This is a genomic window from Alkalibaculum sporogenes (genome assembly GCF_009362815.1).
In the GTDB taxonomy this organism is placed as follows: domain Bacteria; phylum Bacillota; class Clostridia; order Eubacteriales; family Alkalibacteraceae; genus Alkalibaculum_A; species Alkalibaculum_A sporogenes.
This window is the reverse complement of the sequence record NZ_WHNX01000008.1, coordinates 57,672-115,342: the sequence shown is the minus strand read 5'-3', so window position 1 is coordinate 115,342 and position 57,671 is coordinate 57,672. Positions and strand designations below refer to the sequence as shown.

The 57,671-nt window shown below is 32.8% G+C and carries 60 protein-coding genes (2 of these 60 cut by a window edge); 15 read left to right on the top strand and 45 right to left on the bottom strand.

The window, feature by feature from the left end; genetic code table 11:
• A protein-coding gene (locus GC105_RS07040) for a DUF3048 domain-containing protein (protein WP_152803100.1) crosses the window boundary here: on the bottom strand, positions 1-975 show its 5' portion. 60 nt of this gene lie to the left of the window's left edge; only the first 975 of its 1,035 coding nucleotides appear in the window; its start codon is at positions 973-975; the stop codon falls past the left edge of the window.
• Between the two features lie 273 nt (positions 976-1,248).
• Between GC105_RS07040 and GC105_RS07035 the strand changes: the two genes are divergently transcribed.
• From GC105_RS07035 to GC105_RS07025, 3 genes are all read left to right on the top strand, one after another.
• The gene (locus GC105_RS07035; RefSeq protein ID WP_193708314.1) at positions 1,249-1,707 is read left to right on the top strand and encodes a MarR family winged helix-turn-helix transcriptional regulator; all 459 of its coding nucleotides are present in this window, start codon (positions 1,249-1,251) and stop codon (positions 1,705-1,707) included.
• Positions 1,704-3,143 (top strand): MATE family efflux transporter, encoded by a 1,440-nt coding sequence (locus GC105_RS07030; RefSeq protein WP_152803096.1) that lies wholly within the window; start codon positions 1,704-1,706, stop codon positions 3,141-3,143. The genes GC105_RS07035 and GC105_RS07030 overlap by 4 nt, the downstream gene beginning before the upstream one ends.
• A gap of 550 nt (positions 3,144-3,693) precedes the next feature.
• The gene (locus tag GC105_RS07025) at positions 3,694-4,998 is read left to right on the top strand and encodes a voltage-gated chloride channel family protein (RefSeq protein WP_152803094.1); all 1,305 of its coding nucleotides are present in this window, start codon (positions 3,694-3,696) and stop codon (positions 4,996-4,998) included.
• A gap of 129 nt (positions 4,999-5,127) precedes the next feature.
• Here GC105_RS07025 and GC105_RS07020 read toward each other — a convergent pair whose 3' ends face one another.
• The gene (locus tag GC105_RS07020) at positions 5,128-5,835 is read right to left on the bottom strand and encodes a DUF421 domain-containing protein (protein WP_152803092.1); all 708 of its coding nucleotides are present in this window, start codon (positions 5,833-5,835) and stop codon (positions 5,128-5,130) included.
• A 113-nt stretch (positions 5,836-5,948) separates the two neighbouring features.
• Between GC105_RS07020 and GC105_RS07015 the strand changes: the two genes are divergently transcribed.
• Complete coding sequence (locus tag GC105_RS07015) at positions 5,949-6,254, top strand: hypothetical protein (protein WP_152803090.1); 306 nt, start codon at positions 5,949-5,951, stop codon at positions 6,252-6,254.
• A 125-nt stretch (positions 6,255-6,379) separates the two neighbouring features.
• Here GC105_RS07015 and GC105_RS07010 read toward each other — a convergent pair whose 3' ends face one another.
• The 36 genes from GC105_RS07010 to GC105_RS06845 all read right to left on the bottom strand — a co-directional run bounded on the left by GC105_RS07010 (position 6,380) and on the right by GC105_RS06845 (position 38,543).
• Complete coding sequence (locus GC105_RS07010) at positions 6,380-7,384, bottom strand: DMT family transporter (RefSeq protein WP_152803088.1); 1,005 nt, start codon at positions 7,382-7,384, stop codon at positions 6,380-6,382.
• A gap of 17 nt (positions 7,385-7,401) precedes the next feature.
• The gene (locus tag GC105_RS07005) at positions 7,402-7,698 is read right to left on the bottom strand and encodes a hypothetical protein (protein WP_152803087.1); all 297 of its coding nucleotides are present in this window, start codon (positions 7,696-7,698) and stop codon (positions 7,402-7,404) included.
• A gap of 17 nt (positions 7,699-7,715) precedes the next feature.
• On the bottom strand, positions 7,716-8,735 hold the full coding sequence (locus tag GC105_RS07000) for a DMT family transporter (protein WP_152803085.1): 1,020 nt from the start codon (positions 8,733-8,735) through the stop codon (positions 7,716-7,718).
• 62 nt (positions 8,736-8,797) lie between these two features.
• Positions 8,798-9,469 (bottom strand): hypothetical protein, encoded by a 672-nt coding sequence (locus GC105_RS06995; RefSeq protein ID WP_152803083.1) that lies wholly within the window; start codon positions 9,467-9,469, stop codon positions 8,798-8,800.
• 30 nt (positions 9,470-9,499) lie between these two features.
• Complete coding sequence (gene pduL / locus GC105_RS06990; protein WP_152803081.1) at positions 9,500-10,141, bottom strand: phosphate propanoyltransferase; 642 nt, start codon at positions 10,139-10,141, stop codon at positions 9,500-9,502.
• Positions 10,142-10,936, bottom strand: coding sequence for a cobalamin adenosyltransferase (locus tag GC105_RS06985; RefSeq protein WP_152803079.1), 795 nt, complete (start codon positions 10,934-10,936; stop codon positions 10,142-10,144). It lies immediately after the preceding gene.
• A gap of 101 nt (positions 10,937-11,037) precedes the next feature.
• Entirely contained in the window at positions 11,038-11,331 is a 294-nt protein-coding gene (gene eutM / locus GC105_RS06980) for an ethanolamine utilization microcompartment protein EutM (RefSeq protein WP_152803077.1), read from the bottom strand.
• Positions 11,332-12,843, bottom strand: coding sequence for an acetaldehyde dehydrogenase (acetylating) (locus GC105_RS06975; RefSeq protein WP_152803075.1), 1,512 nt, complete (start codon positions 12,841-12,843; stop codon positions 11,332-11,334).
• A 1-nt stretch (position 12,844) separates the two neighbouring features.
• The gene (locus tag GC105_RS06970; RefSeq protein WP_152803073.1) at positions 12,845-13,570 is read right to left on the bottom strand and encodes a BMC domain-containing protein; all 726 of its coding nucleotides are present in this window, start codon (positions 13,568-13,570) and stop codon (positions 12,845-12,847) included.
• A gap of 3 nt (positions 13,571-13,573) precedes the next feature.
• On the bottom strand, positions 13,574-14,233 hold the full coding sequence (gene eutL, locus GC105_RS06965) for an ethanolamine utilization microcompartment protein EutL (RefSeq protein WP_343029978.1): 660 nt from the start codon (positions 14,231-14,233) through the stop codon (positions 13,574-13,576).
• Between the two features lie 22 nt (positions 14,234-14,255).
• A complete protein-coding gene (gene eutC, locus GC105_RS06960) occupies positions 14,256-15,161 on the bottom strand; it encodes an ethanolamine ammonia-lyase subunit EutC (RefSeq protein ID WP_152803071.1) in 906 nt (301 codons plus the stop codon).
• A gap of 18 nt (positions 15,162-15,179) precedes the next feature.
• Entirely contained in the window at positions 15,180-16,547 is a 1,368-nt protein-coding gene (gene eutB, locus GC105_RS06955) for an ethanolamine ammonia-lyase subunit EutB (RefSeq protein WP_152803068.1), read from the bottom strand.
• A gap of 136 nt (positions 16,548-16,683) precedes the next feature.
• On the bottom strand, positions 16,684-18,126 hold the full coding sequence (gene eutA, locus GC105_RS06950) for an ethanolamine ammonia-lyase reactivating factor EutA (protein WP_246169757.1): 1,443 nt from the start codon (positions 18,124-18,126) through the stop codon (positions 16,684-16,686).
• Between the two features lie 236 nt (positions 18,127-18,362).
• Positions 18,363-19,814 (bottom strand): histidine kinase N-terminal domain-containing protein, encoded by a 1,452-nt coding sequence (locus tag GC105_RS06945; RefSeq protein ID WP_152803066.1) that lies wholly within the window; start codon positions 19,812-19,814, stop codon positions 18,363-18,365.
• Positions 19,815-19,826: 12 nt separating this feature from the next.
• Entirely contained in the window at positions 19,827-20,399 is a 573-nt protein-coding gene (locus GC105_RS06940) for an ANTAR domain-containing response regulator (protein ID WP_152803064.1), read from the bottom strand.
• A 23-nt stretch (positions 20,400-20,422) separates the two neighbouring features.
• Entirely contained in the window at positions 20,423-20,872 is a 450-nt protein-coding gene (locus GC105_RS06935; protein ID WP_246169755.1) for a EutP/PduV family microcompartment system protein, read from the bottom strand.
• Positions 20,869-21,213 carry a BMC domain-containing protein gene (locus GC105_RS06930; RefSeq protein ID WP_152803062.1) on the bottom strand — a complete coding sequence of 115 codons (345 nt, stop codon included), beginning with the start codon at positions 21,211-21,213 and terminating at the stop codon, positions 20,869-20,871. The genes GC105_RS06935 and GC105_RS06930 overlap by 4 nt, the downstream gene beginning before the upstream one ends.
• Before the next feature lie 163 nt (positions 21,214-21,376).
• The gene (eutM, locus tag GC105_RS06925; protein ID WP_152803060.1) at positions 21,377-21,679 is read right to left on the bottom strand and encodes an ethanolamine utilization microcompartment protein EutM; all 303 of its coding nucleotides are present in this window, start codon (positions 21,677-21,679) and stop codon (positions 21,377-21,379) included.
• Between the two features lie 63 nt (positions 21,680-21,742).
• Entirely contained in the window at positions 21,743-22,288 is a 546-nt protein-coding gene (locus GC105_RS06920) for a BMC domain-containing protein (protein WP_152803058.1), read from the bottom strand.
• A gap of 1 nt (position 22,289) precedes the next feature.
• On the bottom strand, positions 22,290-23,627 hold the full coding sequence (locus tag GC105_RS06915; protein WP_152803056.1) for a 4Fe-4S dicluster domain-containing protein: 1,338 nt from the start codon (positions 23,625-23,627) through the stop codon (positions 22,290-22,292).
• Positions 23,617-23,898, bottom strand: coding sequence for a EutN/CcmL family microcompartment protein (locus GC105_RS06910; protein WP_152803054.1), 282 nt, complete (start codon positions 23,896-23,898; stop codon positions 23,617-23,619). Before GC105_RS06910 ends, GC105_RS06915 begins: the two co-directional genes overlap by 11 nt.
• Positions 23,873-24,199, bottom strand: a complete 327-nt coding sequence (locus tag GC105_RS06905; RefSeq protein ID WP_343029977.1) for a BMC domain-containing protein — start codon at positions 24,197-24,199, stop codon at positions 23,873-23,875. The genes GC105_RS06910 and GC105_RS06905 overlap by 26 nt, the downstream gene beginning before the upstream one ends.
• Positions 24,200-24,285: 86 nt before the next feature.
• Positions 24,286-25,101: an ethanolamine utilization protein EutJ gene (gene eutJ / locus GC105_RS06900; protein ID WP_343029981.1), complete on the bottom strand. Its 816-nt coding sequence runs from the start codon at positions 25,099-25,101 to the stop codon at positions 24,286-24,288.
• Positions 25,102-25,785: 684 nt separating this feature from the next.
• The gene (locus tag GC105_RS06895; protein WP_152803051.1) at positions 25,786-26,796 is read right to left on the bottom strand and encodes a DUF4435 domain-containing protein; all 1,011 of its coding nucleotides are present in this window, start codon (positions 26,794-26,796) and stop codon (positions 25,786-25,788) included.
• Positions 26,797-26,805: 9 nt separating this feature from the next.
• Positions 26,806-28,221, bottom strand: coding sequence for an AAA family ATPase (locus GC105_RS06890; protein WP_193708312.1), 1,416 nt, complete (start codon positions 28,219-28,221; stop codon positions 26,806-26,808).
• A gap of 43 nt (positions 28,222-28,264) precedes the next feature.
• Entirely contained in the window at positions 28,265-28,609 is a 345-nt protein-coding gene (locus tag GC105_RS06885) for a sigma factor-like helix-turn-helix DNA-binding protein (protein WP_152803047.1), read from the bottom strand.
• 37 nt (positions 28,610-28,646) lie between these two features.
• Positions 28,647-29,006, bottom strand: coding sequence for a hypothetical protein (locus GC105_RS06880; RefSeq protein WP_152803045.1), 360 nt, complete (start codon positions 29,004-29,006; stop codon positions 28,647-28,649).
• Between the two features lie 52 nt (positions 29,007-29,058).
• Entirely contained in the window at positions 29,059-29,811 is a 753-nt protein-coding gene (locus GC105_RS06875; RefSeq protein ID WP_152803044.1) for a head maturation protease, ClpP-related, read from the bottom strand.
• A 422-nt stretch (positions 29,812-30,233) separates the two neighbouring features.
• Positions 30,234-30,965, bottom strand: a complete 732-nt coding sequence (locus tag GC105_RS06870) for a hypothetical protein (protein WP_152803042.1) — start codon at positions 30,963-30,965, stop codon at positions 30,234-30,236.
• 286 nt (positions 30,966-31,251) lie between these two features.
• Positions 31,252-31,716: a GNAT family N-acetyltransferase gene (locus GC105_RS06865; protein WP_152803040.1), complete on the bottom strand. Its 465-nt coding sequence runs from the start codon at positions 31,714-31,716 to the stop codon at positions 31,252-31,254.
• Positions 31,717-31,815: 99 nt separating this feature from the next.
• Complete coding sequence (locus GC105_RS16820; protein WP_193708311.1) at positions 31,816-31,974, bottom strand: hypothetical protein; 159 nt, start codon at positions 31,972-31,974, stop codon at positions 31,816-31,818.
• 225 nt (positions 31,975-32,199) lie between these two features.
• Positions 32,200-32,676: a hypothetical protein gene (locus GC105_RS06860; RefSeq protein WP_207706952.1), complete on the bottom strand. Its 477-nt coding sequence runs from the start codon at positions 32,674-32,676 to the stop codon at positions 32,200-32,202.
• A 262-nt stretch (positions 32,677-32,938) separates the two neighbouring features.
• Entirely contained in the window at positions 32,939-33,082 is a 144-nt protein-coding gene (locus tag GC105_RS16815; protein WP_193708310.1) for a hypothetical protein, read from the bottom strand.
• Between the two features lie 452 nt (positions 33,083-33,534).
• On the bottom strand, positions 33,535-34,998 hold the full coding sequence (locus GC105_RS06855; RefSeq protein ID WP_152803036.1) for a protein adenylyltransferase SelO: 1,464 nt from the start codon (positions 34,996-34,998) through the stop codon (positions 33,535-33,537).
• A gap of 304 nt (positions 34,999-35,302) precedes the next feature.
• Positions 35,303-37,750, bottom strand: coding sequence for a pyruvate formate lyase family protein (locus tag GC105_RS06850; protein ID WP_152803034.1), 2,448 nt, complete (start codon positions 37,748-37,750; stop codon positions 35,303-35,305).
• A 319-nt stretch (positions 37,751-38,069) separates the two neighbouring features.
• Positions 38,070-38,543 carry a flavodoxin domain-containing protein gene (locus GC105_RS06845; protein WP_152803032.1) on the bottom strand — a complete coding sequence of 158 codons (474 nt, stop codon included), beginning with the start codon at positions 38,541-38,543 and terminating at the stop codon, positions 38,070-38,072.
• A 376-nt stretch (positions 38,544-38,919) separates the two neighbouring features.
• On the opposite strand from GC105_RS06845, the gene GC105_RS06840 reads away from it, so the two are divergent.
• From GC105_RS06840 to GC105_RS06825, 4 genes are read left to right on the top strand one after another with little or no spacing between them, the layout of a single operon-like run.
• Positions 38,920-39,354, top strand: a complete 435-nt coding sequence (locus tag GC105_RS06840) for a LytTR family DNA-binding domain-containing protein (RefSeq protein ID WP_152803030.1) — start codon at positions 38,920-38,922, stop codon at positions 39,352-39,354.
• Between the two features lie 49 nt (positions 39,355-39,403).
• Positions 39,404-39,856: a DUF3021 family protein gene (locus GC105_RS06835; RefSeq protein ID WP_152803028.1), complete on the top strand. Its 453-nt coding sequence runs from the start codon at positions 39,404-39,406 to the stop codon at positions 39,854-39,856.
• A gap of 23 nt (positions 39,857-39,879) precedes the next feature.
• Complete coding sequence (locus GC105_RS06830; RefSeq protein WP_152803026.1) at positions 39,880-40,749, top strand: ABC transporter ATP-binding protein; 870 nt, start codon at positions 39,880-39,882, stop codon at positions 40,747-40,749.
• 26 nt (positions 40,750-40,775) lie between these two features.
• Positions 40,776-41,564 (top strand): ABC transporter permease subunit, encoded by a 789-nt coding sequence (locus tag GC105_RS06825; RefSeq protein ID WP_152803024.1) that lies wholly within the window; start codon positions 40,776-40,778, stop codon positions 41,562-41,564.
• A 323-nt stretch (positions 41,565-41,887) separates the two neighbouring features.
• On the opposite strand, the gene GC105_RS06820 is transcribed toward GC105_RS06825, so the two are convergent.
• On the bottom strand, positions 41,888-42,313 hold the full coding sequence (locus tag GC105_RS06820; RefSeq protein WP_152803022.1) for a DUF3788 domain-containing protein: 426 nt from the start codon (positions 42,311-42,313) through the stop codon (positions 41,888-41,890).
• Between the two features lie 14 nt (positions 42,314-42,327).
• Positions 42,328-43,236 (bottom strand): AraC family transcriptional regulator, encoded by a 909-nt coding sequence (locus tag GC105_RS06815; protein WP_152803021.1) that lies wholly within the window; start codon positions 43,234-43,236, stop codon positions 42,328-42,330.
• A 191-nt stretch (positions 43,237-43,427) separates the two neighbouring features.
• On the opposite strand from GC105_RS06815, the gene GC105_RS06810 reads away from it, so the two are divergent.
• From GC105_RS06810 to GC105_RS06780, 7 genes are all read left to right on the top strand, one after another.
• The gene (locus tag GC105_RS06810) at positions 43,428-43,973 is read left to right on the top strand and encodes a cupin domain-containing protein (protein ID WP_193708315.1); all 546 of its coding nucleotides are present in this window, start codon (positions 43,428-43,430) and stop codon (positions 43,971-43,973) included.
• A gap of 145 nt (positions 43,974-44,118) precedes the next feature.
• Positions 44,119-44,712 (top strand): TetR/AcrR family transcriptional regulator, encoded by a 594-nt coding sequence (locus GC105_RS06805; protein ID WP_152803017.1) that lies wholly within the window; start codon positions 44,119-44,121, stop codon positions 44,710-44,712.
• A gap of 70 nt (positions 44,713-44,782) precedes the next feature.
• On the top strand, positions 44,783-46,549 hold the full coding sequence (locus GC105_RS06800) for an ABC transporter ATP-binding protein (protein WP_152803015.1): 1,767 nt from the start codon (positions 44,783-44,785) through the stop codon (positions 46,547-46,549).
• Positions 46,546-48,315: an ABC transporter ATP-binding protein gene (locus GC105_RS06795; RefSeq protein ID WP_152803013.1), complete on the top strand. Its 1,770-nt coding sequence runs from the start codon at positions 46,546-46,548 to the stop codon at positions 48,313-48,315. Before GC105_RS06800 ends, GC105_RS06795 begins: the two co-directional genes overlap by 4 nt.
• Positions 48,308-48,904: an MptD family putative ECF transporter S component gene (locus GC105_RS06790; RefSeq protein WP_152803011.1), complete on the top strand. Its 597-nt coding sequence runs from the start codon at positions 48,308-48,310 to the stop codon at positions 48,902-48,904. Before GC105_RS06795 ends, GC105_RS06790 begins: the two co-directional genes overlap by 8 nt.
• Complete coding sequence (locus GC105_RS06785; protein ID WP_152803010.1) at positions 48,905-49,576, top strand: energy-coupling factor transporter transmembrane component T; 672 nt, start codon at positions 48,905-48,907, stop codon at positions 49,574-49,576.
• A gap of 31 nt (positions 49,577-49,607) precedes the next feature.
• Positions 49,608-51,029 carry an ABC transporter ATP-binding protein gene (locus tag GC105_RS06780; protein ID WP_152803009.1) on the top strand — a complete coding sequence of 474 codons (1,422 nt, stop codon included), beginning with the start codon at positions 49,608-49,610 and terminating at the stop codon, positions 51,027-51,029.
• Between the two features lie 90 nt (positions 51,030-51,119).
• On the opposite strand, the gene GC105_RS06775 is transcribed toward GC105_RS06780, so the two are convergent.
• From GC105_RS06775 to GC105_RS06755, 5 genes are all read right to left on the bottom strand, one after another.
• Positions 51,120-54,011 (bottom strand): sigma 54-interacting transcriptional regulator, encoded by a 2,892-nt coding sequence (locus tag GC105_RS06775; protein ID WP_152803008.1) that lies wholly within the window; start codon positions 54,009-54,011, stop codon positions 51,120-51,122.
• 23 nt (positions 54,012-54,034) lie between these two features.
• Entirely contained in the window at positions 54,035-54,856 is an 822-nt protein-coding gene (locus GC105_RS06770) for a class II fructose-bisphosphate aldolase (RefSeq protein ID WP_246169753.1), read from the bottom strand.
• Between the two features lie 38 nt (positions 54,857-54,894).
• Positions 54,895-55,983: an NAD(P)-dependent oxidoreductase gene (locus tag GC105_RS06765; protein WP_152803006.1), complete on the bottom strand. Its 1,089-nt coding sequence runs from the start codon at positions 55,981-55,983 to the stop codon at positions 54,895-54,897.
• Between the two features lie 110 nt (positions 55,984-56,093).
• The gene (locus tag GC105_RS06760) at positions 56,094-56,570 is read right to left on the bottom strand and encodes a PTS sugar transporter subunit IIA (protein ID WP_152803005.1); all 477 of its coding nucleotides are present in this window, start codon (positions 56,568-56,570) and stop codon (positions 56,094-56,096) included.
• 28 nt (positions 56,571-56,598) lie between these two features.
• On the bottom strand, positions 56,599-57,671 hold the 3' portion of the coding sequence (locus GC105_RS06755) for a PTS transporter subunit IIC (RefSeq protein WP_207706951.1). The gene runs 202 nt beyond the window's last position; the window shows 1,073 of its 1,275 coding nt (coding positions 203-1,275); the start codon falls outside the window, past its right edge; its stop codon occupies positions 56,599-56,601.

The window sequence follows — 57,671 nt, the reverse complement described above, 5'->3', positions numbered from 1 at the left end:
AAAAGGAATTTCAGCACCATTATCGTCGTAGTAAATTGTTAATGAGTCTTCGTCCTTTCTTTCCCATCTACCTATTCGTTTAATTCCATCTGTAAAATATTCAGCCTCTCCACTTCCAATAAGATCAATATTTGTATATACAGTATCAGTAACTTTATAGTGAGGCGCATACTGTATAATTATATTTTTAACCACTAATTGATCGTTGCTCTCCTTATCCACCATTGGTTCTTCATTTATAAAACGATCATAATTATTATCATTGTATACATATTTAACATTATTATCTGATCTATAGGAAAAAGTAATCTCCTTTGCAGTATCACCTTCCATTTTAGCATTTTCTATAAAATAGATAGTTCGTAATTGGGGGCTGTAATTATTATATATATTTTCTATAGTGTATGTTAAATCAGTATAAGCATTATGTGGAGACTTCCTATCTTGGGCTCGTGAAAAAGAGCCACCACCTTTGTGACCATTTAGGCTCGGTGATTCAATACCAAGTTCTTCTTTAATTTGATATATATTTTGCCCTGGCTCGTATTCTGATCCACCAAAAAATGTATATAAATAATCCCACTCACTCCACAATTGTATTTGCTGTTTTCTTACGCTTCTAACAGGTCCAACTTTTTGTGGATACTCACTTAAGAAAAATGCTGTTAACCTTGTAATATTACTTTCTACTTCCATCTCATAGATTAAATCGGCTTTTGTTATTCCGCTCTGTGGTCTTGCACCAGGAGTATTCTCAATTTGAACTATAATTGCACGACCGTCTCCATTATGAGGTAGCCCTGTCAATGGCGAAAAACCTTCTGTAACATTTTTATAGTTCATTATTGGATCTGTAGTAGCTCCTGGGGTCTCACCAGGGGTTTGTGGTGTTGGTGATTCTGTTTTTTTTGAACATGCTGCAAATAATAATAGTAGTGTAAGTGTAATTATAAGTATATTAAATATTTTCTTCATATTCTTATTTATCTCCTTTCGTTTAAACTGACTTCAATAATTTTCTCTTATAAATATTATTTTAAATTGTTATGTGCTTTCATTAAACTACTTTGTTAAAAAAAGTAATGATTCCATTTAAATTGATTATATCTATCCCTTTTGTGTTAGTCAATAACATACCATTATTCAATCATTATAACCAATGAATCATAAATTGCAATAAATGTCGGTTGACAATTCTAAATCAAAATGTTAGACTTCGAACTAAATGGTATTAGGAGATTATATATTATGTCTAAATTGATAGAAGTAAAAATTGCAGAATTGGCAAGCATGTTGCCAATGTTTATTGGAGTCTTAATAGATGGTAGCGAAATGGATACCTCTGTTAAATTGAATGTAAGTGAAGGTAAAACATTAATGTTTCTTCATAAGCACGAGGGTGATCCTATGACGGATTATAGCAGAAAAGTGGGGCTTTCAAAAGGGTCTTTTACAACTGTTGCAGATAGTTTAGTTAAAAAAGGGTTCATTAAAAGGGTATCTGTATCTAATGATAGAAGAAAGTATGCCCTAATGCTCACAGATATCGGTAAAGATATTGCTAAGCAAATTGACGCTGGCTTTAATAAGCATATAGCCAAAAAAGTATCACAGTTAGAAGAAGAAGATATTAATAATCTGCATAAAGCCTTAGAAATAATGGTATATACTATGGACAAATTAAAAGAGAGAGAGGATCAAATTTGACAAAATTGAACAAGAATAAACCTATTAAGAATAACAATGATAATAGAATGGATATTTTAGAATCTATGCCTATTAAAAAAGCCATCTGGGCTTTAGCAATTCCCACTATGTTAGCTATGCTAATTCAAGTTATATATAATATGACTGATACTTTTTTTATCGGGAAGTTGAATGAACCAAATATGGTAGCAGCAATCTCTATATCTTTTCCTATCTTTATGATCGTTCAAGCCTTTGGTAATATCTTTGCTATAGGAGGGGCATCTTTAATCTCAAGATTATTGGGAAAAGGTGAGGTAGAACAAGCAAATCATGCAGGAGCTATTGCCTTTTGGACTGCATTTTCAGTATGTGCAGTAGTAGCTATCCTTGGATTAATATTTACAGAACCTATTTTATTATTTTGTGGCGCTAGTGAGAATACAATTGGTTATGCTAGCTCATACCTAAGAATAATGCTTATTGGTGGTCTCTTTATTGGCATGCAAATGGCTATGGGAGGATTATTACGATCTGAGGGAGCTACGAAGGAATCAATGGTCGGAATGATGACTGGATCCATAATAAATATTGTTTTAGATCCTATATTTATTTTATTCCTAAATATGGGAGTTGCTGGAGCAGCTTGGGCAACAACGATTGGTAATATGTTTGCCTTTTTATATTTCGTCAATTTCTATATGAAAAAGAAAGGTATTATATCTATATCGCCAAAGCTTTTTAGCTTCGACAAAAAAATATACGCCGATATATTTAAAATTGGTATTCCTGCATCTCTTGGGATGATACTTATGAGTGTTGGAATGGCAGTTGGGAATGTATTTGCTGCTAGCTTTGGTGATGACGTTGTAGCTGCAAATGGTATAGTTATGCGTGTAGGAAATATTGCCATAATGCTTGCTATGGGTTTAGCACAAGGATGCCAACCTCTTATGGGTTATAACTATGGAGCTAAGAAATACGATCGTTTGTTGGAAACTATAAAAAGATCGTCTCTTATCAGTACCATTATGTGTTGTTTTTTTGCTGCTATATACTTTGTGTTCGCCAATGTATGGATTAAAATATTTATTAATGACGTTACTGTAGTAAATCTCGGTGTTAAAATAATGAGAGTCTTTGTTTTAGGAATGCCATTTATAGGAATTCAAATGATACTAATGATAATGTTTCAATCGCTTGGTCGATCAGTAGAATCTTTAGTTTTATCTCTAGGAAGACAGGGTTTCTTTTTTATTCCTGCTTTGATTATCTTTAGTAACTTATGGGGATTTGACGGATTTATTTTTGCTTTACCTTTTGCTGATATTGCTACATCATTACTATCAATATCACTTTTTATTATATTAAGGAAAAAACTTCATCTATCTAGAGACGCTTTAATAAGAGACGAAGAAAGATCATACATTGATGATCAATTGTTAGATAATAATTAAATTATAATATTTATCAAATATACTCCCCTATAGTTGACATGTAAACTATTTAACTGTTAATTATAAGGGAGTTTTATTATGTAAAATACAACAAACTATACGAACGACATGAAAGCGCATCAGAAGCGTATTAAGTAAGATAAAAAAATTTATTAGTATCAATATCTACCACTTTAGATAAAATGACAACTCCCTTATAGTATACAGTTGAAATAATTTAACTGTAGTTATAAGGGAGTTTTATTATGTAAAAGAGCTTTAACGTAACATCTATAGTTATTCCGTAGATTCGAAGGCAGAGAAAAAAGTTCTTAAATATGTAAAAATAAACTTGATATTTTATATCTACTAGCACTTAAAACAGTAAGTAAATTAGATATTAAATACTAAAAGTCACCCTTGAACTCGCTCAGAATAATGATCGAGGCAATATCTACCTAAAAATTAATTTACAGGATACATTTTTAAACATATAGTGGTAAGACTAAATATCTGTAAATATAATATTCAATCAATTTAAAGCTATAATATATCCACTAGGAGGCAAAACATGGATAATAAAATAAATTTAAGAGACAAGTCTAAGTATATGATTTTTACCTCGACTCTTATAAAATGGGTGTTTTGGGGAAGTATCGTTGGAGTAGCAGTAGGCTCAACCTCCGCTTTGCTATTAAATGCAAATGATTTTCTTACAGATACACGAAACGAAAATAACTTTTTATTGTTTCTCCTCCCCTTAGGTGGTATATTAATAGGCTATATTTATCGATATCATGGTGCGAACTCTCGAAGAGGAAACGATCTTATTTTAGAATATATTCATAACGGCAATGAAGAGGTTCCGCTGAGAATGGGGCCTATTGTGTATGTATCCACTTTTATAACTCATTTACTTGGTGGCTCAACAGGTAGAGAGGGCGCCGCTATACAGATGGGAACAAGTATAGCGCAAGGCGTAAATAGATTATTTAAAGTAGATAAACTAGACCGAAAAATTCTAATTATGTGTGGAATAAGTGGAGGATTTGGGTCCGCCTTTGGTACACCCATTACGGGAACAATTTTTGGAATGGAAGTCATAGCTCTGGGGAAAATGAAATATGAATCATTAGTACCTTGCTTTGTTTCCAGCTTTGTAGGTCACTTTGTAGCAAAATCCTGGGGAGTTGAGCACAGTCATCATATTATAAAAATCATACCAGATATAAATACAATGACAATTATCAAAATTATCCTTGTATCCATTATATTTAGTTTTGTAAGTGTGTTGTACAGTCAATTGAGGCATGGCGTGAAAAACTTTTCGGAAAAGTATTTAAAAAATCTTATGATAAGGGGCATGATTGGTGGGATAATTATTATTTTATTGACTTACTTAGTGGGCTCAAGAGAATATCTGGGTCGTGGTTTGCCAATGATTGATAAAGCTTTTGATGGGCAAGTGCCACCGCTAGCTTTTTTAATCAAGATTGTTTTTACTGCCATTACAATGGGAATGGGTTTTCGTGGTGGAGAAGTAATTCCTCTATTCTTTGTAGGTGCCACATTAGGAAACACATTATCAAACATAGTAAATTTACCAACATCATTTCTTGCTGCAATTGGACTTATAGCAGTATTTTGTGGTGCTTCAAATGTACCAATAGCCTGCTTTGTTTTTAGTATTGAACTTTTTGAAGGAAAAGGTATTATATTCTTTTTTATATCTTGTATAGTTAGTTATTTATTTTCAGGGCATCATGGAATCTACGCTTCACAGAAAATATATGAGCCTAAAAGTAGGTTATTAAATCTTATTCCAGGAGAAATAATTACTGCTGTTGAAGGAAACAAAAAGAATACTAAAACATAATTTTTCACATCCATAAAAGGAAAGATATATATACTATGAAAAAGAGAAAGCTTCAGATGGTGGATATATTTCCGTCTGAAGTCTTTAATATTTTAGAATATATGATATTTAATTTTATATATCCTGTTTTTAAACAAAGTCCCTGATGATATCTTTAGGCTCAGCAACTTTTGATACATATAGCTTGCCTTGTGTATTTATATCTACGTAGAATGCCTCATCGAAGCTAGTTATGGCATTAAGCTTTAATTGAGCTTGTAACCAAACTTTATCAAGATTAAGCTTAGTTAGATTGTTTTCATATACACTTCCATCAATGATTAGGGGGAGTGAAATTCCTTTATAATTAGTGGTAATGTTCATATCATAGGGTGTTAATGGTTGAAACTGTGACTTTTTCATCACACTGACATTACCACTATCTTCAACAATGGCAAATTCTACTTCATTTATATCAAATATACCTTTTTCTCTTAAATACATTTGTATATTATCTACGGAATACTTTAATTTCTTCATATTTGATTTAATAAATTGACCATTCTGAATAACTACAGTAGGTGAAAATGTAACTTTTCTCCCGAACTTTCTGCTTTTTATTGTATAACGACTAAGGAGATATTGGATACCAACAATTAATAATATTGCATATGCTGTGGGCAATTGAGGTACCTTTGGATCAGCAATATCAGCACCTACAACATTACCTAAAATGATGATGGCTAAAAAATCAAATACGGGAAGTTCACCGATTTTTCTTCTCCCGGTAGTTAATACAAGGAACAATAACAGGCCCATTATAAAGAATACTCTAAAGGTTATTTTTAAATAATCCATAAATTAAAACACACTCCTATGAGTTTATTTTATATATTATTATTCCCCAATATTTATTTAAAATTCAGTAGATTAATGGATGAAATGCAAATTCAAATGAGCGAGGAAATAGCATGCCATTTATAGGAATTCAAATGATACTAATGATAATGTTTCAATCGCTTGGTCGATCAGTAGAATCTTTTGTTTTATCTCTAGGAAGACAGGGTTTCTTTTTTATTCCTGCTTTGATTATCTTTAGTAACTTATGGGGATTTGACGGATTTATTTTTGCTTTACCTTTTGCTGATATTGCTACATCATTACTATCAATATCACTTTTTATTATATTAAGGAAAAAACTTCATCTATCTAGAGACGCTTTAATAAGAGACGAAGAAAGATCATACATTGATGATCAATTGTTAGATAATAATTAAATTATAATATAAACAAGGACGTATTAATCACATTATAAAAGGAATACTCGAAGTATTATACTACTTCGAGTATTCCTTTTATGGTATTACTTTCTTGAGTACTATAAGGATTTACTATAACCGAATTAGTCTATATCTCTCAATGTCAACAGTTCAGCAGGTTTTCCAGCAACAAGCATGGCTCCTATTAATAAAGTAAGCGTACCTATTACTAATAACAAAGTGATGTCGCTTCCTAAAAACACTACCCCTATAATCATTGCTGATATAGTATAAGTAACGTTTAATGCCATACTTCTTGATGCACCACAAGAATTAGCCGCTTTGTAGTAATAAAAGTAACTTGCTCCTGCAAAAAGTCCTGCTAATGCTATGTATACGTATCCCATTGTTGGTAACGTTTGAAATAGAACTCCATAGGATTTCATCCCAATTCCAGCTAAAACGGGGAGTATCAGAAATGTTAATCCTCCCGAAGTAAATTCACGGATGCCAATGGCTAGTTCCGGATCAACAAAGTCCATTCCTAATGTTGCAATAATATTCTCCAATGCCCATGCAACAGCAGTAATAAACGCCATTAATAAGCCAAGATAAAAGTTTGGATAATTTCCACCTGTTGGTGGCATCCAACTAATTGTCAACGCACCAATAATGCATAAAACGATTCCAATCCAAGCATTAATACTTATTTTTTCCTTTAGTACAATTCTTGATAATACTGCGCCAATAGCAGGAAAACAAGCACTTATCGCGATTGGATAGATTGGTCCTGCTAAGTACACTGAAGCCATAACCGTTGTCATAGCTAGCGGTCCACCGAAGAAAGATGCTAGGACGACGAATTTACCTGGTTTTGAACGGAGAATTCTAATATACTCTTTACTTTTGCCTGCCTGTATATTTTTCATTAGAACTGCAATTCCTGAAGATGTATCTTGTAAACAAGCCATAATTAATGGTACCAACAAAAGACTGACCAACGATGCAGTCTTTAGTGGATCTAATGCAAGACTCAAAGTCTGTAGTGTTGGTGTTACTCCATACAACATTCCAGCGGCAAAAGCCCATAATAACCCTTTTTTAGCATATCTTAGATTTTTTTGATGTACTATTTTTTTAACATCCATTCTATTTCTCCTTCTTATTAAACTTGTACAGACATTACTAGATATTCTGGTATATACTTTTCTGCTCTCGTAGCTCCATAGTCTGTCATAACATATGTAACATCTAGATTTCCGTTATCATCTTCAACAGCATCTTTAATTTTCACTAGACCAACACCTTTCATTGACATCAAATGATGATCAATGGCCTCTATACTGCACTGTTTTTCTCCTATATATATAGGATCTAATATATCGTGCAAAGCTTTAGGAGTCATACCTTCTAAATTTTTTAACAACAGATTAATAATATTATATCTTAATGGCATTTTCATATTTTCCATCCCTTTCTTTATTCAACGTCCTCTAAGTTCCTTAGAGATAACAAATCTGAAGGCTTACCAACAACGTTAATTGTACCAATTAACATAAATGCCAACCCAACAAAAAAATTCCAGCTTAGTGTACTCTTAAAAATTACTACACCTAATAGTGTTGCTACAAGAGTGTAGCTTGGATTGATAGCCATTGATCTAGCAGCACCAGCTGCATTGCATGCTTTATAGTAGAAAAAATAGCTAAAACCGGCAAAGAACGCAGCACCAATCATCCATACATACGACATGGAAAAGATTGAATCTACAAAGTATCCAAAAGATTTCAATCCTATACCAGATACAATGGGTAATGCAATTAGAGAAAATGTACCTGATATAACAAAACGAGTTCCAATTGCGATCTCAGGGTCTATAAAATCCATTCCTGCAGTTGATATTACCGCTTCAGAGGCCCATCCTAACGCTGTTACAAATGCTAAAGCGACTCCTAAATAAAAATGAGGATATACCTCTGCCGATGGCGCCATCCAACTGATTAATGCTGAACCCGCGATGCACATAGCAATCCCAAACCATCCACGAGATGATATTTTTTCTTTTAGAAAAATTCTTGATAATAATGCACCAACAACAGGTAATATAGCTGTTATTGTGATTGCATAGACTGGCCCACAAAGGATAACTGCTGCCATATATGTTCCTAAAGCCACTGGTCCACCAAAGATCGATGCAATGATAACAAATTTTCCTGGTTTTGTTCGTATGACTCTGAGATATTCTTTATGCTTTCCAGCTTTCATGTTCTTTAAAAACACCATAAAAGCAGCTGTCAGATCTTGAGCCGCTGCCATTGACATGGGAACGAGCATCAAACTTAGAGATGCTGTTGTCAAATATGGCTCCTGCATCAATGCATAGGTCTGAAATGTTGGACCAACACCATACATCAACCCTGCCAAGACTGCCCAGACGATTCCCATCTTTACATACTTTATATTTTTTATATCTACAGAAGATTTTACTATATCACGCATTTCATCTCTCCTTTTTTACTAACTCTTTGTTAACAAATGAATATCTCTGATAAAAAATAATTTTAAACATATTCAATATTTATATTATTTTCTCTAAAAACATCGCTTGCACTAGGTGTTATTATAGTACTCGGCTTTAAAAAAACAGTAGTTTCATTAGTCATTTTTAATGCCGTTTCTTGAGTAATCAGTTTTTTATCTGTACTATAATGAATACTAGATGATTCATTGCAATTTTTATAATCATTTATATCTGATATAACAGGGGATACAGTTTTACTTGAGTAAATCTTTTCTAAAGCCATCGGGCTTATAACTTGAATCCCATATTGAAGTATTTTTTTTTCATAATCTTCAAAAACAGTGAAATAAGTTGGCTCTGCTATGTCTTTATATGATCTATGCTCTAGCCCATCTTTGATGATATAAACTTTTTTACCATTTAGTAAAAAACGTCGAATTACATCACTTTTATTATTCATACTTACCCCATTTGCTACAGCAGCCAACTCATCCATTGAGAGTTCCCCAATAACCAAAAACTCATAAGTTAGAATATTTTTTATATCATCTAAATGCTCTAAAGCTGATGGAGTATAATCTAATATAGAAATAATATCTCCACCACTCTGAAGGAATCGTTTTTTTTCATCATACATACTTTCTTTTTTTTGAATTTGTATCTGATCTAGAAGACGATTGACAACTTCGTTGGTAAGCATTTCAATATCCATTTCATTCTCCTTTCCTTCTTTTTAATATGGCTACGAATTCGTTTTAATCAAACCATATGTTTTTACTGATAATCCACATGCATTTGCTTCATCAAAGTCTATGTGCATAAAGGTATTCGCTTTATCAGAAACTCTCACCTTTACATTTTTAAACACTACTGGACGTTCTGAGACTACTTCAATATCAACATACTCGTTATCTTTTAATGATAGTTTCTGAGCATCTTCTGGCTTCATATGAATGTGTCTCTCAGCCACAATCACTCCTGATTCTAGAGCAATCGTTTTTCCATTTGCACTGATTTCAATTCCAGGTGTTCCCGTTATTTTTCCACTTTCCTTTGTAGGCGCATCAATACCTAACAATTTTGCATCTGTTTTTGAAACCTCAATTTGTGTATTCTCTCGTTCAGGTCCAAGAATAACGACGTTTGAGACTTTCCCCTTTGGTCCAACAATTGTTACACGTTCTTTGCATGCAAACTGCCCTGGTTGAGATAACTCTTTTACCTTAGTTAGTTGATACCCTTTTCCGAAGAGCTCTTCAACCACTTCTCTTGACATATGAACATGCCTACCTGATGCTTCAATTTCTACATATCCTAATCCGTTGACCTTATTAAGGATTTCTCTATAAACGATATCTACAATTTTTTCTAATTGACAGTCCATTTATTTCTCCTTTTTATATTGATTGCTTAAATACTTAAGAGCTATGATGTACATAATTGAGGACAATCTATTATAGCCTTCCATTAAGTCATTTCTCGTGATATTTCCATTTGGGTGAAGCTTAAAAGCTTCATAACAAGCAATTTCTACTTTTCTTATTCTTGCTCGTAAGGAATTCAGTAAAACGGGAATTTCTCCTATCTCGTAGTTAATATTAAATAAATGATCCAGACCAAAATACTTCTTAGGATTATGGGACATATTTCGTATTTCTTGTTGATTTAATCCTAAAATCAGGTTGGGCTTTAATAACTCATTTAGGACCTCTCCTCTTGACATTTCACCTATAAAATTATAGACTTCTTGCAAATCTGAAATTAGTCCATCAACTTTTAATTCTTTGACTCTAATCTGAACCTTGAGTATTTCACTCATCACGAGGTCAACCTCACCTCTTAATTTTATTCGTTTATTATCTTTGGGAACGAGCACGTTGCCATATAGCTGGGTCATATATTCTGGTTTTTGATCTAAATAACCGCCACTTTCAAGTTGAAACTTGCCAATAGATTTTGCTGCTAGTTTTGCAGCAGTATTCATTACTTCGGTATTCTTTTCTTCTAACTCTTCGTCGATATCATCATCTATGAGAATTAGCTTCAGTTTGTTATCAGCAAGTACTGATTTTGCAGAAGGCGTTAGCATAGAATTTGAAGGAAGCCTCAATTCATCATTTTTTATGGAATTACCACTTTTAATAATCTTCTTGATGATATCTTCAGTGACTAAGTTCATAATTTCACTTCCTTAATAAATTAGCATTCAGGGCAATAACTTAATATTTGAAAAGCAATTAAGGAGATTTTATCACTCCTTAATTACTCTTCAAATTACGTTTACTCTTCTGAACTAAATTGTTTTGGTAAGATTTCGCTTACTTCTGAATGTGGTCTTGGAATAACATGTACTGAGATTAATTGACCCACTCTTTCTGCTGCTGCTGCACCTGCATCTGTTGCAGCTTTAACTGCTCCAACATCTCCACGTACCATCACTGTAACTAGGCCGCTTCCAATCTGCTCTTTCCCAATTAGTGTAACATTTGCTGCCTTTACCATTGAATCTGCTGCCTCGATTGCTCCTACTAATCCTTTTGTTTCAATCATTCCTAATGCGTTTGTAATAGCCATTTATATTTCCTCCTTATATTTTAAAATATTTTCTTTTTTTAATTTATTTATGATGATATTAGTGATTTCATCTAAATCGTATGATACATCTGTAGTTTCCATTTGTATTGGTTCTACATTCAGTTCCGTATTCACTTTGGATCTAATACTAGCTAATTCCCTAATACCATAAGCAACGCGCCTTAGGTTTAATAAATTCATTGGTGTAATATTATCTGAAGTAGCACTTCCACCAATAGCACCACATCCTAATGTTAATGCGGGTGCAATTCCAGTCGTTCCACCAATTCCACCAAGAGCTCCTGGAGTATTAATCAAAAGACGGCTTACTTGCTTTTCAAGTGCAAATTCCTTTATAAGATCTTCATTATGGGAGTGAAGAATCATGGTATGACCTGCACCCTCATTATCTAAAATCTCTATAGCACGTTCACAAGCCTTTCTCCAATCATCCGCAACATAAAACCCTAATACGGGACAAAGTTTTTCTCTTGATAACGGAACCTTGTATCCTACATTCGTCTCTTTGCCTATAAGAACTTTCGTATGTATTGGGACGTCAATGTCTGCCATTTTAGCTATATAAGCGGCATCTTTCCCAACAGTTTTGGGATTCATAGTCATTTTAGGACTCAGTAGTATTTGATCTAATCGTTCTTTTTCTTCGTCATTTAATACATAACAACCTTGTTTCCTTAACTCTGTAAGTACAGCAACTTCTGATTCTTTTTCTACAATAATTGATTGTTCGGATGCACATATTGTTCCATTATCAAAAGTCTTTGATTCAATGATATGACTTACCGCTTGACTAAAATCAGCACTCTTTTCGATGAAAGCCGGTCCATTACCTGGTCCAACGCCAATTGCAGGATTGCCAGATGAGTAAGCAGCTTTGACCATAGCTTCCCCTCCAGTTGCCAAAATCAATTTTGTCATATTATTTTTTAATAGTTCATCTGTGCCAGCCATTGATATTTCCATCACACAACCTATGCAACCTTTGGGCATGCCAGCTGCTTCAGCGGCATCAATGATTACCCTAGCTGTTTCAATTATGCAATTCTTTGCACTTGGATGTGGTGACAACACAATTGCATTTCCAGCTTTAATAGAGATTAGTGCCTTATATATCACTGTTGATGTTGGATTTGTAGATGGAATCAATCCAGCAATTACCCCAACTGGTACAGCTACTTCGAATACCTTTTTTTCATTATCTTCATTTACAACACCAACCGTTTTCATATCTCGTATACTGTCATAAACAACCTGTGAAGCAAAATAGTTTTTAATAATTTTGTCTTCATGAATTCCAAATCCTGTTTCTTCAACAGCAAGCTTTGCTAATCGATCTGCATGCTGCAATGCTACATCTTTTATCGCCTTACAGATTCGATCTATTTCATTTTGATTCATCTTACCAAGTTTCTGCTGAGCTACTTTTGCTTTTCTCAACAAATCCCGAGTTTCTTGAATTGAGATAAGATCCTTATCTACTACTTGGGTCATTTTATTCCTCCCTTTCCACGTTCTCAGATAAAATATTCAATATAAGATCAGATTTGCGCGCTCTCTTAATTGTGTCTTTGTCCATTGTACTTAAGTTTAATTCTCTAGCAATTTTTCTGAGTTCTTGTACTGTCATAGCCTGAAGCTTCTTTTCATATGAACTCTTATTTACAAGTTCTGTTACCAACTTACCTTCATCGGATGGAATTGAATCTTCAATCACTTTTCCCTTATTCTGAGATTGCTCAGGTAAGAGTGCCTCTTTACCGATATCATTCTTTTGAATCTCTTGTTCCACTATTTCTAGATTCTCAGGTAATTTTAACTCCTTCAATGGCTCAGCCAATTTTACCATTTCCAGACTAGGCTCTGTCTCGTTCATGTCAAATTCAATATTGTTATTAGGCTTTGCTTCAACGCTTGGCGACTTCAGGTGAGTATCCTTGATCTTATTTTGGTTGCCCTTATATAGCAATTCTTCAGTCTGCTCATCAACCCTTGCAATAATAGTATGCCTCCTGTATCCTCCAAGTGCTTTTGCTACTTCCACTCCTGCTTGAACGCTAGATGTTACAGCTGCCACATCACCTTTGATCACGACAGACGCAATACCTCCGGACATCTTATCCATCCTTACAAATTGAACGTCTGCTGTTTTAAGACAGGTGTCCAATGCCACAACAATCGTAACAAATCCAAATGTATCTATAATGCCTATAGAAAACATTATCTACACCGACATGGGACTCGCCACTACATATTTACAAGCATCAGCAAATGCATCACATGCAGCCTGACATGCAGACTGAGAACCAACCATAAGGGCTCCTGCAAAGTTACATGTATTTAGTGGCGGCAACAAATAACTTTTTACAACACGTACATCAGCAGCTTTCAGCGCTGCATCAACAGCATAAATTGCTTCAACAGGAGGTGCAATACAATAAGCCATTGCAGTACCAACAGGTACATCTACCAGATCGGCTAAAAATGTTCCAACACTTGAAATGCAATGTGCAAGATAAATCGATTCTCCTTCATCATTGGCATTTACATAAAACGCGCCATTTTTTATGTGATTTTCACATATTTCCAGCCCACTTTTCACCTCTGCAGGACTAGGACCTGCCAAAATACCAATAGCTTCACCAGCAAGTTTTGTATAATTTCCAACTAATGCAGAGAATAGGCATTCAGCATAAACAATTTCAACTTCTGCCGATTTTGTTGCTTCATCAAGGGCAATAAACGTTACATCATCTATAGATCCAGTAATGAGCCCTAAGCTTTTTTGATGAGGCTTTAACTTAAGTTCTTTTGCTATATCCTCACTGACATTGGGAATAATCTTTTGGCAAACAACATTTGCTCGTATAATATCTCCTAACACGAGTAACTCCTCCTTATTAGTGTTATATTAATTTCAGTTCAACACCTGAAATTTTGTGTTTAATCATAGACTGGCATAGCTCAGCGATTTGTGCACCTGCTTCTACTGGCACCGTTCCTGATCTGTGAATATTTGAGATTACTGTCCTCCTAGATTCTTCCATGCCTATCGTAGGCTTATAAGCAACATAGGCCCCTAATGAAGATTGAGAATTTAAACCTGGACGCTCTCCACATAACATCACTACAACATCTGCATCTGATAATTCTCCTATTTCTTCGCTTACTGCAACCCGTCCATTTGTAACAAAGAATGGCGTTGCATAAGTGAGACCTAATGACTTAAGGCCTTGTTGTAACGCGGGCAATACGTCTTTTGCATTTTTTTCAATTGCGCTTGAGCTTAGGCCATCTGCAAATACGATCTGTACATTTACATTCTTATTTGCATTTTGCTTAACTATCTCAACAGACTCTGGAGATAATCTTTTACCTGTATTTGGATTTTTGAGATACTCTGCTTTACTACTTGAAATGCTTTCTAGACAAATGAAACCCAGTTCTTTAATGATATCTTGATCCACTTCTGACCATACTGCACCTTGTGCAGCTGCATGATCTGCTATAAAACGTACATAAGCTTTTGATAATGGTCTTGGACCAGCTCTCCAGATACCTAATCTTCCTGAAGAAGACTGCTTCATCTTCATATAGCCCTCTGGATCATGAGCATTAGGCACACAAAATGTATCTTGCATACTAATTACTGTTACATCTTCAACAAAACCATCGTCTGTGGAATTATCACATGTTTTTATTTCATCTACTCCTGCATTAATTTTGATTTGTTCCTGTTTTCCTTGTTCTTCCTTAATTACGTTATAAATCAATTCTCGAATTGAATCTTTTAGCATTTCTTCGTTATTCATTTCTACCACTCCTTTTAACTATTTTAAGAAAATAGATGCGTCCCCTGCTCTTGCAGTAAACTTTAAATTATCATCAAGAATTTCCATTTTTTGAAGCCATTGTTCAAAAGCTGGATCTCTTCTTAAACCCGACAACTCTAAAATCGTTTGAAGATCATGATTACCTAGTAATTGGTAATTTAACATGATATCATCTCCCATTGGAGCAGTAACGAAATATGGCATACCTGCATGAGCTAGTAATAGGGCAAGAGTTTCTGAGTCATTTTGGCTTGCAGGCATATGATTTGTATAGCAAACGTCAACACCCATAGGAAATAAATGCATTTTACCCATAAAATGTTCTTCTAACCCACCGCGAATCTGTTGTACAGTGTCATAAATATATTCAGGTCCAATAAAACCAACAACTGACATGGCGCAGAAAGGATCATAACGTCTACCATATCCATAAGTACGAGCTTCTAGGGTTAACATATCAACCCCCATATGTGCATCTGCAGAAAGTTCACTACCTTCGCCTGTTTCAAAATACATTGGATTTTTAGCCCCAGATATGCAATACTTTTTTCCAAGGTCGTACGCTTCGTCAAGCATTGAAGTTGATATTCCAAATGATTCATTCGCTTTTTGTGTCCCAGCAATTGATTGGAATAACATATCTACTGGAGCGCCCTTTTGAAGTGCTGCCATCTGAGTAGTCAAGTGTGAGAGCACACAGTTTTGAGTTGGGATTTCCCACTTCATCCTAAATTCATATAACTTTTCTAACAAATATGTAGTTGACTCCACAGTATCTTGAACAGGATTTAAACCTAACATTGCATCTCCAATTCCGTATGATAATGCTTCATATAACTCAATGAACACGCCATCTATATTATCTGTTGGATGATTTGGTAGTGCCCTAGTCATTGCGATCCCTGGTCTTCCCATTTCTGTAACACAGCTAGCTCTATTGTCTATTTTTCGAGCTGCGTATACCAAGTCCAAATTTGACATAATCTTAGTAACTGCAGCAATCATTTCAGATGTCAACCCAGTTGCAATTCTCTGAATAATAGGACCAGTTGATGTATATTGCATGAAATAATCACGAAGCTCACCTACTGTCCAATTTTGAATCTCTTTATAAACGGATTCATTTACTTGATCCTGAATTACCCTTGTAACATCGTCAATTTCATAAGGCACAGCAGGGTTATTACGGATATCTGATAATAAAGTCTCCGATAAAACGATTTTTGCTGCTGCACGTTCTTCTTTGGATGTAGCAGCAAGACCTGCCAGTTCATCTCCAGATTTCTGTTCACTTGCTTTTGCTTGGACTTCATTCAAATCTTTGAATTGATATGTTTTCCCAAACATTCTTGTTTTAAGTTTCATACTATCACTCCTTATTTTTCTAGCCATCTTTCGATAACCTTTGAATTGAATATATATATCAAATTTTTCTCCATCATTCTATATACTCAAGAATTGATATCTAACATTTAGAAAGGGGAAGAAAAACAATATATCTTTACTGAAAGACCAATGTCTTTACAATTACGGGTAGTACAACTCCCCCTGCTATAGGGTTTCCTACATCTATATAATCTCCTTCACCTGCCTTGACACTATCGATGCAAATCATCGGATATTTACGACCTAACATTCGCCTTATAGTTTGTCCTAACGCTTTGGCCATATCATTCTCTACAAGTATGATGATTGGATGTTTACTGTTTATAACCTCCTTCATTCCTGATATTAGTTGTTCTGCATATGCTTCAACTTGTTTAAAGGAGGGGCTAGGTGTACCTTCAAATGAGACAGCTATCTTCTGCTGCTTCCCATCTATGCGAAACCATTCGATTCTTTTTGCTAGTTCTTTATCAAAGTCTATTTTTTCTTTATTTAGGTCAGTAGGTATCTTTACTACGGGTATATTTTTAATTGGCAAAATTGATTCATCATATTCTATAGTGCTTCCACTTATATCAGCTGTATGGGAGCCTGCTCCTACGACAGTTGCCCTTATGGTCTCTTCTGGTTCCATAACATGAAGTTCTTTAAATATAATTGAATGTTTAATCTCATGTGCCAAAATTACACCTATATCCTGATACTTAAAAACATCTTCATTGTCATGTTGGTGATACACTACATCTGCTACGCCACCGGAGAAAGTAATATACTGAATCGGTTTTTTCAAAGGCATATCTTTACCTGTCAACATCATATTGTAGTACTGATCTTTTGGGCATACACCTACTGCAGCTTCAATTTGCCGAACCATAATCTTAGCTAGTTTACTTATTTCTTTTTCATCTGCTTGTTTTCCAATGGAAATATTTAAGTTTTCATTCTCTATGATCTTCTTGATTTTTTCATTTATATAGATAATTTCTTTTGTTTCGTCTAATTTTATTAATCTACCACCAATATCCATGCAACCAGCAGTGATAGCTTCACCATGATCAAAGACAGCTAAATTAGAAGTCCCACCACCTATATCAATATTTGCCACTACAGCATTCATATCTTTAGATATCTTATCAGTACCTGCTCCTTTCCCGGATATAATACTTTCTAAGTCAGGTCCTGCAGTCGCAACTACAAAATCACCTGCATATCCACTCAATTTATGAAGTACCTCGTTTGCATTGGCTCTTCTTGCAGTTTCTCCAGTAATAATAACAGCTCCAATTGCGATATCTTTTTTATCAATCTTGGCATTTTTATACTCATAATCAATAATCTCTATGACATTTTCAAGATCAATTCGATCGTCCAAAGTCAATGGCGTAAAGTAGACCTTACTTCTGTACATTATGTCTTTTCCAATAATAGCAATCCGTGCAATATTGAAACTTGAAGCTAAATTCTCAAGTATTATTTTTGAAAATATTAGTTGTGTAGTTGAAGTCCCAATATCAATTCCAACACTTAAAATTTCTTGGCGTTTAAAATTTTTCATCATCTAATTCCTCACAATCTTACAGTGCAATTTTAAATAAAAAAAGAAGCTCAGTAAAAAATATCAAAATCGATATTTAAACTATAAGCTTCATTGCCTAATCTTTTTGCCCCATTGCAAAAATTTGTTTAAATCATTATTAAATTATAGTTAACGTTATAGTAGTACAATCTAAAATAATTTCTTATGTAATCTTATTTATTGTTACATTTTTTCTAAAAATCTTGCACATCCAATGCTTAGATTTTAAATGCAAAAGATGTTGTTGTTCCTTCTTTTCCAGTTGTGACAATTAATTTTCCTGCAAGTTTTTCTTCAACATATGCTTTAACAATCATTAATCCCAAACTATCAGTTTTGGGTTGTTCAATGTCGTATCCTATACCATTATCTTTTACTTCAATAAACTTAATATCTATATTGCTTGTTGTATTGATTTCAATTCTTCCATGGTTTCTACCAAGAAAAGCATGTTTAATGGAATTTTGGAGTAATTCGTTTACAATTAACATGATAACAGATAATTTATCACTATTTAGAATAAAATCATCTCCTGATATAACGATATCTATAGGTATTTCATTAGATAAGATAATGTTTCGTTTCAGTAAATTCAGCACTTCTAAAATAGATGCTTGATCACCATTCTTCTTTGATAAAAGATCATGAGTTACTGCGATGCTTAATATTCGGTTTATTGATTCTAAAATAATCGACTTTGCTTTCGCATCATTACAACTTCTTCCTTGAAGCCTAAGTAATGAAGCTACAGTTTGTAAATTATTTTTAATTCGATGATGTATCTCATGATAAGTAACTAAATAGTTGTTTACCTCGTCCTTATATTTTCTTATTTCAGAAATGTCATCAATAAATACCACTACTTGTATTGGTTGATATTTCGTTATTACCAGACGAATTTTATAATATTTATTTCCAATTGATACCTTCTCATCTCTACTTACATTATTTATCCCTTTGCAATTACTCTCACTTGTTTTTAATTTGACTAAATCTTCAAATTGAAGTGAGGAAAAATTCAAACTATTGTAATGTAATGATAAAATAGAGTGATATCCTAATTCTTTGTAAATTGCCTCTGCAACTCTATTAAAATAGATTAAACTCCCCGTTTCGTCAAATATAAGTACTCCTTCTCTGATCTGTATATCCTCATCATCACAACCAAATCCGATAATAGAAAGCACCGTTTTAGTAATATCTATGTCATTGGGTAATACCTTACTACTTGCTATTGGCTTGACTGGAGAAGTATTAAAAGGTTTTTCCAGTATTAAAACAGCTACCATAACATCTTCATGGAAAATAGGAAGAACTCTTTGCTTTGTAAAAATTTTCTTCTCATCTTTTTCATAGCTTACTCCTATAACATCGTGGGTCTCTTTCCCTACATCAAAAGATCTAAAGACAGCTGGTTCATTTTCTCTATAAATGAAATCCCCTAAAAAGCTCGCATTATATATTGAGTTTTGTTTAAAGGATTCTGCCACAACTACTGCTTTATCTTCATTGTGAACCTTGATATCAATAAATGCTTCACAGTCTGTTGCTAAATTAAAGTATCCAATGTTCTTACTAACATCAATAATAGACTCAATCTCTTCATTACTTAATAGGGTATACTCTTTGCATTTTTGAATAATAAATTCTCTATTACAATTTGAAGTCATTTTTTATCCTCGCTAGTTTTTTTCATTTCGTATAAGCAAAGTTTCACAAATGGATCGTATAGAACAGCCCTTTTTCATACTGAGCATACGTAAACGTGTATACGCTTCATCTTCACTAATACACTCCTCGGTCATCAAGATGCCCTTTGCCTTTTCAATATATTTTCGATCTTCTAGTTTTTTAAATAATTGCTCTGTTTTCTTTTCTAAATCCTCTGCTTGTAATGCTTTTGTATAAGCAATTTCTAATGCAGGTATGAGACTCTTTTCATCTAATGGCTTTATGAGATAAGCAAAGACACCTATTTTTTTTGCCGCTTCTATAAATTCTCTATCCGAGTATGCTGTTAAGAAGACTATGGATTTGCATAGTTTGTTTTTGGTTATCGTTTTCGCTGCGGAAACACCATCTAAATTAGGCATGTTAAGATCAAGTATGATAATATCTGGTTTTTTCGTCTTGCAGAGATTGATAGCATCAAATCCATCACTTCCCTCCCCAACGACTTCATAGCCTGCATCCTCAAGTATACATTTTAAGTCCATTCGTGTAATCGGTTCATCTTCAACAATTACAATTCTCATCAAATACCTCTTTTCATTCTTTCTTACTCAACCGATTGAAGAAATTTAATTAAATTCTCCACTCCTTGATTATTTAGTGATGAAATTTTGAAAATTTGATCTATACCTGATAATCTCAAAGATTTTTCTGCTCTATGATAATCATCGTCGTTGCCAATTAAATCAATTTTACTAATGATGCCAACAGTCGGTTTGTTAAACATACTTGCAAAACCTGGAGGATACGAACTGCTCTTATCTTTGCAATCCAGAACTAGCGCAACCACATCTGCCCCTGTGGAAGTAACCTGTAGAGCCGAATAATATCTTCGATTCTCTAAATATTCGCCTGGAGTATCAATGATGTGATTATGAAATTCAATCGCCTGTGTTTTTTCATATTTCAAATTTCTTGAAGCTAGTCTCTGATATAGGGTTGTCTTTCCACTACCTGTTTTTCCAATAAGCATTAACTTTTTCATAATTAAACTCATGTTTTCGTTATCTTTGGAATTGTCATTCTATGTAATTTCAACATTGATTGTAAAACCTCATTCATAGATGATTCTACTGCAGAAACATCGCCTACTATGACAAGGGATCCACTAAAGCGATCTATATATCCTATTGAAACATCTGCTGATTTTACTGCAACATCTGCAGCAATGATAGCTCCTTCACTTGGGGTAATTGTTAAAATTCCTATCGAATCGTGATTACCTTCTAATCCTAATTTTACATAAATATCCTTATCAGGATTAACAATAATGTGTGCTAAGGTCACTTGCTTACCAGGAACATATTCTTGTATGGTCCTTTGTATGGTTTCACTCATTCTTGAACGCTCCTTAATTAGTGCTTCTCTAGCTAATTCTCAATCTATAATGATAAAGGATCTATTGATATAACAATAAACTCTTCACAAAGTATTGTCAATCATCTGATATTGCAGACTACATTCCTGTACTATACCATAAAGATGTACACGAGTCAGAAACTTAAACTTCCTTACAGTCTTTACTTATATAACAAGGTAATATCGTTTCTACATTTTCATGTGGTCTTGGAATCACATGGACAGATACTAATTCACCAACTCTTTCAGCAGCAGCGGCACCTGCATCTGTTGCGGCCTTTACGGCTCCCACATCACCACGAACCATTACGGTTACCAAACCACTCCCAATTTGTTCTTTACCCATTAGTGTAACGTTGGCAGCTTTAACCATTGCATCTGCTGCCTCAATAGCCCCTACCAATCCTTTTGTTTCAATCATTCCTAATGCATTTGTAATAGCCATGTTTTACTCCTCCTATTTTCTTTCATATGGTTTATATTCCTTACCTCAATAAATAACTTATTTTTATAAAAGTACTTTTTTAAGATTTTTATGCGGGGATGGGATTACAGTATAATATACTAAATTACCAGTGTCTTTTATGATATCAATGCCAACCTCGATTGAAGCTCTAACGGCCGCAACATCTCCAGTTACAATAAAATAAGATTTGCCACCTATTCCTGATCCTAATCGCAATTCTAAAAGTTTTACATCTGATTTCTTAATACATACATCTGCTGCTACAATCAATGAAGCCATTGACAAACTTTCTATCACGCCTATGGCGTGAATTTGTTCTATATTTGTTGTCCCTAGAAGTGCAGGGAAAATCTGTTCATCTACATTGGGAATCATTAAATCATCGATGATGAATTCACTTCCAATTTCTTTTGCTACTTTTATTGAATTCTCTACTGAAGTAACGTCACCGTGAATTAGTATTATATATTTACCTGGACAAGTAGCAGTAGAAAAAATCAACTCTACATTTGCCGTTTTTAGCATTTGATCTGCAACCTCTACACCTTTTGCTATACTATTGAGTTCCACAAAACCTATCGATTTCATCTTACTTTACCTCCATTTCTGATTCGATTGTAATCGAATCACTTGAGATATCTGTAACGATCCCAGCAATACTTGCGTGAATATTCGCACCTAGCTTATCTCCATCTATCTTAGCAATCATTTGTCCTTTTTCTACGTAAGTATTCTGTTCTACAATCCTAATAGCAGGCGCCCCTTGATGTTGATTGAGAGGTATTACAACTTTCTTTAAATCGTAGTTATGACTTATTAAAGGTGCTGGAACATCATATTTTTCTAGATTAATTCTCGAAATAAGTCTGTTAACAGGTATTTTCCGATATTCGATCATTTGAGATGCAGAAAATTCCTTACCTTCATTATCAATCTTAACTCCTGCATTTCTAAGTTCTTGCTTTATCATTTTATTGACTTGTCTTGGTGACAAACCATTTGGGCAGGAATATAATTCACAAGCTCCACACTCGGAACATCCGAGAGCTGTCTTCATACCGGAATAATCTGTTAAACCGTAATTTGCAATTCTCATTACTTTATGTGGTTTAACATCATGTCCTAATAGATCCCTAGGACATAGATCTGTGCATTTTTGGCACTGGATGCAGGCAATTCTTGACTGTTTCAGTACTTGTTCTATCGTCTTTGATTTTTCTTTTATTAAAAGATGCTTAGAATTCAGCAATATAATTGCTTTTGTTGTTTTTGTTATAGGCATTTCGAAATCTGTAATAATGTTACCCATCATCGCTCCATTCAGGATTCCTACTTTATTCTCCAGATTCTCTTCCCCACATAGTGCTAAAGCATCCTTAAAACTCATTCCAATGGGTAGTTCATAAGTAGAAGGTTTATTAACTTCTCCCGTTATTGTCACAAAAGTCGAAGTAACCGATTTACCTTTAGTTGCACCATAAACATTTATAACCGTTTCTACATTACATACAATACACCCAACATGTAAAGGAATTCCCCCACGTGGTACCACTTTTTTTAGCACTTCATAAACAATAATCTGTTCATCTCCTGCAGGGTAAAAATTTTGAAGAGGATATATTTCGATAGATGGATAGTTCACCAGTTTTTTATTTAATTGATGAATTACTTCTGTATGTTTTGCTTTAATTGCAATATAAGCTTTGGAAGCTTGAACTTCATCTGCAATTATTTGCAGACCAGCCAGAAAATCATCTGTATAATGAAGTAGCAATTGTTGATCCACTCTAATTAGAGGTTCACATTCTGCAGCATTAACTATTATGTACTCACTTTTTGATGATAATTTTACATTTGTAGGAAATCCTGCTCCGCCAGCTCCTACGACTCCAGCCTCTTTAATCATATCGCTAAATTTAATTTCCATTCATATCGCCTCTCATTAGTTCTGAATCTATTATACCTACAACGATTGCATCAATTGGCGCATTTTCTAAACCGACAAATTTTCTAGCCGAACTTCCTTGAGTGACTAAGACCTTTTCTCCAATGCCTGCTCCTATTAAATCAATCGCGACAATAACTCGACCTTCTTCAATTTCTTTATCTAATAGCTTAATCTTCATAAGCTTCATACCTGTAAGTCCTTCATCTTTTCTTGTACACCAAATACTATCTATCACTCTCCCTATCAACATTTGCTTTTCTCCTTTCGTCAAATAACTTTGTGATACTCTCCAATGCCACATTAACTGATGATGTATCACCAAGTAAAGCAATCATTGTAAAATGTTGTGGACAGATTCCTTTTATTTCTAACACTTTTACACTAGCTGATTTTTCTGCAATATCCGCTGCCAATATCATCTCACTAAGTTTTCCTTGGATTAAACCTAAAGCATCAAATAATTGATTATCAAAAAAGTCTTTTGAGAATGATCTATCCCTCAACATTTTTAATACTCCATCTGAAGGAGATTTGATAAATTCAATATCCACTTTTATAATCAGTCCTTTCACTATTTGTAGATTGGAAACATTAGGACTATATTTACAAAATCCAAATGCGTTATTGGCAATGCCTTTTAAATGCAGTGCATGGCAATTCCAACGGGTGTTACAAATAGAGGATTCTTCGGTTTTACTGTTTTTATTTTCAATTCATTCTCAATCACCTTTTCAATATCCAGTATACAGCTCGTCCCTCCTACCAAATAGATTACTTCCACACTGTCTTTCGGAAGATACTCTTCTATTATTTTTGCAATTTTTTGAGCTACTGGCTTTAACAGACTTGCTATTTCCCTCTGTTTTTGAGGGTCTTTTTTCATCTTCTCTGCTTCTTCATAAGAAATTTTATATGTTCCTGCAATAACGAGAGTACATTGTGTTCCTCCCGTAGGCTCATCTGCTACGCACATGATTTTTCCATCCTTCATAATCGCAAGTCCAGTCGTACCTCCTCCAATATCAACCACAACACCATTCATTACCTTTAACACCGCATTTGCAGCAGTTGGTTCATCAACAATATTTGTTACTTCAAACCCAGCATCTTGCACTACATTTTTAATAAATCGTGTATCATTTGGCGAAGTTCCTGGAGGTATGGCTACAGCAGCCCTAACTAAACTGCAACTTAATTTGTCTTCTATTTCCTTTTTTAATTGTTTTACTATATTTAAAGCACCTAAATAGTCTACAATTAAACCATCTTTGACTACTTGAGCAAATTTATATGCACCAGCTACTGGAACTTTGTTTTCGTCCAATACTGTGACTACAATATAAGCCGTTCCAAGGTCTACCCCTACAAACAATTTATCTTTGTTTTTGGGAATAATAGGACTATCGATAACGTTTACAAAATCGTCAATTAGTTTATCTATGCTCTCAAATATGGCGTTTCCTCCTCCCTAATCACAATTCGTTATTAGCGTGATCTGATAAAATGAAATTACTTTACATATTTATCCAAATTTTTTACAAAAAAAAGCTTTCATATAGTTGCCTAAAATAGGCAATTACATAAAAGCTACATCGCAGTTTTTTCTCAAATACTCCATCGCATCTGATATATTTATTTGTTAAGTAGACTATATCAAAAGTATTATTATATGTCAATATTAAATTTATTGATTATATTATAATTTTTAGTATTTTCATAAATGTATGTTAGTACATTTAATTTATATATATTTTTGACTATAATCCCCCATCCTTTGCTTTGATTTCAACTATATATAATTTAGTGCTGCTCAGTTTTCAAATATGCATTTAGCATATTTGAATAACTTCGTAATCACTTGCCGAACCCCCGACCAACTGATTCAATAAATACCGTTTTAACATATCACTATATTTCTTAAAACATAGTGATATCAATGCTTTTACTCACCATTCGTCATTAGTTATCACTTAATAATTTAATCCTCAGGTGTTAAAAAAGTGTTAAATAATCATAGTATTAAATGTCTAATCATTTGAAATTAGTATTTAATTATTATAGCAACTGATTGCTTAATAATCTTAATGAGAAGTAACACTCCAACAATTATATAAGTTCATTATTCATCCCTTAACAATCACATAATACTTTCTTGTACTTTGGTACTAATATATTTTTTAGTTTTTTCAACCTCTATAGAATATGTATTAGAATTAGAATTTGTATTTGTATTTGTATAACTTTTTAAAAACTTTATTAAACAATCAGGTGTATCTGCATATTCATTTAATGATGAAAGAGTGTTAATATATGGATTAATTGAAATACAAACTCTATATTTTTCAAAATACTTCCGATCATTATTTTTTTGTACTAAATCCTCTATTATTTTTTTTAAAAAATCTAATTCAAACTTTCCCCGAAAGATTTGTTGTAAATCTTTATCTTTAAAATTAATTAATAATTCCTCTATCTTTTCTGATGGTATCTTTTCGCAATTAGGAAATTTTTCATGTACTTTTTCTAAGTCAATATCGCATTTACACTCAATATTATCTATATTAATTTTATTAAATAAACTAGCTATTTTAAATTCTCTTAATTTAAGAACGTTCTTATTATTTGTAACTTTTTCAAATTTTCGTTGACCACAAATCCAAGCATTAAGAAATTTGGTTGTTTCATGAAATAGTAGATGCACTTTTTCAAAGTCGTTTACACACTTCTCGAAATCCTTTTCATGTATGTTAATCCCAAATTCACGATTTAAAATCTTTTTAAAAGAAGTTAGACTCGTATAAAAATTTTCTATTGAATAACAAGGCGTTTGATAAACATCAAAATCTTCTATGCATTCAGGGACAAAGTCTCTATCTATGAAATAAACTTTTTTAACATTATTATATACTTCATCTTTTTTAATTTTTCTGTGTACCTTTAAAACCTCTCTTCTTCCACCACAGCTATAATATATAATCTGATGATAATCTATTTGCATATATTTTTCTATACGAGGATTATAATATTTGTAATCTTCACCTTCAAAAAAACAAAATATTTTCTTATTATGGTATTCTTTATCTAAACAAAATCTTGTATAAGCAGTTACTCCTTTTTCTCTTGCATCTTTTATCTCCTGTATATTCATTGTAATATATCACTCCTCAATTCTTTTTTCTAAAATATAATTCCCCATATCTTTTGCTAGGTCATCATATTCGTTATCAAATATAAACGGTGAGTGGGTGACTGCTACTAATAATTTACATCTTTCAGATCTTATAATATCTGGCAGAAAGGTTTCTTGCCATTTAATTGATAGTGATAGCTCAGGTTCATCAAAAAGTATAATACAACTTTCATCGGTATTTAAACTTAAATATAATTTTGAAAATATTGAAATCACTTGTTTTTCACCTGAAGAAAGGTTATGAATACTTATTTCGTTTTTTGAATTATCTCTGTAAATTCCCAATTCTAAATTACTTTCATCATATATATACTTCTTGTTTTTACTGAAATAGCTATTACATACTTCTACAAATTTTCTAACTCTTTCATCATATTGGTTTTGTTTTTCATAACTACTAATGAGATTTTTAATAAGATTAAGTAAGTATTTATTATTATATATTTCAGATTTTTTTACCAATTCCTTTATTTCATTTTTGTCTGCTTTATCAATTTCATCTCCGATTCTAGCTAATGCAATACTTAGTTTTTCATGATCAATTATATAATCTTCGTCAGTTAATACATCTTCATGTAAGTATTGCTTAAGTAAAATACCGGTCATTTTTGTGAATCCTGTAATAGCAGCTGATTTAATTGTTGCTAGAATATTTTCAATAGTTGTTTCAACATCTGACATCCCAAATTGAATAAGTTTATCTTTAACATTAGTTTTTTCAAGGTCTATTCCAAGTTTTGTAATATCTTCTTCTATTCTTCTATATGTTGGGAAATACAATACTTTATCACTTATTATCTCAGTAATTCTTTTATTAAATTCTACTACGTTTTCATAACTTCCGTGGCCACTAGTATAGAATTTATTAAATATATATTTGTCAAATTCATTTCTTGCATATGCAACAGGAACATTATAAATTTCACTTATTTTTGTATAGTATTTTTTAATGTTAATATTATTTTCTTTTAAATCTAGTATTTCTTTGCTTGAAAAAATACTATCAAATCTAAGTTTTCTCCTACGATATAATGGGCTTTCACGTTCATATTCTTCTACGAAGGCTATGATATCATCATGAGTGATTGATAATTTTTCATCGTTATCGAAAACGACTGTTATTTCATCAAAAATAATAGAATTCATTTTTTCAATTTCACCGATAAGAGTATAATATAAACAATTTAGAACAGTGGTCTTTCCCATTCCATTCTCACCTAAAAATATGTTTACATTATCTTCAAACGGCAATTTAACATCTATTTGATTAAATAGATTTTTTATTTCAAATAATTTAAGTCTAACATCTGCCATTTTAACAACTCCAATTTTATTAATTATTTGATTAATTATACCATAATTTACATCTTGAATTATGATCAATTATAAATATATTTGTCAAGTGTGTATGTGAGTTTCGAAATATTTATAACTTAATAACCAAATAATTGTTTCCAATATCCATCAATAATCCATTATTTATCCTTCTATTAATAGTCCTAGGATGTACTCCCAACCTTTTGGCTATATGAATATTTTTCATTTTATCAAAGTACTTATAGCAAATGATCTGTTGATTATCTTCTGAAAGCGTACTAACTACTTGAATAATAAATTCTAATTCACTAACCTTCTTGTCCCTTAACTGAATTATCTTCTTATCCGCAGATCCTGTCTTAATCTGATAATCCATTCTCAATATATCACTTCTCAGATCTGGCACTTTTAATAGCATCTCTTCTGTTTGCTTTTTTATCTCATCCCCATTCATAAATCTACCTCTTTTATTAAATATCTGTTAGCAAAGTCTATTTTGTGCATTTTTCTATTTCTGATAAGATTCCAATTATCTCATTTACTTTAGGACCTATTGAGAAAAGTAGATCTACTCCTTTATTCTCTGAGTCTGCTCTATCTATTGTATTTGCCATTGACAATAAGTTAAGATCAACAGCATACTTGCTTGAAGCAATTTCAATTTCTCTTTTAATTATAATTTCTTTTTCTCTTAGATCACCAACAATCTCTGCTAATCCATTGTTGCTAGATCCTCTTTCTTTTATCTTCACTAGTGTTTCATCAATACCTTTTTCAATCCTTTTTCTTTCTGCCATTAATTCACTCATCTTAGTATTCAAATCCTTAGATACTAATTCGGTATATGTCATACCTTGAATCTCGATGTATCTTTTGCTTTCCCTTTTTCATAATTGACCTCCGTTAATTTAATTTCTCGCCATTTGTTTTCCTATTTTTATATGCTTCCATTAACTTCTCTGCATTTGTTTTTTGCTTGGTTAATTCTTTAGGCACTTTTATATCTTTTTGGGTTCGATTTATTTCAGCCTGTATGGACTGTTTGTATCTTTGCTTCGCTTGATCAATAGTATTAGTGCTGTCCTCTTCTCCTTCTATTGAGTCTGCAAGTCCATAATAGATGCACTGGGTAGCATCTAGCCATGTTTCATTATCAAGTAATTGTGTTAATTTCGCCTGTGTCAATTTGTTTCCAGCCTTTGCTAAATAACTTGAACAACTAGCACCATCTATTATTTCAATATCGGCTGCAGCTTTTTTTAGATCTTTAGCATTTCCGAAAACTCCCATAGCGGCATGATGTATCATCATTAACGTGTTAGAACCCATTATCACCTTATCCCTAGCCATTGCTATTACACTTGCAATGGAACAAGCAAATCCATCTATATGTACTATCTTATGGGCTGGATGCCTCTTTAACTGGTTATATATTGCTAATCCTTCACTTACACTTCCACCATAACTATTAATATAAATATTTATTGTTTTAACATCGATAGCATTTTCTAATTGGCTTTTAATATAATTTGCAGATGTACTGCTCTCAGTAACCTCACCAAACACATTAACTTCATCACCAGTTACATAATCATAAATATATAAATCCATTGATTCTGGTACTTTTGATTGTTTTATAAAATAATTAGTTTTCATATTCCTTTACCTCACCTTCTCTCTTTGATTTTCTATACAAAAAAGACACGGGTACACTAACGTAATGTTAGTACTTTCCCGTGCCTGTTGGCTTCCACTTTATAAAAAAGTAGGGTACTTAGTCTATTTAATTAAGTATATTATACCATATGTACGAATTAGTAACAAAATAAAATTTTTGTTGTGATCTTCCTTCATGAGTTATCCTTATCTTGAAATTGTGTGTAACTCATTAAAACCTATATTCTTATTGATACTTCAATGGTTTAAGCTATGTCTTAAAATATCAGTTCACACTTGCTAAAATATGTGTAATTGGTTGCTATATGGTAACCCGTTAATTCTTTTAACATTTATTTATAAACAATAACGTATACTCAAGAATGCGTATAAATCCTTTATTGAATAAAAGATATTACTCACTACTTAAATTCATTTCTATGATTTTTTATAACTTCATCAAAAGGAGGAAATTGATTAATCGGAGGAGTAAGGCTTAAAGATGTTGACAAACAACTAGTAGCTACATTTACAAACATCCCTTCTTGAGCCTCATTATGTAATCTTAATAGTCTTTTAAATGTCATCTCTTCACGATAAACTCCATATTTCGATTGATATTTTATTATTTCATTCATAATAAAATCATATATCACTTTGGCATACTCTACTGTCTCATTTTCGTTTGGAATATATCCTTTATGAATTACTTTATTTCTAAAAGTAGTATATTTATTAGCTATCACTTTAGGGGGTTCACCCATTATAAGTAAATAGAGAAAACAATAAGCTCCAAATTGTCTTTCAGATTGTGCCGAAACGTTTTTCCATGTTGAGCTTACGACATCGTCATCAATTTTATTAATAGTACAAAATAATCGAATCGAATATTCATAAAAACGTTCAAGTGATGCAACAAAACTAGATATTGATTCACGGTAATAACCGTCTTGAAAAGCATATATACCCATATCAAACAGTATTTCAAATTTTTCATTTTGTAACATTGTATAGGATGTATGTCCTCTATCACAAGTCATTTTATATATTCCTGAATCATTTATAGTTACACTATATAATTTTCTTTCTAATAAATCTAACATAAACTGTTCTTTATCATCCATACATTTAAAACAAGTCAGTGGAAGTTTCATATTTTTTCTCCTTTTTCTAATGTAAAATTACCTTAGTTAGTATTTTCTTACTAATGCTTCAAAAAAGAAACATTACTGTGATAAATCATTTTATTACTTTTGAGTTTTACATAATGACCAATTGTGTTAAACTCATTTTTAGTACCTACACCCTTTGAAATTTCAAACATTATTCAATTTTCTAAAAAGAGTTTTTTAATATTCATTATGTAAAATTGGAGCTATGAATTGATATTTTTGAAATTTCTTGATTAATATTTAATCATCACTCTATAAATACGATTTACTATTTTTTATAGAATACTAAGGTCAATCTATCATTTATTACTTTCGTTTTTCCTGTTTGCTTATATCCAACTTTTTCATATAAATGGCAATTTCCTTGTTCCTGTAATATAGTTTCTAATTCCCATCCATTTGCATCAAAATATATTTGTTCAAGCATTTGAAATACTTCCTGTGCTATTCCCTTTCCTTGTTGATCTGGTAAAATAAAAATAGGACTAACACGATAATGCTTATCATTCATTTTCACTATTCTAACTCCACCAATATTGATACCTTCGCTTTTAATAATATAATAATCTGAAAATGTCTGATTTATTCTTTCAATTATTTTTTCGACTAACTCATTAGCAGGACTGGTTTCATGATCTTGATATTTCTCCAATAATGGCATAAATGATTTAATTTGCATTGCATGAATAATTTCTGCGTCTTTTAACTCTGATTTAGTCAAAGATATATCCATTACGCGTTCCTACAATTAATTTCCAATTCTAAATAGTCTTACATATATATTCTACAAATTTCTTAATTCCCTTTGTTTTGAGAAAATGATTAACTAATTTTACAATTCACTTAAAAATCTTTTCGCTCGTTCTTGTACGGCTGTGGTATTTTCTTCAACCAACAATTTTGTTAATGCATTTCTAATCAGTTCATTGTTGTTTTCATCTACAATCTCATTTAGCAAAGAAATCGTAGCACAGTATCTATTTGTCATCATTCATGATTTATCATATCCTCTGAATAACAGAAATCCTATCTCAAAATATTTGTGATAGGGTTATTCTCATTAATTAATACTAAGTGGCTAAATAATGGCTAAATTTCATTTTAAAGTAGTCTATAAACGCTTGAAAGTACTGATATTGGTGCGCCTTGAGGGACTCGAACCCCCGAACAACTGATTTAATCTTGTTCGTTTTAATGTATTAATTTTAATGTACAATTAAATTTTAATAGATTTCTTAAATTCATTAATATCCTCGTGACTATAATACTGACCTGGATATATTGTTGTAGTTTTGTATCTAAAACTATGTAGTTTATTTTTATTTATATCAATTTTAATGTCTTTAATATCTTCCCATTTAGCCAATCTAATCAAGAGAGCTGCATGTCCCATAGGGCGATAATAAATTCCTTTTTTATGAATTCCTTCTCCAACAACCCCAGATATTATAAATACAGCTGCCAAAAGTGCAAGTATATAGTGACTCCATAAATTACCACCAATATAAGCTATAAAGCAAAATATGAAAGGAGAAATTGTTGATAAAATAATCCTTGGTTTTGTTAATCTCACCGGATAAATACACTGTCTTCGTATACTAAAATGATATATACTCCCAAATATGAAGGTTAAAAAGAATAAAACATATACCGCTATTTCTTTGCTCATTTGCAATTCACCTTTCTTTATCATCTTAAATAATCTAGTCTTTTTGCTTAGTATTATTCCATAGATTTAATGTTATAATATATCATAGGGTGTGTTTACAACTTATCATATATTCCATTATTATACAAGTCAATCGGCTTTCGGATTATACTATATTGTCTCTTTAACTCTAGCCGTAATTTAAATTCTTATCTTCAAAAATTTTAATATCCTACGACAAAAGAGCTTTAATTAAGTTTATACAAACCTTCATTAAAGCTCTTACTATTATATAGTTTTCTAATTATTATATTTGTATTGTTTTCTCAATTCGATCAATAGCAAATTCTATTCCATCACGCCAGCCATCTGTGTACTTGTAATCGTTTTCAGAGTTTATATCTTTAATCGATTTTCTTAATTCTTCTAGCTTTGCTCTTACTTCTTCCATTCTATTACATCCCCTTTTTTGTTATATATTATTCGCAAATCTTTAAATTGATTCCTAAAAATGATAAATGATGTATGTTTTTTATAATGTGATACATTAATTAGCTTATGTCATTATTTTAATATAACACATTAAAAAAATCAAGCAGATAAAGTGAAACTTTATTCAGTAGGTTTTTTTTACTGAATATTAGTTTTGGCGAAACAATGAGCCTATCGAAAATATATTTTCGATAGGCTAAATCGAAGGAAGTCAAATAGCATGCTATTTAACTTCATAGTTATTAAGTTACGCAAATGAAAGTTTGCTTTCACTTGCGAGTGTCGCGACTTTTTCACTTATCTTTTTTGAAGTGGGAATCTTAGTGCCTGTTAATGGGGGATAAAATTATCTGAAGTTAATCTCCATCTCAATATAATTATCTTATATTAGAGTTTCATATTATAAAATTATCAGGTTCCACAAAATGTTCGATAAGGACGTTCTGATGGTTTTGGTAAAGTGGAGTATTCGACCTGCTTAGCCGAGTGTTCATAAGGATTTGAAAGAACATTTAGCAGTTCTTCCATCACCTTATAGTTTCCTTTAACTGCTGCATTAAGTGCCTCCTCTACCCTATGATTACGTGGAATTAACGCAGGATTAGATTTTCGCATCAACTGAAATGATGATTCTTTAGATTCATGTTGTCTATCTAATCTCGCCTGCCATTGTTCATGCCACTTAGTAAATTCTAAGGTTCCATTCAAAACTGTGTCTTCTAATTTTCCAAATGTTAAAGCACGGAAAGTATTGGTATAGTCAGCACGATTTTTTTGCATCATGGCAAGAAGGTTTTCAATGAGTGTTATATCTTCTATCTCTTCATTATAAATCCCTAATTTTGCTCTCATTCCCGAAAGCCAATTACTTTTATATAACTCACTATATTGTGATATTGCTTCTTGAGCAATTTTAAGTGATTGCTCTTGACTTTCATGTAGCAGTGGCAATAATGTCTCAGCAAATCTAGCAAGATTCCAACCTGCCATATTGGGTTGATTTCCATAGGCATATCGACCTTGGATATCAATAGAACTAAATACAGTTGCTGGGTCATAGTTGTCCATAAAAGCACAAGGACCATAATCTATGGTTTCTCCACTGAGAGCCATATTGTCAGTATTCATAACTCCGTGAATAAAACCAACTAATTGCCATTTAGAAATTAGTATAGCCTGTCGTTTTATTACTTCCTGTAGTAGAAAAAGATAAGGATTAGGTACCAAGTCAGCATCTGGAAAATGCCTTTGCAAGGTATAGTCTGCTATTTTTCTTAATTCGTCAAGAGAACCATATTTTGAAATATACTCAAATGTTCCCACTCTCAAATGACTCCCAGCTACACGTGTCATAATTGCACCAGGGAGATTAGTTTCTCTAATTACTGATTCACCTGTCGTTACGACTGCTAAACTTCGGGTAGTTGCTATTCCTAGTGAGTACATTGCTTCGCTGATAATATACTCTCGCAACATCGGTCCAAGAGTCGCCCTACCATCTCCACGACGAGAATAGGGCGTTCTACCTGAACCTTTAAGTTGAATATCAAAGCGATTACCTTGAGGTGTTATTTGTTCCCCAAGCAATATAGCCCGACCATCCCCTAATAAGTTAAAATGTCCAAACTGATGCCCTGCATATGCTTGGGCAAGAGGTAAAGAGCCTTTTAGAATTTTGTTGCCCGCAAACACTGCTACCCCATCATCACTTTGTAGCTCATGAGCATTTAATCCTAGTGACTCAGCTAATGGATCATTTAAAATGACCAATTTAGGTGAAAGTACGGGAGTAGGGTCAAGCCTAGTAAAAAAAACTTCTGGTAACCGCGCATAACTATTATCTAAATTCCATCCTATTTCATTTATATCAGCCATAGTATCTCCTTTTTGTTTTAATAATCTTATTTTTTACCTCTATAAATTTATTATACCCTCTCAATGCAAGATGACACGCTTAATATATTTATGCTACCATTTTCAATATTCTCTCAGGATTTAAACCTCTCTTTTTAATCTAATAATTGCATCTAAAATACATTGTAAATTAACAATCAATAAAAAAAGAAATTATAGTATTTTTAAAAAACAAAAGCTGTGAAGAAAGTTTTTCCTCTCACAGCCTTTGTTTTTTAAATCTTTTTTTAATTGATTGTATTTAAAAATATATTTTAATTATTTATTAAATTGCATTTTCTGTTCTTCTAATAATATCATTTTGACAATCTGTATTAAGCTCTACAAAGTAAGCAGAGTAGCCGGCAATACGAACCACAAGATCTCGGTAAGCTTGAGGATCTTCTTGTGCAGCCCTCATAGTCTCTGAACTAACGACATTATATTGAACTTCCATACCGCCTTCTTCAAAGAACTGCTTAGTCAAATCACGTAACTTAGCTATACCAAACTCACCGTTTAATGCAGCAGGATGAATTCTAAGATTGATAGCCATTCCACCCATATACCTAGTATGATCAAAACAGGTACTCGAATTAAGTACGCTGGTAGGTCCGTTCAGATCTCTTCCCTGTGCAGGCGAAGCCGCATCAGCAAGAGCTTCTCCAGTTTTTCTACCGTCTGGTGTTGCCCAAGTATGGTATCCCTGTGCGACATGATCTGATGCACCGTATAGACCAGACTTGTAGACTTTAGATCTTGTGCTATAACACTCTTTACAGATATCGTAGTAAGTATCACAAATCCACTTCATTTGTTCATCTGCATATGGATCATCGTTTCCAAAGTGAGGCACCTCAGATAAAATCTTTTGTTGTAGCACCTCATAACCCTCCCAATTAGCCATAACTGCATCATAAAGCTCCTTAGCTGTACAGAGTTTCTTATCGAATACCATATACTTGATAGTAGTAAGAGAGTCCGCAATTGTAGCAAGGCCTGTAGCAGTACCACCGTAGGAGTTATACTTTGCACCACCGCAGACGCAATCTTTGCCAGACTCCATACATCCTTCCATAGAAATAGACAGCGCTGCATGAGTACAATGGTACATAGTCAAATACTCTGTATAATTGTTAATCGTCACAAACAACTTAAGTATGTAGCTAGACATAGCTCTGACAGCAGCCTTTACATCTTCAAAATTTTTCATCTCGTAAAGGTAGCCAGTCTTTAGTGTACTTGCTTCACCATTAAAAGGATTGATTCCATTATTAATAGCCATATCAAAGATACCACCATAATGGACACTTGCATGAGGGGCGTGAACTCCATTAGGTGCAGGATAATCATTTCCTGAACCAACTATTTCCTGACAACCTATTACACTATAATCACGGGCGTCCTTGAGCTCAAAATCAAGTTCATTGATAAGACCTGCCATAATGACTTCATCATTTTGAAATAATGGCAACCCACCTACAAGTTTAGATGTCTCTAGAGCGCATTCCCAAAGTTCGTTAGGAGTTTTCTTATTAATACGCAAAGAGATAGTTGGATCGTGCAGCTTAAGTCTTCCTATGGTTTCAAGAACCATAAAAGTAATAGGATTAGTAGCATCTTCTCCGGTTTCACGGTTAACTCCACCGATAGTAGTATGTTGGTATGTATTTCCGATTCCCGTGGTTTGTGCGATGAACCCAGGAGCAGCACCATAGAAACAATTAGCTTTTAGAAAAAAAGCATCAACAATCTCCTGAGCTTCATCCATGGTAATAGTTCCAGCCTCAAGATCAGACTTAAGAAATGGCCAAGTGTACTGATCAAAACGACCAAAAGCCATAGCTGGATAACCAGCATCTACAGCCAAAAACAGCTGATACATCATAGTTCCCTGACACGCTTCCCAAAAATTTCGAGCTGGGTTTTCAGAGATCCACATGAGACCCTCACCCATTTTTAAGAGCTCATCCTTGCGCTTTTCATCTTTGCACTTCTCAGCTTTGTCTAAGCATTCCTGACCGTATCGCTTAACCATTATGGTAGCTGCATCACAGGCAATAACTGCAGATTTATAGAACATGTACTTATCCATGTCCTCACCCATTAAATTTCCTATATGGTCATCCATCCAATCCTGAGCCTGCTTGCGAATGGCTTTGTAACCTACATTAATTATCTTCTCAAAACCTGGGGTAAGATGCCCTACTGGAATCATCATCAGAGGTGAACCAGGTAAGTAGCTGCTTACATTAAGGCGACAAAGTTCTTCGTATCCATCAGGTTGCCATGCGTTTGCAGTTGTAGTAACTGTTCTATCTTTCCAGTATTCACGTATTGAATTAAGTGCCTCCAAGTCCTCGGGAGCGATGGTTAGTTTAAGTTCTTCTCCTTCAGGGTTGTGATACAGCCCGTCATCCCAAAGAGTCCAATTCCCATTCTCAACCTCGCTTGGAATCCAACCTGCCCCTCCCCACTCAGGATTTGTTCCAGAACCGAGAAAGTTTTTGGCTTTGTTTCCAACGATAATCTCAAAGTCTTCTACACGAACGGTCATCCGTGCGCAGACATCATAGGTAGCTAATGGTCTTTTTATTATTGGTACCACATGCTCGTTTTTTTTGTAAGACTGTGTTGTAATAAGTGCTCTTTCTGAATCTGTCTGAATAACTCTATCACGAATGAGCTTATGCATAAATTTAATGCGATCAGTTGCTGGTCTAAATTTGTACATATACTTTTCCCTCCTTAATATATAATGAAAATACTACTGTAAAGTATTATGTATAAGTAGTTTGTTATTTACTTAATTAATGCATTAGTAACAAGCTTATAGAAAATTACATTAACATAGGTTTTAACTTTACACTCATTACAATGTTTTCCATTTTATAATATCACTTAAGTTTACTATATTCAATGAAGCTTAAGGACGTAATTTATTGGAAACACGTCTATTTATGCACCTACTATTCCCGGATGCTCCATCTACATATTATAGGGAAATTCTAAATAATTTTGTCAGTATATATACTATCTATTCTTTATTTATATTAATTCATAATCTTTACAAATCCATTTATTTTATCTACTAATATATTAGTTGTATTAGTCGTAACTTTTGATACTTTTTTTACTATCATTTTATCTATAAAACTCATTTTATCCAGCAAAAATTCCCCACCTAACCATTCTTTGATTTCTGCTTTTTCTGTTAGTTCTAGAGGAAAATTTTCATTTAATTGCTTATCAATAATATCAGCTTCTTGCATAGCACAAATAAATAATCCTACCCGTTTTTCTAATAATTCATCTAAATATTTAGAACAAAAATCTGAGACTATCTTTTGAATTTTGCCAACATAGATTGATCCCCCAATTATTACCTTACTGTATTTTGATAAATCAATATCATTTACTTCTTTTAAGTTGATTAAATCAACTTGATCATTTAAACCTTTTTTAACTAAATTTGCACATTTTTCTGTACATCCATATTTACTTGCATAAACAATTAAAGTATTCATATCAAACGCACCCTTTCTAAAATAAATTACTTATCAATACTACTTTTTATTGGCTACTAATTTACGTATAAGTTAATACTTAACTTATCTTATTTACTTATATTTTATCATAAAACGAAATTTTATTCAGTATGGGTTTTCTTCATCACCTACGAGATCTTAGTGCCTGTTAATGCGTCAAATGTGTAACTCAAGGGTCTTAAACTGCAACTTAATAGCTATGGTATTGTATTAGATAGTACAATAGTTTATATTTAAAAAAAGATAGTATTATTTATATCTTAATAAATCACGTCCTTTTATACTCTCAAAAATATGAATTTACATGTTTATTACTTACAAATATTATTCTTGCATGGATCGGAGGTATTAGCCTATGAAAATAAGAATTGAATACATAAAGGATGGTGAAGATGAAATTGTCTTTCGATGTCATGAAATTAGCGATGAAATATTAGAAGTTATGTCCCTACTCAATCTGAGAAAACGTAAAATTTCTGGACAGAAAGATGGAAAAATTCATTTAATAGAACCTTCTCGCATTTATTATTTTGAAAGTGTTGACAATGTGGTATTTGCCTATACAGAAGATAGTGTTTATAAAGTGTCCAACACTTTAAGTGAATTGGAAACGTTATTTTATGACTTTGGATTCTTTCGTTGTAGTAAATCAATGGTTATTAATCTAAACGAGATAACTAGCCTAAAAAGTGAAATGGGAAATAGAATTGACACTACTATGAAAAATGGAGAGCATATTATTATATCTAGACATTATGCAAAACAGTTCAGAGAAGTATTACAGACTTAGATGACTATAAATTTTACATAATTAAACTTAATTAAAGGAGGTTATAATTTTGAAGAAATTCTTTCAGTTCTACAAATGGGAACTAAAAAATGAATTGTACGGATGTATATATTTTGCTGCCATGCTTTCTATGTACTGTATTCTTGTACTGATTCATGGAGGTAGAAATGTTGATATATTTATTATGTTACAAATGCTGCTTGTATGTTATGGCATTTCTACTTTTCAAATGATAATATTTTCAGATGAAAATAAGTATAGTAAAAAAGAATTATTTATAAAATTAGGACTATGGTTTATTTGTTCTATGATCTTAATTATCATTATAAGTATTATCTTTAATTGGTTTGATAGTATGGAGACATGGGCAATAGGTTCTTTTTTAATTTATATGATTATCTGTTTTATAGGAATATGGGTAGGAATATATATTACTAATAAATTAGATTCTAAAAATCTTAATCAGATGCTGAGTAATTATCAAAATAAAGATAGTAACTAGAAATATAGAGGGGGATTCTCATAATGAATAATATAATCGAAATAAATAATCTGACCAAAAAATACGGTAAGGCTAGAGGTATCAGTGATTTAAATTTTTCGGTAAAAGAAGGGGATATGTTTGGCTTTATAGGGCCAAATGGAGCAGGAAAATCTACAACAATACGTTTAATGTTAGGGTTAATATCTCCTTCATCCGGCTCTATATCAATTTTTGAAAAAGATAGTAAAGAAAATAAAATTGAAATACTACAAAGAGTTGGTTACATGCCATCGGAAGCTATGTTTTATCCAAAAATGAGAGTAGATGAGATTATAGATTTCTCTGCTAAGTTACATAATAAAAATTGCAAAAATCAATCGAGTGAGTTATGTGAAAGACTTAAGGTAAATACAAAAAAGAAAATAGAGGAACTTTCTCTAGGTAATAGGAAGAAAATTAGTATTATATGTGCAATGCAGCATGAACCAGACCTTTATATTATGGATGAACCTACCTCAGGATTAGATCCGTTAATGCAAAAAGAATTTTTCGATTTGCTTTTAGAAAGAAATAAAAGAGGTGCAACAGTATTTCTTTCCTCTCATATATTATCTGAAATTCAACGTTATTGCAAAAATGCAGCAGTAGTTAGAGAAGGTAAACTAATAACAGTTGATTCTGTTGAACAGTTGGCAAAAGCAAATGCAAAGAGAGTAAAGATTTATGGTATTTGCGAAGTTCCAAAATTAGATGGCATTAAAGACATTTTTCAAAAAGAAAATAATGTGGAATTTTTGTATCACGGCAAAATAGCTGCACTTATAAATGAACTACAACATCTTTCCATTGATGATATGGTCATAGAAGAACCCTCAATGGAAGAAATATTTATGCATTTTTACGAAAATTAAGCCTAAAAGGCGGAAGGGAGTTTGCTATGACAATTATAAAACATGAGTTAAAGGCAAATTTAAAAACTATGCTAATATGGGCTTTTTCAATTGGAGCAATAATATTGGCTGTTATGCTTATGTTTCCAATGATGGAAGAACAATTAATTGAAATGGGAGATTTATTTAGCAATATGGAGGGATTATCTGCTGCATTAGGCCTTGATCAATTGAGTATTTATTCAGCTATTGGATATTATGGAAGCCAAGTGGGTGTAGTACTATCTTTAGGTGGAGCACTTTTTACTGCAATGCTTGGGGCTGATATATTATCAAAAGAGGAGGCAGGACATACAGCTGAATTCTTACTTGCTTTTCCAATCAGCAGGGCGAATGTTGTTTTTCAAAAACTAATTGCGATGATAGTTGTTGTATTTACGTTCGAATTGATATGTTTTTCTATGGCAACACTATCATTTGTATTAATTGGAGAGTCAATACCTATGCCAGAATTTTTGCTTTATCACTTAGCACAATTCTATTTACATATACAAATTGCTTTCATATGTTTTGGTATATCTTCGTTCTCAAAAAAGGCGAACACTGGATTGGCACTTGGAATTGTCACAATACTTTATTTCACTGATATTATGATCAAAACAGTTGAAAATCTAGAGTTTTTAAAATATGTCACACCCTTTTACTATGCAGGAGCAGGCGATATATTTTCTAGCGGCAAAATAGATAGTTTTCTAGTTTTTATTGGCTTAATCGTTAGTATTTTCTTTGTTATTGTTTCATGTGTAAAATATTCAAAAAAAGATATTGCGGCTTAGAATTTTATGACTTAAACTACAAGAAACACGCTTTGCGAGTTCTCTGTTGTTACGCGGATAGTCGCCAAATGTCTGCAAGCAGACATTTACTCCTCTTCTAAGCAAGCCAAACATGCTTCGCCTGTTTCTCTTGCTTTTCACGCGGACGTCGCCAAATGTCTGCAAGCAGACATTTACTCCTCTTCTAAGCAAGCCAAACATGCTTCGCCTGTTTCTCTTGCTTTTCATCATCGTTTCGCGTCTGCTTGCAGCCGCTTGGCTCATTGTCTTCGCGATAAATAAAATATGGACTTGTAAAGATAATATCAAGTCCATATTTACTCTTATTTTGGTTTTACCCTTATCTGTATTAAATTTTCTACATCTTGTAATATTGATGGTTCAGTAACTTTCAACATCAGCCAACGTCCACCTGCAGAAAAATCTGTGTTTTGAAATAAGGATTGAGTATAATCGCTGCAAAATGGTACTAGCAATTCAGCCTCATTCATCTCCTTATTTCCAATTACTATAAGAGCAATAAAGTAGTTTTCCATAGGGTAGAGAGTGACTAAAGATCTTCCACTTTTACGATATTTTACATTCCAACCTCGTTGCATAGAGCAATTACTATATGTCAATTTTGGTTGAATGTGATAAACGTTTTGTAAGAATAAATTTAAATCTTCCCAAAGGTCACTATTTACATACTCTCTAATATTGTCTAAGGTAGGTAGGTTCTCTGGACCATAGCAATCGCTCCATTCCATATCTATTACTCCTCCTATTCTACATTAACAGGCATAACCCATATTTCCATTTCGGTAGTATCATGTTCATGACTAGCATAACGTTCTACCGCAAAGGGCTTGGTAATATACTTATGATTAGGTAGCCATGTTTCAAACAGGTATTTGTGTGCTTTATATACTGTGTCCGTAATAAGCTTTTCAAAGTTTTCTGCTTCAAAGGCACAGACAATATATTCACCCTCATGTAATTCCCAAGAAGTAAAATCTTTAGTCTGATTATCAGAAGTAGCTTCGGCACCTGCAAAGTAGCGATAATAATCTTCTTTCGTTCCAGGGTAGGCAACACCAATTTCGTCCCCCCCTGTTTTAAGTTCTTTTATATTAATTTTGTTTTCATGGAAGTCATCCCATACCTTGCTGAGGCTATCTATCCCTGTCTCTCCACTACCAGGCATCTTATCAATTGGTTCTTCTACAGTAATTCCAACAAAATACTGACACGTTGAAATCTTTCGCCGACTAATTTCAAGTACGATATCATCGGCAATCAAGGGAACATTTTCATCGACTAATGTATATTTCAGAAGTAGTTGTGGTTTAACAAAATTATTAAGTCGAACAGGGTTTCTACGATATTGCTCAGGTGTTATACCAAATGTATTTTTGAATGTTCGTGTAAAGGTTTCATGAGAGCAAAAGCCATAATCCAACGCAATATCGAGGATTCGTTTTTCATTGTTAATTAGTTCTTCAGATGCTCTTGCAAGGCGACGCAACTTTACATATTCATGTACAGGTTTTTTAACCAATCTACTAAATAACCGCTGATAATAAAATTGTGATAATGACGCTTGTTTTGCCAATGAATCTATACTTATTTCTTCAGAGATATGTTTCTCAATATAGTCTACTGTTTTCTGTATCTGTTTCCATGCGTGCATAATTAACACCTCCTTGGAAATAGGATAACATAAGATAAACAAGTACGCTTGACTGTCAATGCTCTCTAAATTATATAACTTTATTTATACGAAGTACATATTTTATCTATATTTTAGATTAATTTTGTCGTACACACCTCTACTATCTATAGCATATGATATTAATAAAACTTATGAAAGGAATTACCACTATGAATAATAATTATAAACCATATCAGTCCTCTTATTGGAGTAACCAACCAATGTATAATGACTACAATTCATACCAATATCCTTGCTGGAACAACTCACCAATTGACTATTCAAACTTTCCAAAACCGTTAATAAAAATAAAGGACTATGGACCAAAACCATATGTAGTGAATATTGAGGAAGCTACTAAACAAAACAATACTTTTCGAACAGCATTATGGACAGGAGAATATTTGCAACTAACTTTAATGAGCATCAATGTTAGAGATGACATAGGCTTAGAAGTTCACCATGATCACGATCAATTTATACGTATTGAAGAGGGCCAAGGAATAGTTAAAATGGGTGATGAAAAAAATAAGTTGGATTTTCAAGAAAACATCTACGATGATTATGCAATATTTATACCTGCAGGCAAATGGCATAATTTGATTAATACAGGATATAAGCCACTTAAATTATACTCTATTTATGCACCACCTGAACATCCACATGGTACAGTTCATAAAACAAAAGAAGATGCGGAAAACTACCATAAATTTTAAAATATACTCATATCCTTTATTAGTTAATCGATTTTTAGGATTAACTCTCTTGACATATGAAAGAGAGAGTGCTAATATATTAAATGACCATTTATTATAAATAGTCGTTTTATCAAATAGTTTTAGTCGTTAAAGGAAGGTTTTTATGACACCTAAAATTTTTACATCTTTAGAAAGAGAAGAAATGAGAATTAAGATGCTTGATGCAGGCTTCTCCCTTATCAAAGAATATGGTATGACCCACACATCTGTTGATAAAATTATGGAGGCTGTTGGATTAAAAAAGAGCACGTTTTACAACTTTTTTCATTCAAAAGAAATGTTTGTATACGAGATTATTTTACTTCAACGCGAAAAATTTTGGAAGCATTTTGATACTGTTTTAAGTGGGCGCGAAAAGGTCTCCGTTTCGGAAGGAAAGGAATTATTGAGAACTCTCTTCTGTAATCCAAATTCCATTTATCAGCATCTCACACAGGAAGATGAGAATAAATTACAAGCAGCTCTACCTAAAGAATATTTTATTGACGATAACAAAGAAAAAAACGCAGCAAACGCCCTTTTGGGACGTATTGAAGGTATTCAATCTGATATTGATTATAAGCTCATCGCCAACCTCATGAAAATACTTGCCATGGTACAGGAAGGCAAAGATGTGTTACATGAAGACGCTTTAGACCGTACCCTAGACGCTTTGTTTGATTTGATGTTTTCGTTTATCTTTAATGAAAGTAGATAATATCTACTTTTTTTCGCCCCACAGTTAGAGACTTCTAACTTGTAATTTTTATTAATTGAGGAGGTTAAACATGAGCCAAAAAAAAGAATCCGGTAAAAAATCATCCACAGGTATTAGCTATCTGTTCTCTTTAGCAGACCACAATAAAAAATCACTTAACATTGCCATCTTTTTCAGTGTTTTATCAGGATTATGCACTTTTGTCCCATACATGATGGTATTTAAGACCATATTGTTTGTGTTCAATCAGACTGGAGATATGCGCATTGCAATGAACTATGGAATTACAGCTACAATTTTCATTATTTTTCGGTTTATATTTCAAGCTATTTCACTTGCATTAACACACATAGGTGCATATAATACATTGTATTTGGTTAGACGGCGTATCAGTGAACACATTGGTGAAATCAATCTCGGTTTCTTCACCGACAACAGTTCAGGAGAAATTAAAAAAATACTAGTTGAAGACGTGGAACGCATTGAAGTATTTCTCGCCCATCAAATACCTGATATCGTGGTAGCAATAGTAGTTCCTATTACAGTTTTTATCTATCTTTTAACTGTAAGCCTTCCAATGGCTTTAATCCTTCTTATACCTATTACACTAACAGTTATTTTACAAGTAATTATGGGTATAATCGCCAAGCCACTCATGCCAGAGATGTCTAGATTATTGGGAAAATTAAATTCCGTTATTATGCAACTTGTAAATGGTATGCCAGTTATGAAAACATTCAATCTCACTGCTGATTCATATCAAAATTATTCCGATACTATCGATGACTTTAATGTATTTTGGACGAGTGTTGCTTCAAAGTTCGCACCTATCCGTGGGATTTGCAATGTCATTTTGGAATCAGGTATATTTTTCACTTTGCCTCTTGGGGGTTATTTATACTTAACTGACTCTTTAGATTTGTCATCTTATATATTCTTTGTAATTATGAGCATCGTATTCTTGTCTTCTTATAGCAATTTAATTAACTTCGTGCAAATATTTAGTCAAATAGCCTCTGGCATTGATCGTATTAAGGAAGTTATGGATATACCCGTAATTAAAAGTGGAAATCTTACACTTTGCGATACAGGTAATTATGATGTGAATTTTAATCGTGTGAGATTTTCATATGGTAAAAAGGAAGTATTACGGGATGTAAGTTGTTGCTTAAAGAAGGGGAGCCTAACAGCTTTTGTCGGAGCATCTGGAGCTGGCAAAACAACAGCTGCACAACTTATTCCACGATATTGGGATCTTGACAGTGGTACAATTACAATTGACGGTATCCCAATTTATAATATTCAAAATAAAAATCTCATGGATCTTGTATCTTTCGTATTTCAGGAAACATTTATCCTAGGTGACACAGTATATCATAATATTTCAATTGGAAAAACAAGCGCTTCAAAAGAAGATATTGAAGCCGCAGCTAAAGCAGCTCAGATACATGATTTTATTATGAGTCTCCCAAAAAAATATGACACCGATTTATCAGCTGAAGGCATTAAGATGTCTGGAGGAGAAAAACAAAGAATATGCATCGCTCGTGCTATATTAAAAAATGCACCTATAATCATATTTGATGAAGCAACTAGTTTTACTGATATTGAGAACGAGCATAAAATCCAACTTGCTTTAAACAATCTTTTAGTTGGAAAAACTACTATTATGATTGCCCATCGATTGCACACTATCGTACATGCCGACCAGATATGCGTATTTGATGAAGGAGAGATAAAAGAAATTGGAACACATCATACACTACTTGAGAAGGGCGGATTATACTCAAATATGTGGCAAACTTATACAAGCCAAAAGGAGGTACGAGCTTTATGATTTCTATTATAAAATATATAAAACAACTTGCAGGTAGTGATGTTCGAAGACTCATTTCACCTGTTATTCTATCTATGGTAGATTCATTATTAAACTCATCTATGTATGGTATTATGATTTTTGCATTCATGGGTTTAGCAGCAGGTACATTTACATTTGATGTGTTGAAAACATATTCTCTAATTATGATTTCCATATTCTTTGCTCGATTAATCATACACGGTATTGGATATACACAAGCACAATGCCGAGGACCTGAAATATCAAAAAAATTACGCCTACAAATTGGAAATCATATTCGTAGTTTAAATTTAGGCTTTTTTAATAAAAATAGTATTGGTAGGCTCAACAGTACACTCGCTACGGATATAAGCGACTTTGAAACTATTATCACACACTGCTTATGTGATTTTGTAAAAGTTGTTATTTTTACGCTTATGTCGCTTATTATATCTTTTGCCATAGATTGGAGATATGGACTTACCCTTGGAATTATTGTAGTCGTGGCTTTTCCACTCTTATCTCTTTCGGGAAAAATTGCAGCAAGAAATTCTAAAAAACTACGTACAAGTTCACAAAATGTAATTTCAATGATCGTAGAGTACATAAATGGTATTAAAACATTCCGACTTTATAATCTTACTGGCGAGGGATTTGAAAGGCTTGACAATTCACTAAGTGTTCTAAAAAAAGAATCCACTCATGCAGAACTTACTATACTACCATATACTATGAGTTTTTCCACAATAACATCTTTTATTGTGCCTATGTCATTGATTATTGGTACTTACCTACTTACACAACAGAATATGCATTCAACAAATTTTCTTGTAATTTTGTTGCTTTCCATATCCATTAGCAGTACTATGAATTCCTTAAGTTCCTTATATCCACAAGTTAGATCACTCACAAAAGCTTCCGAAAATATGATATCTATTCTTTCAGAAGAACCCTTTTCATACAAAAAAGATCATGCGGATTTTAACAGTTATAACCTTAGCTTTAATAACGTATCTTTCCAATATACTGATAAGGTAGATGTACTCAAAAACATATCATTTTCTGCCGATAATAGTACAACAACTGCATTGATTGGACCATCCGGATCAGGAAAAACGACAATAGTAAGTCTTATATCTCGCTTTTGGGATGTCTCATCAGGTAGCATAACCATAGACGGTGAAGATATCCGACAATTTGCGCCTGATGCATTAACCAAACATATGGCGGTGGTATTTCAAGACGTCTATTTACTAAACGACACAGTGTTAAATAATATAAAAGTTGGAAAAGCAAGTGCTACCAAAGATGAAGTCATTGCTGCTGCAAAAGAAGCCCATTGCCATAATTTTATTACTAAAATGGAAAATGGCTATGACACTATAATCGGTGAAGGTGGTTCTACATTATCTGGGGGAGAAAAACAACGTATTTCCATCGCCAGAGCATTACTCAAAGATGCACCAATTGTACTACTGGACGAAACAACATCTAGCCTAGATGCAGATAATGAAACTGAAATACAGCACGCCTTTGATAGACTCATGAAAAATAAAACGGTATTGGTTATAGCCCATAGACTTGGTACAATAATCAATGCCAATAATATTCTTGTACTGGATAAAGGTGAGATTATCGAATCAGGTAACCATAAAACACTCCTTGAAAAAAAAGGTTGGTATGCTCGTATGTTTGATGAACAGAAAAAAGCACAAGAATGGACAGTTCAAAATAATATTCAGTTAAAGGAGAAAAAATATGAATAAAGAAAACAAACTTGCAACAAAAGACTTTATCACTTGTGGTATTTTTAGTGCAATTTCATTAATTTTTATGCTGATTTCAACCATAGCTAACCTTACTCCACACACCATGTTGTTTTATGCGCCCTTGGCTGCGCTATTAAATGGCGTTTTATACATACTTATAGTTGTAAAAATAAAGAAAAGGGGTGTAGTACTGCTTTTTAGCATTATTCCCGCACTATTTTTGCTGATATCTGGTGTAGAAGGTATCATCACGGGCCTATCCGTTCTAATCGCTGCGCTAATTTCCGAGGCAATTCTGTGGAATGACAAAGTGCGATTTTGGCGAATTGCCTACAGCTATATTGTTTATTCAACTTTGGGTCTCGCTATTGGCGGCAGCTTTCGTATGTTCACAGATACAGCGAACTATCTAGACGGTATGCTCAAAAGTGGCCTTGATGCTAATTATGTTGAGCAATTGTATGACATTCTAACCTATTCTAACTGGATATTAAATATTCTAGGCACCATCGTATCAGCCTTGATAGGTATTTGTTTTGGCCGCTTTATTTTAAAACGGCATTTAGAGAAGGCAGGAATTTTATAAATGCACTTAGATATTAGAGCCAAACTATTGCTCCTACTTACAGTCAGTATTAGCTCGTTTATTGCCAATTCTATTACCTTTGAAATTTCAATGGTCATCCTAATTAGCATAATACAGTTATTGTCATGTAAAGATGTCTTTAACTATAAATTAGTATTGACGTATACCGCGTTAGTATTGGCTCAACTTTTTTTGCTACCGGTACTTCCCAGTACCGTAGCGATGATTACATCTATTCCTGTCGTACGACTGCGTATTGTATTCCCTTTGTTTATGGTTTTATTGCTAATCATTAGTACTACAAAAGTTAGCCAACTTATTGCCACTATGACAAAAATGAACATACCAAAATCCATTACTATTACACTTGCTGTAACGCTCCGGTATTTTCCTTCAATTGGCGAAGAATTCAGACATATACATGACGCTATGAGTATGCGTAAGATAGATGGCTTTATTCAAAAAATAGAATGTTACTGTGTTCCACTTCTTATATCAGCATCTAAGACTGCAGATGAATTAACAGCCGCAGCTATTACTCGTGGCATTGATAACCCTACTCCTGGTACTTATCGTGGCTATCAAAAACTTGCAATATCAGATTATATTGTCATGGTCTTGTCACTTTTACTTATTATGACTTCCATATCAATAAACTTAGGAATATTATAGATATTCTGTTTAGAAAGAGAGGAAATTTTACATGATTAAATTAGATAATATATCTTACACTTATGGGGACAGATCAGAATCTGGTGTACGTGATATTCAAATAGATATAAAAAATGGTGAATGTATCTTGCTCTGTGGCAGAAGCGGATGTGGAAAAACAACTATTACTAAACTGATTAACGGTCTGATTCCTCACTTTATAACTGGTAAAAAAACAAATGTAGCCTATGTGAACGGACAAAGCGTTGATGAAATGCCTATTTATGAATTATCTAAAAGTGTAGCAAGTGTATTTCAGAATCCTAAAACACAATTTTTCAACTTAGATGCAGAAAGCGAAATTGTATTTTCTTTGGAAAACCAAGGTATTGCTTTGGATCTCATAGATAAGATTCTAAGACAAACAGTAAATCAACTCCGAATCCATCATCTTCTTAAAAAAAGCATGCTCCAAATGTCAGGCGGTGAAAAGCAAATCATTGCCTTTGCTTGTGCCTACGCATCTCAAGCTGAAATAATTGTACTTGATGAACCTTCCGCTAATTTAGATTTACAAACAATGAAGATAATAGGTGATATAATTTCGAAACTAAAAAATCAAGGAAAAACTATAATCATTGCCGAACACCGTATCTCCTATTTAATAAGTGTTGTTGATCGAGTCTTGTTTATAGAAGATGGAACAATCAAAAGAGATCTATCTGGAGATGAATTTTTTGATATGGATGAAAATATGCGAAAGATTATGGGGCTTCGAAGTTTAATTGCTCTAGATTCTAATAAGATTCAACAGGAGTTATCTCAACATGATTCTAAACATACACTCAAGATAGAAAATCTTAATCTTGCTTATGGAAAACAAATTGTACTAGAAAATATCAATTTTGAACTTCACTCCGACCAAGTAACTGCTCTCGTAGGCAAAAACGGAATGGGCAAATCTACTTTAGCTAGATGTATCTGCGGTCTTGATAATCAAAAATCGGGAAAAATCTTTCTGAACGGACATCAATTAAATACAAAACGGCGCAAAAAACTAAGCTATATGGTCATGCAGGATGTTAACCATCAGCTCTTTAGCGAGAGCTTAGAAAATGAGTGTCTCCTTGGAAATGCTAATATAAATAAGGAAAGGATTTACGAAGTTTTACATGCACTGGATTTGTATAAGTATAAAAACATACATCCTCAAGTATTATCTGGTGGACAAAAACAACGTTTAGCCATAGCTACTGCTATTCTATCTGATAAAAAAGTTTTAATACTTGATGAGCCAACAAGTGGGTTAGACTATGAAAATATGATGAAAGTGAGCAACTTAATTAAACGCTTATCTAAACTCAAATTTATCATACTGCTCATCACTCATGATATGGAATTAGTTGAAAATACTTGCAATCGTCTTATCCACCTTAATAAAAACCAGATATTTGATGTTAGCCATAATACATGAATCCTACTCAATATGAACATTATACATCATATGAACCACTTGCTTTATGATGAAATATTTTAACTATTAATAATGTTTCTTAGATATTTTTTATTTATTAATAATTTCACTAATTAGTTTATATATTTCCTCATTGCTCTTACTCTTTTTTATACTTGAAACTATATCGACTGATTTTACAATTTTTAACAAAGTATTGATTAATTTAATATCATTTTCTTTTACTACGGGCATAAATATCATATCTACTTTCCGACATTCCTTATCCCAGTTAATTTTTTCTTTAAGTTTTACAATCAATAATGTTGTTTTATTTACATATGCTGGCATGCCATGAGGTATAGCTATTCCTCCTTTAACATACGTAGTATTCATATCTTCTCTCTGGATTAATGAGTTAATATATTCTTTTTTTACATAACAACCATTATATAGAAGTGAATACGTATAATCTAAAAGTTCAGCTTTTGATTTAAAGATTTTATCGACAATGATTAAGTCTTTATTCAATACATTTTTTCTTACATCAATTGAATCTTTATTAATCAACAACTCTAAATACTTGCTCTTTATTAAATCCTCGCTATATTGAATATAATTTATTCCTTCAATATTTGGATTCATTGTTCCAATAGCAGCAATTATATTGTATTTTTGTTTAATAAGCTTCATTTTCTCAGCTAATTTTTCATTCATCATACCAATTGTTATTATTTCTATACCATTGTATGCATCAAGCAAGCTTTGTTTTATCTTAACCGCTAACCCTTTTCCTGTTAAGCACAGTGTTACAATAACAGAAGGTTTGCTTTGATTTGTTGAATAGGTTTGGCATAGTGCATATCTAGAATTAACTATATTAAAATATATGTGGTCAAGAGCCCCTTCAGATATATAAACTTTCCGTACCGCTTCAATTAAAGTAACGATATCTACACGATCAATTGTCCTAGTTTTAATCCCAGTTCTTTTTGAGACAACATCGCCTATATTTAGCAGTGAACCCATATCTGAAAAGAATAGAATCCCATTTCCGTTATCAATTATTTTGGCAATTTCAATAGTTCTTTCAAATATTTTTGTAGGACTTTCATTAAGAGGCATATCTATTGCAATTGGAAAATCTACATTCATCAATTTATTTACAACTGATACCATTTCACTTGCAACCTTACCATGAGATAAAATTATTATCCCTATCCGCTCATCTGTTATTTCTGTCTTTTTTAATGCTTTCATATACATGGCTATAAACCCAACTTCATCATCGGGGATCACAATTTGATACTCTTTTTCTATTCTATCTACCAAAAGTTTCGCTATTTTGTACTCTTCATTATATTCATTTATTATCTTTTTTAAGTTAGGATTAATGATAACTTGTTTAAAATTTATTCTTTTTATTGCCTCGTTCAGATGTATGCTCAAATGATTTAATATGTTTTTATTAATTTCTATTCTTGAATTTTTGTCCTGCAAACACGATACAAACTCACTAACCAGTTTTATCAATTTTCTATCTACAAGATTGTCTATATCATCACTATCAACTTCTTTGTTGCTTACAGCATCTGATTCAATCCTATTAAATGTATTTAATACATAGGTCCATAGTATATTCTTCGTTTCTTCCTGTCCGACATTAAGTTTTTTTATTTCATAATACTTTTCCTCAATTTGCTGGTAAATATCCTTAGAAATTTCATAGTTTTCAGTAATAATTTTCTTAGTAATAACACTGTTTTCACTCATATAAGGCATGAAAACCTTATCATTTATAAGCGTCTTAATCTTAATCATACTGCTACTTTCAAAATTCAATCCTTCACTAAAAATATTATTATATAATATATCATTTAATCCTATATGTATCTCTTTTGATTTTCTACCTATATTATCGACATATGCATTAGCACACGTTACTTTAATTTCACTTTTCATTTGTCCAATATTGCCTTGATACTTTTTTAATACGAAGGCCTCTAGCACCTTAGAATCTACGAATAACTTTAAATTTGTCCTATTACATTCCTCTTGAAAGAAGTTGCATGCTAACTCTATTTTTTCCTCTAAACTACGATCTTCTAGAGGGGGAATAGAAATAATCATAGGTATTCTTCGTCTAAAGCTTATTAGAAGGGATGACTCTATATTTTCGGTAGTTGCACACAGGAAAAGCACTTTTGCACTTCTCTCATTATAAGTTTCACCAAGTCTTCTAAACTTCCCTTTGTCTAAAAGAGTAAATAATATCTCCTGGCCTTTAGGGGGTAATCTATGTATTTCATCTAAGAATAAAATACCATTATTAGCTTTTTCAACAAAGCCAGGAGTATCATCTTCTGCTCCAGTGAATGATCCTTTCTTATATCCATACAATATAGATAATAGCAACTGTGGATTATCTGCATAATCCGCACAATTAAGAGTTATATAAGGGGAACCAGACTTAATTATGTTATTCTCAAGTGCAAAATCGTACATACAATCGGCAAATAATGTTTTACCTATCCCACTTTCACCAATTATCAGGGTAGACAAGCCAAAAGGGGGATACAAAAGTGATGCTTGGGCTTGTTTAATAATTTTAGTCAAACTTCTCTCATGTCCAATCAATTTACTAAATGAATTTTCGCTATTTCCAGAGCTATTTTCTATACTATACTTTTCTTTATAAAATGATAAATTATCAAAAATCTCATCAAGAATGGATTGAGAAATTTTTGCTCCCATTACTTTTAATTCTTCTAAAATATCACTGTTAGAAGGATTTTTCTCTCTTGATATCAGATTTAAAATTTCTTTAACAATTACTTCCTTTTTTCTCTCTCTAGAATTTGGTATTCCCAGCTTTTTTCGCAGATTTGTTACAGTCTCTCTTAATACTTCCATACTATTTGCTATATCTTCATCAGTAAATGGATTGTATTTATTTTCTTCATCAATAATCTTTTGTATTCTTTCTTCATTGCTTATTTCCATTTTGTACCCCCGAATAATACCTTTTACACCCTATTATTTGATTTAACTAGTTTTATATTATGTATAAGCTTTTCTTTGTACCCATTATATAATATATTACATGCTTCAACAATTCTAATACTGCTTTTATTCTTTATATACTCTATAAACATATCCGATGCAGCTAAATCCAAATCTGTAAATAGGTTGATTTTATTTATCCCATATTCAACACATTTGGATATATTCTCATCTCCAGTTCCAGATGACCCATGTAGAACAAGAGGGACTTTAATGTTTTCATTCAATACTTTTAGTAGATTAAAGTCAATCTTAGGTTCACCACAGTATACTCCGTGAGATGTTCCAATCGCCACAGCAAGACAGTCTACTTGAGTTTCTTCTACAAATCTTAAAGCTTCTTCAACATTAGTAAGTCCACAATCCCTGGTTTTCGTATAGTCTTTACCCTGTCCAACATGGCCTAGCTCAGCTTCTACTGTAACACCAACCGAATGAGCAATTTTGACTATCTCTTTCACTTCCTTAACATTTTCATCATAAGGTAGCTGTGACCTATCAACCATAATAGAAGAATACCCGGATCTAATTGCTCTCACAGCTTCCTCAAATTGACTCCCATGATCTAGATGCACCGCTACAGGCACTTTTGAATCTTCTGCGAATTTACAAGCGATTTGTGCAAAGTCTTCTATATTCGCCATTACTGGGTATAGTGCTAAGATAAGTGGAGCTTTTTCCTGTTCTGCTGCAACTATTGACATTCTAATAGTGTCTTCATTCCAAGCATTTGGTGCTACAACTGCATAATTGTTTTTTTTAGCATCATCAAGCAATTTTTTCATGGTTACTAACAAATTGATTCATCCCTTTACCTATTTTTTTATTTTCCACTAATATTTATACACGTTTTTAAAGAACTTTCTTGAAAAAACGGCAACATTTGTTCCCTTAATATATCTGCTGAACCCTCTGAAACATCATATCTTTGTCCTGCAATATGAGGCGTCAGTATAACATTATCTAGTTTCATTAATCGACTCTCAAGTTCTAAAGGCTCTTTCCAAAATACATCTAATGCTGCTCCTGCAATTTTCTTTTCTTCTAATGCTTCAATTAATGCTAATTCATCAATAATTTCACCTCTTGAAACATTAATAAAGTATGCGGATGATTTCATTAAGTCAAAAAGTTTTTTATTTATAAGGTTTCTATTACTTTCCACTGGAGGAATATGGATAGTAATAAAGTCACTTGTAGAAAAAATCTCTTCTAAAGAACAATTTTTTCCATACACATTAACCATTTCTGCTGGAAGAAAAGGATCAAATAATTGTACAGAAAATCCTAGAGCCTTAGCCTTTTCTGCAACCTTTTTTCCGATTTTACCAAGTCCAACTATACCAAATTTCTTTCCTTTCATTACAGGTCCTCTGAATGTATAGAATTCATCCCATTCGGGCTCTTCTCTATTCATATCTCTATTCCACCTACCTGCTTTCACATACTCATTAGCCTTTAAAATATTTCTTGCCAAAGATAAAGCAAAGGTTATTGTAATATCGGAAACAGGTTCAACGGATCTACCTGGTGAGTTAAATAGGTATATACCTTTCTCTGTAGCATACTCTACATTTACATTTACTATATCTGACCTACAGCATCCAATGGCTATGAGATCCTTTCCTGCATCAATTACTTGTTTTGTTATTGGTGCAGTATGTGTCACAAGTAAATTTACTCCTTCTAATCTATCTATTATCTCCTCAGGTGTTCCACAATATTCGTTGACGGTATCGTCTCCTATATCGTCCTTTTTATCCCTGCTCATTGGTTTATCCATAATTATTGTATGAGTAATGATTTCATAATCATATCCCTTTAAAACATCTTTCATCGCTTCAGCCAGATGTTCAGTACTTACCCAGTCATCTCCGACAATTAGGGTCTTAATTTTTTTTTGTATAATCATATTCGTCCTCCAAATTTAGTTTATTGTTCGGCAATACCTGTCTTGTATAGTATATATTAGACAGGTACACCCTTATTTATTAAGTACTTATTAACATATACTCATTTATCTTATGTAGATTGCATTAGTATCTCTTCTGAAAATATCACCATTGCTTCTTTCTTACATTTTGAATTGTAAATTTTCAATACATTCTCTTCTTCCTTACAAAAATCTGCTATATTTCTGAGATAATTAATTTGATTATTCTCGCCTTTCAGTGCCATCAGAAATACTATTCCTACATCAATTTCATTTTCTCTATTACTCATATCAGAAAACTTTACTGTATTATTGAGTACCGCTAATATTACTGCAGGTTTAACTACATTTTCTGCTTCTGAGTGAGGTATGGCAGTACCAATAGGTTTCGTTGGTAACCCAGTAGGAAATATAGTTTCTCGTTCTATTGTTGCAAGATAATATTCGTCAGTAATATAACCTTTATCCAGCAAATAGTCTGACATTTTTTTTATTACTTCCTCTTTTGTTTTGATATCAGATAATAACAATACATCATGAAATACTTCTTCTATTTTTTCGTCCATAAAAATCTTCTCCTAACTTTGCATCTTATTAAAATCCAAATATCATTCCTATTACTTTATAAACTAGAACTAATGCAGGAGTACCAGCTGCGTCCCAAGCAGATACCATTCCGTTTGACGCATTGTACCCTAATGAAACTGCGAGATCTGTCATTGGACCTGCCATTATCGTCGCTCCCCAGCAGAAGAAACAAATAATTATTGATAATGTTATTATGTTATGAAATATGTTTCCTCCAGTAATAGAATTAACTGCTGCACTCTCCCAAAGAACAATAATAAGACTTATAGAAGCGATCATGTAATTCCCTGGTAAGAAAAGAGAAATCAAAAGTGCTATGGGATACATAATCAATGTGGTAGGTATTACTGCACTGTGACCAATAACAGTAGAACAGTCAAGTGCTATACGTACGTCATCTCTCTTAAGTTTCCCAACAAGTATTTTTCGTGCTGCTTTAATAATAGGAAACCAGCCTTCGACAAGTATTGCACACATTCTTGGCATAAGAAGGAATGCTGCTGCCATTTTTACGCCTAATAATAAAGATTCCATGATTCCTATTTGGCTAAATAGTCCAATTCCTATACCCAAAATTGTTCCCATAACTGTTGTTTCACCAAATATTCCAAACTTTTCTTCTATGGTTTCTGCTTGAACATTGATGTCTTTAATTACAGGTGTCTTTCTTAAAACCCAAACAATAGGCATTGCCATTACTGCCTGAAATGAGAAATGTGTCCCGTGTGGCCATGATCCACCTGGAGGAAAATTATTTATTTTTTCTATATAAGGTGCAGCAATATCAGCAGCTTTAATATCAATTATATGAAATATTACTACTGCAAAAGTTGCAATCCACAGGTTTCCTGTAGCTACACCTACCATGCCTCCAAGAAGCATCCCTCTCCACGTATTAAAAACATCTACATATAATGTCTGTGTAAACTTAATAGATACTAGAAATACATTTATTATCAGGAATACAAACACTCCAAAATATCCATAATGATTTCCAAATGCATAACCTACAGTTCCCCACCCAATATCTACTATGCTTTTATTCAAACCATAAAGAGTGATAATATTGTTAATTGGGC

Excerpts from the sequence above, each read along its gene's own strand:
- GC105_RS07035 (WP_193708314.1), top strand. The coding sequence starts at position 1,249 with ATGTCTAAATTGATAGAAGTAAAAATTGCAGAATTGGCAAGCATGTTG.
- GC105_RS07025 (WP_152803094.1), top strand. The coding sequence starts at position 3,694 with ATGGATAATAAAATAAATTTAAGAGACAAGTCTAAGTATATGATTTTT.
- GC105_RS07020 (WP_152803092.1), bottom strand. The coding sequence starts at position 5,835 with ATGGATTATTTAAAAATAACCTTTAGAGTATTCTTTATAATGGGCCTG.
- GC105_RS07015 (WP_152803090.1), top strand. The coding sequence starts at position 5,949 with ATGCCATTTATAGGAATTCAAATGATACTAATGATAATGTTTCAATCG.
- GC105_RS07010 (WP_152803088.1), bottom strand. The coding sequence starts at position 7,384 with ATGGATGTTAAAAAAATAGTACATCAAAAAAATCTAAGATATGCTAAA.
- GC105_RS07005 (WP_152803087.1), bottom strand. The coding sequence starts at position 7,698 with ATGAAAATGCCATTAAGATATAATATTATTAATCTGTTGTTAAAAAAT.
- GC105_RS07000 (WP_152803085.1), bottom strand. The coding sequence starts at position 8,735 with ATGCGTGATATAGTAAAATCTTCTGTAGATATAAAAAATATAAAGTAT.
- GC105_RS06995 (WP_152803083.1), bottom strand. The coding sequence starts at position 9,469 with ATGGATATTGAAATGCTTACCAACGAAGTTGTCAATCGTCTTCTAGAT.
- pduL (WP_152803081.1), bottom strand. The coding sequence starts at position 10,141 with ATGGACTGTCAATTAGAAAAAATTGTAGATATCGTTTATAGAGAAATC.
- GC105_RS06985 (WP_152803079.1), bottom strand. The coding sequence starts at position 10,936 with ATGAACTTAGTCACTGAAGATATCATCAAGAAGATTATTAAAAGTGGT.
- eutM (WP_152803077.1), bottom strand. The coding sequence starts at position 11,331 with ATGGCTATTACAAACGCATTAGGAATGATTGAAACAAAAGGATTAGTA.
- GC105_RS06975 (WP_152803075.1), bottom strand. The coding sequence starts at position 12,843 with ATGACCCAAGTAGTAGATAAGGATCTTATCTCAATTCAAGAAACTCGG.
- GC105_RS06970 (WP_152803073.1), bottom strand. The coding sequence starts at position 13,570 with ATGTTTTCTATAGGCATTATAGATACATTTGGATTTGTTACGATTGTT.
- eutC (WP_152803071.1), bottom strand. The coding sequence starts at position 15,161 with ATGAATAACGAAGAAATGCTAAAAGATTCAATTCGAGAATTGATTTAT.
- eutB (WP_152803068.1), bottom strand. The coding sequence starts at position 16,547 with ATGAAACTTAAAACAAGAATGTTTGGGAAAACATATCAATTCAAAGAT.
- eutA (WP_246169757.1), bottom strand. The coding sequence starts at position 18,126 with ATGATGAAAAATTTTAAACGCCAAGAAATTTTAAGTGTTGGAATTGAT.
- GC105_RS06945 (WP_152803066.1), bottom strand. The coding sequence starts at position 19,814 with ATGACTTCAAATTGTAATAGAGAATTTATTATTCAAAAATGCAAAGAG.
- GC105_RS06940 (WP_152803064.1), bottom strand. The coding sequence starts at position 20,399 with ATGAGAATTGTAATTGTTGAAGATGAACCGATTACACGAATGGACTTA.
- GC105_RS06935 (WP_246169755.1), bottom strand. The coding sequence starts at position 20,872 with ATGAGTTTAATTATGAAAAAGTTAATGCTTATTGGAAAAACAGGTAGT.
- GC105_RS06930 (WP_152803062.1), bottom strand. The coding sequence starts at position 21,213 with ATGAGTGAAACCATACAAAGGACCATACAAGAATATGTTCCTGGTAAG.
- eutM (WP_152803060.1), bottom strand. The coding sequence starts at position 21,679 with ATGGCTATTACAAATGCATTAGGAATGATTGAAACAAAAGGATTGGTA.
- GC105_RS06920 (WP_152803058.1), bottom strand. The coding sequence starts at position 22,288 with ATGAAATCGATAGGTTTTGTGGAACTCAATAGTATAGCAAAAGGTGTA.
- GC105_RS06915 (WP_152803056.1), bottom strand. The coding sequence starts at position 23,627 with ATGGAAATTAAATTTAGCGATATGATTAAAGAGGCTGGAGTCGTAGGA.
- GC105_RS06910 (WP_152803054.1), bottom strand. The coding sequence starts at position 23,898 with ATGTTGATAGGGAGAGTGATAGATAGTATTTGGTGTACAAGAAAAGAT.
- GC105_RS06895 (WP_152803051.1), bottom strand. The coding sequence starts at position 26,796 with ATGAATATACAGGAGATAAAAGATGCAAGAGAAAAAGGAGTAACTGCT.
- GC105_RS06885 (WP_152803047.1), bottom strand. The coding sequence starts at position 28,609 with ATGAATGGGGATGAGATAAAAAAGCAAACAGAAGAGATGCTATTAAAA.
- GC105_RS06880 (WP_152803045.1), bottom strand. The coding sequence starts at position 29,006 with ATGACATATACCGAATTAGTATCTAAGGATTTGAATACTAAGATGAGT.
- GC105_RS06875 (WP_152803044.1), bottom strand. The coding sequence starts at position 29,811 with ATGAAAACTAATTATTTTATAAAACAATCAAAAGTACCAGAATCAATG.
- GC105_RS06870 (WP_152803042.1), bottom strand. The coding sequence starts at position 30,965 with ATGAAACTTCCACTGACTTGTTTTAAATGTATGGATGATAAAGAACAG.
- GC105_RS06865 (WP_152803040.1), bottom strand. The coding sequence starts at position 31,716 with ATGGATATATCTTTGACTAAATCAGAGTTAAAAGACGCAGAAATTATT.
- GC105_RS16820 (WP_193708311.1), bottom strand. The coding sequence starts at position 31,974 with ATGATGACAAATAGATACTGTGCTACGATTTCTTTGCTAAATGAGATT.
- GC105_RS06860 (WP_207706952.1), bottom strand. The coding sequence starts at position 32,676 with ATGATAAAGAAAGGTGAATTGCAAATGAGCAAAGAAATAGCGGTATAT.
- GC105_RS16815 (WP_193708310.1), bottom strand. The coding sequence starts at position 33,082 with ATGGAAGAAGTAAGAGCAAAGCTAGAAGAATTAAGAAAATCGATTAAA.
- GC105_RS06855 (WP_152803036.1), bottom strand. The coding sequence starts at position 34,998 with ATGGCTGATATAAATGAAATAGGATGGAATTTAGATAATAGTTATGCG.
- GC105_RS06850 (WP_152803034.1), bottom strand. The coding sequence starts at position 37,750 with ATGTACAAATTTAGACCAGCAACTGATCGCATTAAATTTATGCATAAG.
- GC105_RS06845 (WP_152803032.1), bottom strand. The coding sequence starts at position 38,543 with ATGAATACTTTAATTGTTTATGCAAGTAAATATGGATGTACAGAAAAA.
- GC105_RS06840 (WP_152803030.1), top strand. The coding sequence starts at position 38,920 with ATGAAAATAAGAATTGAATACATAAAGGATGGTGAAGATGAAATTGTC.
- GC105_RS06830 (WP_152803026.1), top strand. The coding sequence starts at position 39,880 with ATGAATAATATAATCGAAATAAATAATCTGACCAAAAAATACGGTAAG.
- GC105_RS06825 (WP_152803024.1), top strand. The coding sequence starts at position 40,776 with ATGACAATTATAAAACATGAGTTAAAGGCAAATTTAAAAACTATGCTA.
- GC105_RS06820 (WP_152803022.1), bottom strand. The coding sequence starts at position 42,313 with ATGGAATGGAGCGATTGCTATGGTCCAGAGAACCTACCTACCTTAGAC.
- GC105_RS06815 (WP_152803021.1), bottom strand. The coding sequence starts at position 43,236 with ATGCACGCATGGAAACAGATACAGAAAACAGTAGACTATATTGAGAAA.
- GC105_RS06810 (WP_193708315.1), top strand. The coding sequence starts at position 43,428 with ATGAATAATAATTATAAACCATATCAGTCCTCTTATTGGAGTAACCAA.
- GC105_RS06805 (WP_152803017.1), top strand. The coding sequence starts at position 44,119 with ATGACACCTAAAATTTTTACATCTTTAGAAAGAGAAGAAATGAGAATT.
- GC105_RS06800 (WP_152803015.1), top strand. The coding sequence starts at position 44,783 with ATGAGCCAAAAAAAAGAATCCGGTAAAAAATCATCCACAGGTATTAGC.
- GC105_RS06795 (WP_152803013.1), top strand. The coding sequence starts at position 46,546 with ATGATTTCTATTATAAAATATATAAAACAACTTGCAGGTAGTGATGTT.
- GC105_RS06790 (WP_152803011.1), top strand. The coding sequence starts at position 48,308 with ATGAATAAAGAAAACAAACTTGCAACAAAAGACTTTATCACTTGTGGT.
- GC105_RS06785 (WP_152803010.1), top strand. The coding sequence starts at position 48,905 with ATGCACTTAGATATTAGAGCCAAACTATTGCTCCTACTTACAGTCAGT.
- GC105_RS06780 (WP_152803009.1), top strand. The coding sequence starts at position 49,608 with ATGATTAAATTAGATAATATATCTTACACTTATGGGGACAGATCAGAA.
- GC105_RS06775 (WP_152803008.1), bottom strand. The coding sequence starts at position 54,011 with ATGGAAATAAGCAATGAAGAAAGAATACAAAAGATTATTGATGAAGAA.
- GC105_RS06770 (WP_246169753.1), bottom strand. The coding sequence starts at position 54,856 with ATGAAAAAATTGCTTGATGATGCTAAAAAAAACAATTATGCAGTTGTA.
- GC105_RS06765 (WP_152803006.1), bottom strand. The coding sequence starts at position 55,983 with ATGATTATACAAAAAAAAATTAAGACCCTAATTGTCGGAGATGACTGG.
- GC105_RS06760 (WP_152803005.1), bottom strand. The coding sequence starts at position 56,570 with ATGGACGAAAAAATAGAAGAAGTATTTCATGATGTATTGTTATTATCT.